This is a genomic window from Tumebacillus permanentifrigoris (genome assembly GCF_003148565.1).
Lineage (GTDB): Bacteria > Bacillota > Bacilli > Tumebacillales > Tumebacillaceae > Tumebacillus > Tumebacillus permanentifrigoris.
Window position 1 is genome coordinate 1 of sequence record NZ_QGGL01000025.1, and the last position, 43,864, is coordinate 43,864.

The following is a 43,864-nucleotide window of genomic DNA, read 5'->3' on the forward strand; positions in this document are numbered from 1 at the left end:
CGCGAAGCCCCCCTCAAGATAAGACTTCCCACACGGTCAACGTGGTAAGACCCCCAGTAGAAGACTGGGTTGATAGGCTGGGTGTGTACGTGCCGCGAGGCATTTAGCTGACCAGTACTAATAGGTCGAGGGCTTATCCTACGCAATGCAAGGTCTTATACTCACAAAGTTGCAGCATCCAGTGTCATCTGGAGAGGTACCAAAGTGGCCAAATGGGGCGGACTGTAAATCCGTTGCGTAAGCTTCGAAGGTTCGAATCCTTCTCTCTCCACCACTTGCCTTTTTAGCTCAGTAGGTAGAGCGCATCCATGGTAAGGATGAGGTCATCGGTTCGATTCCGGTAAAAGGCACCATTTTTCCACCACCTTATTGCCGTCGCGGGGTGGAGCAGTTGGCAGCTCGTCGGGCTCATAACCCGAAGGTCACAGGTTCAAGTCCTGTCCCCGCAACCAAACGCTACAGAGCACAGCAAAAGACCTGATCCAGATACGGGATCAGGTCTTTTTTACGTGAACGGTCAGTCGGAATGTATCATGTACGGTCGAGTCATCCCAAGGTCGTTGGTAGCGCATGAGGATCTCGCTCTGACCAGGATGGATGGCTGTGAACACCCATTCTTGTAACCCTCCGCTGCCGTAGATCCCGGGTCGTCCGCCAGGTACGAAACCAGTTTGATCGAGACGCAAGTTCCCGGTCTGAACCTCCACCCATCTATACCCGGTGGTTGGGTTTGCAGGGAGCAGGATCTGGAGTTGTTCCTGTTCCTGTAGCGTGAAGGTATGTCCGTTAACCTCTGGACCGACGGTAATCAGTTGCGTTCACCTCCGCACGAGTGATCTCTTCATCGTACCATATGTACGCGGGGGTTGCAGAATGTCCTCCCAATCTGAAATTTCCTAGTTGACGCTTAGATGGAATACGTGTTATATTACCTATGTACTCGTCATTTGCTACGCGATCATGGCGGAATTGGCAGACGCGCAAGATTCAGGTTCTTGTGGGGGCAACCCTGTGGAGGTTCAAGTCCTCTTGATCGCACCAACTCGTAAAAAGCCCGATCTCTCCTCAGAGGTCGGGCTTTTTCTGTACCTTTCCCAAAAGGGTATAGGTGGTATTCTAGAACTAGAACTGAATAAGAAAATACACAGGGTGATTTCCATGCAAAAAGCGCCAGTACAAGTCGATCTCTGCAAGACGGCAGAGGTGGGACAGCAGTGACCGACCCCAAACAACACCTGCGCAGCATCTTCAACGACCTCGCACGTCAGAACTACTTCGTGCCCGACTTGCTGACCGAGGAATCGCGGTTCCTGTTCCTGCTGGAGAGCCCGCACATCGAGGAGCTAAAACACGGCGCGCCCGTCTCCGGCCAATCTGGGAGCACGATGAGCCGACATCTCTACGGGGACAAGTTCGCCCAGTACCCGCTCGGACGCATGCTCAAACGCAACCGCGACGCCCAACTCAACCGACCAGCGCTGAACAAAGTCGGCTTGCTCAACGTGTGCAACATCCCGCTGCAAGCACGCGCCTACCGATTGGAAGCGCGGACGCAGTACCGCGATTTTTTCCCCGTGTTGGAAAGCGTGCGGACGCAAAACCACATCATCGCATACCCCGACCAAGCCGCAAATCTCATACAGGAGATCATCGCGGACAGTCTGCGCCGCAAACTCTTGAACTGGCAGGGCCGTCAAGTCGTTCTCGTACCGTGCGGGCGCTTTGCCCAGAAGTTTCTGCGCTTGGCCGACGTACACAGTCCACAGTGGCAGATCATCGCGAACGTCCCGCACCCATCGCGCGATAGTTGGAGTGAGCCGCGCTATGCAGCGGTGGTGCGGCAGGTGCAGGACGCTTTGCAGCAGATCTAAAAAAAAGACCCGATCCACCAAGGATCGGGTCTTTTTTCGCATAGGCGAGCCCAAGCTAGCTCTCCACCTACATGCCAATATACTTCGCATACAAACTCCGCGCAACCGACAGATCATCCGTCCCTTGCACCAACACACGCCCGTCGCCAAAGGTGACCAACCGGATCTCCTCCGTCGCATAAAAGCGAACCAAAAACTTGTTCGCCTCCACGCGCCCGCTCTGCTCCAAGCGTTTCGCCAGCGCCGGGAGATCGACGTCCCACGGCTCGGACGGTGAGATCTGGATCGTGTTGCGCCCGCACAGCGAGACGGTTTCGTCGCCGGCGCGGCTTTCCAGAAACGCATACTCGCCTCGACCGCAACACGGACAATCGGCACGACGCGCCCGCGAGATGTCGATGGAATTGGTCCCGTAGTCCCAGAGGCCGAGGTTCAGCATCGTGCGCCGGACTTTATCCTGCGCCCCGACCAGAATCTTCATCGCTTCCACCGCTTGGTATGACGCGACGACATGGATGATCGGCCCGATCACGCCTGCTGTGTCACAGGTCTGTGTCGTGCCCGGTGCCGGCGCTGAATCGAACAGACACCGCAAGCACGGCGTCTCGCCGGGCAGGATCGGCATCGTCATGCCATGCGCACTCACGCCGCCGCCGTAGACCCACGGGATGCTGTGTTTGACGCAGACGTCGTTGACCAGAAACCGCACTTGGAAATTGTCGGTGCCATCCAGCACCAAGTCAACGTCAGACAACAACTCCTCGGCGTTCTGCCACGTCAGGTCAGCGACGACTGGCTCAATCGTGATGCCGGAGTTCACCCGGCGCAACGACTCATACGCCGCAATCGCTTTGGGCATGCCCTCGGCCGCGTGGCTCTCGTCATAGAGCATCTGACGCTGCAGGTTCGACGCTTCCACAAAGTCGCGGTCGATCACGCGGACGAAACCTACACCTGCGCGCACCATATGATTGGCGAGCACCGTGCCCAGCGCACCCATGCCGACGATGGCGACGCGGCTTTGCAGGAGACGTTTCTGCCCGTCCTCGCCGATCGGTTCAAATAAAATCTGTCGCGAATATCGCGTGGAATCTACTTCCATAGAATTCTATCCCTCACTTCCCGGTCGCAACGGGTTCCACGGGCCTTGTTGATGGCCCATCCATTGGGTGCCGTCCGACCAGACTTCTTTTTTCCAGACCGGCACGATCTCTTTGAGTCGTTCGATGGCGTAGCGCCCGGCTTCATAGGAAGCGGCGCGGTGCGGGGTAGCCACGGCGATGACCACCGCCGCCTCCTCGATCTCCAGCCGTCCGATGCGATGGGACATCGCGACATGCGCACCGGGCCAGCGCTCCTCGATTTCGTCAGCGATCTGCTGCATCGTCTTGACCGCCATCGGGGTATACGCCTCATACGCAAGTTCCACGGTGCGCTTGCCTTCGGTCATCTCACGGACCGTGCCGACAAATAGATTGACCGCACCGCAGAGCGGGTTGCGGACTTTTTTCAAAACGTTCTCTACAGAGAGTGGGGCGTCCGTGATCTCAAAAAGCGCCTCCTCGCCCCCGGAAACCGGTGGCAGGATCGCGATCTCGTCGCCTGCAACCAACACCGTATCAGGCGTTGTGTACGCATGGTTGACCGAGGCGAACGAGATGCGCAACAGCGCCGCAGCGCTAGGGTGCTCAGCTGCCAATCTTGCAAAAAGATCGGCGACGGTGGCCTCCTCGGGCAAGTCGCCCGACCAAGTGCGAGCGCCGACAGCCTCCGCCACACCGGCGAATAGGTGGACTTCAATGTGCATGGTGGATCGGTACCCTCTTTTCTCCGAGTTGGATGTCCATGTATGCTATAATAATCTTTGCTAGACAGAACGGCAACAGGAGGCAGGTATGACGGATACCCGACTGACTCATTTCAATGAAGAGGGACGCGCCCATATGGTCGATGTCACCGACAAAAACACGTCGGATCGCAGTGCGACCGCCGCGGCGACACTTCGGATGAACGCCGAGACGATGGAGCTGATCCGCCAAGGCAAGTTGAAAAAAGGCGACGTCCTCGCGGTCGCTCAAGTCGCCGGCATCATGGCGGCGAAAAAAACGTCTGAGCTGATCCCGATGTGCCACCCGCTCCCGTTGACCAAGGTGGACATCTCGTTCCAAGAACGCTCAGAGACGGAGATGGATGTGCTGGCGACCGTGAAGACCACGTATGTCACCGGCGTCGAGATGGAAGCACTGACCGCTGTGACGGCGACAGCGTTGACGGTGTACGACATGTGCAAAGCGGTTGATAAAGGCATGGTGATCGCGGAAGTGCGCTTGTTGGAAAAAACCGGTGGGAAAAGCGGAGACTTCCACCGGGCTTAGAGGAAAATGAAAAGGAGGCGATCCGATCATGGCTCGCTGGAACGTTGGCATCCTGACGTCGAGTGACAAAGGGGCGCGAGGCGAACGCGAAGACCTGAGTGGACAAGTCATCCGTGAGATGGTGCTCGATGTGGACATGGAAGTCACCGAGTACATCGTGATCCCTGATGAGTTTGAGACCATTCGTGATGCGCTGATTGAGTTTTGCGACGATGCAAAACTCGACCTGATCGTCACCACGGGTGGCACTGGGCTGGCTCGACGCGACGTGACCCCGGAAGCGACGCTCGCGGTGATCGACCGGGAAGTGCCGGGGATGGCAGAGGCGATGCGCGCCGCCTCGCTTGCGAAAACCAAGTTTGCGATGCTCTCGCGCGCGGTCGTCGGCACGCGCGGCAACACGCTGATCATCAACTTGCCAGGCAGTCCGAAGGGTGTGCGCGAGTGCCTCGAAGTCGTGCTGCCAGTGGTTCCGCACGCGCTGGAAATTTTGCAGGGGATGGTCGGGGAGCACAAGTAAATGCTTTGAAAAAGGGAAGCTCAGCACCACTGAAAAATTCTATCGAATTTTTTTTCTAGAGAGTGAAACTTTTCTGCAACTATCGTCGTCTTCTATGGTGTAGACAAAATTCGGCTCCCTCTTACTGCGTTTGGCTAGCGCATCTGAGGCACGTTCCCCTACAACAGACACGCCCGGCAGGCGTGAGGGGAGCAGTATCGAGCTTATAAGAAAATGAGATCCCCATTCGAGCCGGGGGTCTCTTTTTCTTTTTCCGGGATATTTTGGGTGCGCCTTGTTCCATACTAGGAGAGATGGAAAGGAGGTGCGTGACGCGATGAAGCGATTTGCCTATGCTCGCCGCCAGATGCCGCGGGTTTTGCAGGGCCCAGTGCGCGCCGACCGCCGAACGAAGGTCTTGGCCAAACGGCTGGAGCCAGGCGACATCGCGATCTTGCACCATGTCGATCTCGACGAGGTGGCGGCCGATGCACTGATCGCCGCCCGCGCCCGCGCCGTGATTAACACCGCCCCTTCGATCTCGGGTCGCTATCCGAACCTCGGTCCGCTCAAGCTCGTCCGCGCTGGAATTCCGCTGCTGGATACCACATCGACCGACTGCCTGCACCTGCACGACGGGGCGCGCATCACGCTCCAAGACAATCGCTTGCTCCACGAACAGCGCGTGCTCGGCACGGTGACTTGGCTGGATGAAGACGCCGTGTTGACGCAGATGGCCCGTTCGATGAAAAACGTCCGTGCCGAACTGGAGCTGTTCGTGGACAACACGCTGACCTACGCCGGGCAGGAGAAACATTTTTTCCTCAGCGACTTGCCGAACATCAGCCTCGCGACCGCGATGCAAGACCGTCATGTGCTCGTCGTCGTGCGCGGCCCGACCTATCGCGATGACCTGCGCGCCATCGCATCGTACATACAAGACCTGCGCCCCGTGCTGATCGGGGTGGACGGCGGGGCTGACGCGCTCGTCGAAGCCGGGTTTCGCCCGGATCTGATCGTCGGGGACATGGATTCGGTCAGCGATCAGACGTTGCGTGGCGGCGCTGAGTTGATCGTACACGCCTATCCAGATGGTCGTGCGCCCGGTTTGGCGCGCTTGGAGGAGTTGGGTCTGACCCCGCACCTCTACCCGCTGCCTGGCACCAGCGAGGATGTCGCGATGTTGCTCGCTCATGAGCAGGGTGCGGAGCTGATCGTGGCAGTCGGCACGCACTCGAACATGATCGACTTTCTGGAAAAAGGCCGGCGTGGCATGGCCAGCACCGTCCTCACGCGCATGCGCATCGGCAACAAATTGGTCGATGCCAAGGGCGTCTCGCTGCTCTATGGTCGCTCCGTCGATTGGCGGGCAGCACTGGTCGTCGCCGGTGCAGCACTCGTGCCGATCATGGTGTTGCTCTGGTTGAATCCCGCGACGCGCAACTTTTTGCACCAATTGGTTCTGAATCTCAAACTGCTGTGGTCTTGAACCTGTGAAAACGGAGGGGAGCGCCCCATGTACGGCATCCGGTATCACATCCTGACGCTCGTCGCCGTGTTTCTGTCGCTCGGCCTCGGGCTTCTGCTCGGCGGGACGCTCGGCGAGCAGGTGATCGTCAAGCAGCAAACGCAACTGCTTCAGAAGTTGGAGGAGCGCTATACGCAAAGCAAGTCTGACAACCTCAAACTGCAAAAGCAGTCCCAAGACCTCACGCAACAAACCACCGACCTGCAAAACGTCATGGCGCAAGTCGGCGGTCACTATGCGCACGACAAACTCACGGGGCAAAAAGTCGCCGTGTTGCAGTTGCAACCCGCCGACCTCAGCTCCATGCGCAGCACGCTCGAAGCGGCAGGCGCGGTCCTGTCCACGGCAGCAGAACTCCAAGATGTGCCCAGTTTGACCGCCGCACTCAGCTCCGACGAAGTGCGAGAATTGCTCGGGGTCGATGCTGCGGGAGACGAAGCCGCACGCAGTACCGCGCTGTCCAAGGCGTTGGTGCACGAGTTGTTCACCCAAGGAGCTGGCCCGGTCACGAGTTGGCTCCAGGCGCACAACTTTCTCAACGTCACCGGCACAATCGGCAGCAAACCCGACCATCTGATCCTCGTCGGCGGTGCCACCGATGCGACCCGACCGCGCTTGCGCCTGTTCGACCTGCCGCTGATCCAAGAGGTGCGAGCTCTCGACGTACACGCCGTCGGTGTCGAGTGTTCCGATGTTGCACTCTCCGATGTCGTCTATTTCCGCGAGGTTGGTCTCTCCACGGTGGACAACATCGACCAGGTCACGGGCCGCGTCGCACTGATCGACGTGTTGACCGGGGCGAAGGGGCACTTCGGCACGAAAAAAACGGCGCAAGCGTTGCTCCCGTACATCACGAACGCCAAGGAGGTTAGCACGTCGCAATGAACGGCATCCCGCTCATCACCAGACAGCAGAAAAAAGTCGCCGTCCTCATCCCAGCGTGGAACGAGGCGGACATCGTCGACCGCACGATCCTCGCCGTGCGGACACTGGATCTCGTCACCGAAATCATCGTGATCGACGACTGCTCGACAGACGAGACCTACCGCATCTCGCTGGAATCTGGCGCGCGCGTCGTGCGCCACCGCACCAACTACGGCAAAGGGGCAGCGCTCTATTCGGGCATCCTGAGCACCGATGCGGAGATCGTGGTCTTTCTCGATGCCGACATGGGCGAGACGGCGGTGGAGATCGAGAAGCTGATCTCCCCGGTGCTCGAAGGCCGCTGTGACATGACGATCGGCTGTTTGCCGCGCCCGTTGCGCGGTGGGTTCGGGCTGGTCAAAGGCTTCGCGCGCCGTGGCATCCGCAAGCTCGGCGGCATCGAGCTCAACGCGCCGCTTTCTGGACAACGCGCCTGCAACCGCCGCGTGCTCGATGTGATCGGACGGTTGGGCAACGGCTACGGTGTAGAAGTGGCGATGACGATCGACGCCGCCCGCAGTGGCATGCGGTTGTTGGAAGTGGAAGTGGACATGAAAAATCGCGAGTACGGGCGCAACCTGCGCGGCTTCCTCCATCGAGGCAAGCAGTTTCTGCAGATCGCGCGCGTGCTCCTGAGCCGAGCAGGTGACCGCTGAGATGAACCCTTTTTTCAATGACACGATGATCCGATGGTTCGCCTGTATTTTTGTCGCCTTCTGGGGCGGGTATCTCCTGACGAACGGGCTGATCGAGCCGTTGAAAAAAGCGTTCGTCGCCGCCGGCTTCCTCCGCGTCAATTATCGCGGGCAGAACATTCCAGTCGGGTTGGGCGTCTCGCTCTGGGGCGGTGTATTTGGCACGATGGCGATGTTGCTGATGCTGAGCGATGTCTTCGCGCTGTCGTGGTTGCAAGTGCAAGACTTGCTGGCGGTGTTGGCGGTGAGCACTGGATTTTTGGTCGTCGGGTTGCTCGATGACCTCGCGGGGAACCGGGAGGCAAGCGGATTGCGCGGGCATCTCACCCAGTTCCTCCGTCACGGGGAAGTGACAACCGGGCTGTTGAAGGCGGGATTTGGCTTGTTGCTCGGGTTTCTCGGCGCATACCTGACCGGGGCAGAAGGCTGGAAACTCCTGCTCGGCGGCTTCACGGTCGCCCTGTCTGCCAACAGCGTGAACATGCTCGACTTGCGACCGGGACGCGCCTGCAAAGGGGTGCTCCTCGCCCTCGCCGTGCTCGCCGCCGTCTCCCTGCGCGGCATGGAGAGTCCGGCGTACTGGCTGTTGCTCGGCGCAACGCTCGCGTACTTCCCGGACGATTTGCGCGCACACACGATGATGGGCGATGCTGGATCGAACCTGCTCGGCGGTGGGGTCGGGATGTTGGTGGTGCTGACCTGCACGACCACGACGATGACCGTCTGGCTCGGCGTGCTCGTGTTGCTCCATCTCTACGCAGAAAAGTACTCGATTTCTGAAACGATTGAGAAAAACCGCCTGCTGCGCTGGCTGGACGTACTAGGTCGTCAGGCATCCTAGCTTGACTGAGCAGTCTACCGTTTTGAGCAGGTAGTCCGCACAGGAGAGTCGTCCGACATCCCCCTATACTTGGAAAAAAGACCTATGAACCTATGAAGTGTCAGGTTCCATAGGTCTTTTTTGCTGTTTTCGCAGGTAAGTTCTGCCATACGAGTTGGTGCTTTCTCTCTATGTTTCTTTTTGGGTGAGTCTTCTATCCTAAAGGTAGATGTAAATTCTACTAAACAAAAGGTAGGGTGACTCCTCAATGTTGAAACAAACCTCCAAGCAAACCGCCCTCGTCGCGCTCGCACTCTCGCTGTTGGCAGCAACTCCGGCCATCGCCGCCCCCAAAAGTCTCAAAGCGACCACGACTTCTACCACAGTCACATCTACCACAACCGTTGCTCCCAAGACGATCCTCGGCTACTACACCGTCTATTACACAGGCGACAAAGGCTCCTATAACTCACTTTCGAACTATGGCAACTCGATGAACGCGATCTCGACCGTTACATTCAGCGCGAACAGCTTGGGTGGCATCGATGGAAGTGCCCCAAGTGATGGCATGACGCTCGCATCCAGCAAAAACATCAAGTCCTACGCCGTCATCCAAAACCTGACCAACGGGGCCTTCGATGGTGCCTTGGCACACAACCTCCTCAGTTCGACTGCGTTGGAACAAAACGTCGTCAACTCCGCCGTCGCGCTCGTCAAAAAGTACGGCTACAAAGGCATCAACATCGACTTCGAAGACATGCAAGCGGCCGACCGTCCGTACTATTCCAAGTTCGTGTCTGACCTCTCGACCGCGTTGCACAACAACGGCGCAACCCTGCTGCTCTCCACCGTGGCGAAGACATCCGACATGCCGACTGCTGCTTGGTCGGGCGTCTATGACTACGCGGCGCTGGGGGCTGCGGCGGACCAAGTGCAGATCATGACCTATGATGAACACGGCCCGTGGGGCGCACCGGGATCGGTCGCAGGCCTGCCGTGGGTGACCAAAGTCGTCCAGTACGCGACCTCGGTGATGCCGTCCAACAAAGTGTTGATCGGGCTCCCAGCCTATGGGTATGACTGGAATACGACGGCCGGCACGGGCAAGGCCGTCACTTGGAAAAACATGCCGAACCTGATCACCACGACGGGCGCAACACCGAAGTGGGACGCGACGACCCAATCGCCCTACTTCACCTACACCGCAGCGGGAGATGGCAGCCAACACACCGTGTGGTATGAGAACAGCCAGTCGATTCAAGCCAAAACCAAGCTGGTCAACGCATACAACCTCGGCGGCGTGTCGATGTGGCGGATGGGCTTGGAGGACGCAAGTTTCTGGCAAGCGGTGCAAGCGGGGCTGACCACCCCTTAATTTCCCGGTAGCCTCGCACCCTTCGATCCTCTATCCTAGAAAGGATCGAGAGGTGGGGAAGCACGATGGAGAAAAAAGTCTGGGTCGCCGCCCTCGTGGTGGCAGCCGGGGCGTTGCTCGCCAGCACCCAATACGCAACACACGCAACACCAGCAGGGAAGTTCCGCAGCACGCCGACGGTGGCACCTGTGGTCGAGGCTCCAACTTCCAGCGACCCGTTCGGTCCGCCGATTCCGGAGCCACGGGCACAGATCAGTGCCCCGAAGGCCGTGCTGGGCTACTACACCGTTTCCAATAAAAACAAAGCCTCGCTCGACTCGCTGCTCGCCTTTGGCGGCGGGTTCCTCAATCAGATGACGACGATGACCTTCGCGGCACTCCCGGACGGAACGATCGCAGGCGTTGCCCCGCAGGACGGCCTGCAAGCGGCACAATCGAAAAACGTCAAAGCCTACGCTGCGCTGACCAATGGCAAGGACGGGTTCTCCCCGGAAGTGGCACACGCCATTCTCAGCGACTCGGCCGTACGCGCCAAGCTGGTACACAACGCGGTCGCGCTGCTCCAGCAGAACGGCTACGGCGGATTGAACGTCGACTTCGAGAACATGCTGCCCGGCGACCGCGCCAATTTCACGGCCTTCGTCACCGAGTTGGCAACTGCGTTGCACACGGACGGGCGCACGGTGATCATCTCCGTGATGGCGAAAACCTCCGACTCACCAACTCGCGATTGGGTGGGGACGTTCGACTACGCGGCGCTAGGACAGGTCGCGGACCAGATTCAATTGATGACCTACGACGAGCACGGAACCTGGGGCGAGCCGGGTGCAGTCGCAGGACTGCCGTGGGTGGAAAACGTGATCACCTACGCCAGCGCGCAGATCCCGCCGCAGAAACTCCTGCTCGGACTCCCAGCCTACGGATACGATTGGAACACCAACAACGCCAAGCAGAACAAAGCGGTGACGTTAAAAAACATCCCGGCCTTGCTGCAAAAAACCGGAGCGGTGCAACAGTGGAGCGCCGTTGAGCAATCACCGTACTTCACCTACCAAGCAGACGACGGCTCCACGCACCACGTCTGGTTTGAAAACCCGGAGTCGATCACCGCCAAAACCAAACTCGTCCCCCGAAACAACCTCGCCGGCGTCGCCGTCTGGCGGATGGGCTTTGAGGACGACGCGTTCTGGCAAGCGGTGAAGACCGGGTTGGAACCGTAAGTGAAAACAGACCCTCAGAGCACCTTCGGGTGTTCGAGGGTCTTTTTCACACAAAAAACCTCGTGCCAGCACCGCTGGTCACGAGGTTTTTCTCCTTGCTATTGTTGCAGTTTCTTCTGTAGTTCCTTCACGATCCACTCCTGCGTCGCTGCATCGAGGTTGCCGCCGTTGTTCTGGACGGCTTGCTCGATGACCGATTGCACGACTTGGTTGCCGAGTTGCTTTTCCGCATCGACGACCGTGGGGTTTTTCATCAGGTTGCCCATGAAGCTCTCGACTTTGTCCTTGGTCGCTCCAGCGGTGTCCATGAGCTTTTGCTTGAGCGCCGGGTCGTTCGCCAGTTTGTTCAGCGCGTCTTCCGCCGATTGCTGAAGTTTGTTGCTGACGTCTGTCGCGTTCGAGCAGCCGACCGAAGTGATGGCGGTGCCGAGCAACGCGCCGCTGAGCAGGAGCAGTGCCAGTTGTTTTTTCATGCCTACGTACCTCCTTACTTGGTTTTCCAAGCCGGTGGGCGAACTTTGCCTTGCTTGCGGTCGCGGTAGAACACGAAGCCGCCGAGGAACGACAGCCCGCCGAACATCAACACGCCACCGATCAAGACTTTCCACCAGATCACCACATCCGGGTTGGCCACTTTATCCACAATCGCGATCCGGATCAAGTTCAATCCATATCCGGACAACACGAAAACTCCAATCAAGATCACCCATACGAAAAACCGTCCCACATCTATCCGTCCTTTCTCAAGGTCCAACTGTCTTTATCCTACGCATCCGTTCTCTACTATATCGCAGCCCTGCACCTCCTTCAAGAAGGAGATCGCCATACCGCGCAGAAGTACCTAGTGGCATGCAAGATTTTTCACATATGCAATTGCTTGCAGAGTAGATGGGGGGGACCTCTTTTGATACATGTAGTGATCGTCGGGGCTGGTCGTGGCGGGACCGCAATCCTGCGCGCCTTCCGCGATCTGGCTTCTGTGGAGATCGTCGGCGTGATCGATATCGATGACGGCGCACCGGGTTTGGCGTTGGCGCATCAGTACGGCATCCGCACCGGCCAGAGTTTTGAAGAGTTCGCGTCCGAACCGATGGAGTTAGTGTTCGAAGCGACGGGCGACATGCAGGCGTATGAAGCGATTCGTCGCAAACTGCCCGCGCACACGACGTTGATCCCTGGCGAGATCGCGAACTTGATGATGCGCCTGCTCTTGGAGAAGGAAGAATTAATCCACGAATTGACGATCTCCCGCCAAGAGCTCGGGGTCGTGCTCAACTCTACGCATGATGCGATGATTGCCGTCAACGAACACGGGATCATCACGTTGTTCAACGCAGCCGCTGAGCGGTTGTCGGTCGTGTCCGCAGAGGACATGATCGGACAATTGGCGAGCGTGGCGATCCCGAACTCGCGCTTGCACGTCGTGCTGGAGACCGGGGAGCCGGAGTTGAACCAATTGCAAGTGCTCGACCAGATCCGCATCATCACCAACCGCGTGCCGGTGCGCGATGAAAAAGGCAACCTCGCCGGAGCGGTTGCTGTCTTTCGCGACATCACGGAGATCCAGTCGCTCGCCGAGGAAGTCACCAACCTCAAGGAATTTCGGATGATGCTGGAAGCGATCATCAACTCCACGCAGGATGCGATCTCCGTCGTGGACAGCGAAGGACATGGGATCATGATCAACCCGGCGTACACGCGCCTGACCGGACTGACCGAGGAGGACATCATCGGCAAGCCGGCCGATGCGGACATCGCAGAGGGTGAATCGATGCACATGCAAGTCCTGCGCACGCGCCGTCCTGTGCGCGGAGTCTCGATGAAGCTGGGGCCGAAGCGGCGGGAAGTGCTCGTCAACGTCGCTCCTATTGAAGTAGACGGTGAACTCAAGGGCTCCGTCGGGATCGTACACGACATCTCTGAGATCAAGAAATTGACAGACGAGCTCAACGTCGCCAAGCAACTGATCCGCAAATTGCAGGCGAAGTACACCTTTGAGGACATCATCGGGACGTCCAACGAGATGGTCGCCGCGATCGAACAGGCGAAAAAAGCGGCCGATACGCCCGCTACGGTTTTGTTGCGCGGCGAGTCCGGGACGGGCAAGGAGCTTTTTGCCCATGCCATCCACAACCAGAGCGTGCGCCGCTACAACCAGTTCATCCGCGTCAACTGCGCCGCGCTGTCCGAATCGCTGCTGGAATCGGAGCTGTTCGGCTACGAGGAGGGCGCGTTCACCGGGGCGCGTCGGGGCGGCAAAAAAGGGCTGTTCGAAGAAGCGTCCGGCGGCACGATCTTTCTCGATGAGATCGGGGAGTTGTCGATGCACATGCAGGCGAAGATCCTGCGCGTGCTGCAGGAGAAGGAGATCACGCGTGTCGGGGGGACCAACGCGCTACAGGTCGATGCCCGCGTGATCGCCGCCACCAACGTCAACCTCGAACGGGCGATCCAACAAGGTCAGTTCCGCGAAGACCTCTACTACCGCCTGAACGTCCTGCCGATCATCATCCCGCCGCTGCGCTATCGCAAGGGCGACCTCGACACGATCTCACAGCGTCTGATCGCCAAGTTCAACGAGGAGTACGGCCGCCAAGTCGAGCAGATCTCCTCGGCGGCGCTCGCTCGCATGCGCGACTACTCGTGGCCAGGCAACGTCCGAGAACTGGAGAATGCGATCGGTCGCGCCTTGATCCAGATGAAGTTCACCGAGACGATCATCGAGCCACAGCATCTGATCCTCTATGGTGAGGCGGCCAGCGGGGTCAAGTCGGATGTGATGCCCAGCGCCACGATCGCAGCCTTTCACGAGCCGGAAGGGGAGCTGCATGCGCTTGAAGAGGTCGTGGGGCGCGCAGAACGTCAACATCTGGAGCGCGTCTTGCAGAAAACCAAAGGCAACAAAACGGAGGCGGCGAAACTGCTCGGAATCGCCGTGCGCAGTTTGTATTACAAGTTGGAAAAGTACGGAATGCAATAAGTTGCAGAAACCTGCACGAACTTGCTTGCAAAAAACTGCGCATCTTTGCAAAAAATTGCGCAGTAGGAAACGGTTCGCCGAATCGGCTGAACCGTTTTTTTGCATAAAAATCCCCGTGGTAGTCGTGTTTTGTAATCGCTTACAAAAAAGTTGGCATTGAACTTGCATGTATAAATTGGCGTGGACGTAGAAACAGCCAATTTTTTTAGACAGAATGCTTATAGGGATAGCGGAGATTGCGGAAACTAGCCATATATGCCGTTCACTACCACCCTAGACAAAAGTTGTGGTATTCTGTTGCTTGGGTTAGGGTGTTCAAAAAACAAGTCACAGACAAACGCAACTTACATCGCAAACACTCTGAAGGGGGAACTATCATGAAAATTTTCGAATATATGGAAAAGTATGATTATGAACAACTCGTCTTCTGCCACGATCAAGCATCTGGCCTGAAAGCGATCATTGCGATACATGACACGACCCTCGGCCCGGCATTGGGCGGCACACGGATGTGGACCTATGCCAACGAAGACGAAGCGATCGAAGATGCGCTCCGTCTCGCCAAAGGGATGACCTATAAAAATGCTGCAGCGGGCCTGAACTTGGGTGGCGGCAAAACCGTCATCATCGGCAACCCGCGCACCGATAAATCCGAAGCGCTGTTCCGCGCGTTCGGTCGTTACATCGAATCTCTGAACGGTCGTTACATCACGGCCGAAGATGTTGGCACCACCGTGCAAGACATGGAATACATCCGTCAAGAAACCAAATACGTAACCGGCGTTTCCGAAGCGTTCGGTTCCTCTGGCAATCCGTCTCCGATGACCGCGCTCGGCTGCTTCGTCGGCCTGAAAGCAGCGGCGAAGGAAGCGTTTGGCTCTGATGATGTAACGGGCAAAGTTGTGGCGGTTCAAGGCGTCGGCAACGTCGGCTACTACCTCTGCAAACACCTGCACGAAGCGGGCGCGAAACTGATTGTCACCGACATCAACCAAGACGCGATCGACCGTTGCGTGAAGGAATTCAACGCAGAAGTCGTGGCTCCGAAGGATATCTTTGGCGTACAGTGCGACATCTTCGCACCGTGCGCACTGGGTGCGATCATCAATGATGAAACCATTGGGCAACTGAAATGCAAAGTGATCGCAGGTTCCGCGAACAACCAGCTCCGCGAAGAACGCCACGGCGATCTCATCCATGAAATGGGAATCGTCTATGCACCGGATTATGTGATCAATTCCGGCGGTGTCATCAACGTAGCGGACGAACTGAACGGCTACAACGCAGAGCGCGCAACCAAGAAGATCGAGAACATCTACAACATCATCGCGACGATCATCGAAATCTCCAAGACCGAAGGTATCCCGACATACAAAGCGGCCGACCGCATGGCGGAACAGCGCATCAACACCCTGCGCAACAGCCGTTCTAACTTCCTGAGCACCGAACGCTCCATTCTCTCCAAGTAAATTTGATACAGGCATAGGTGGAAGGAGAACGATCTCATGGCTGAACAGTTAGATATCGTCATCCTCGGCGGGGGCACGGGCGGCTATGTAGCCGCCATCCGTGCGGCCCAGCTAGGATTGACCGTTGCGGTTGTCGAGCGAGATAAAGTCGGAGGCACTTGCCTGCATCGCGGATGCATCCCATCCAAAGCGCTGCTCAAGAGCGCTGACATCCTCGCGACCGTACAAAAGTCAAAAGACTTCGGCGTTCAGATCGGTGGAGATGTGACGCTGGATTTCTCAAACGTGATGGCACGCAAGCAAAAGATCGTCAACAACCTGCACAAAGGCGTGCAGTCGCTTTTGAAAAAACACAACATCCAAGTGATTGAAGGCAACGGCACCGTGATGGGCCCGTCGATCTTTTCCCCGCTGGCGGGTGCTGTCCGCGTCGAGCGACCGGATGGTGAGCAAGAGATCATCAACCCGCGCAACCTGATCGTCGCGACGGGTTCCCGTCCGAAGACCTTGCCAGGTCTGACGGTGGATGGTAAATACGTGATCAACTCTGACCATGCGCTGGAGCTCGAAGAACTGCCGAAGTCGGTGATCATCGTCGGCGCAGGCGCGATCGGTTGCGAGTGGGCTTCGATGTTCTCCGACTATGGCGTTCAAGTCACGCTGGTCGAGTACGCACCGCAGATTCTCCCGCTCGAAGACGAGGATGTCGCGGCAGAACTGGCGAAATTGCTGGGACGCCGCAAAACCAAGGTGAAAGTCATGACCTCGACCGGCGTTCTCGCGGATACGCTGACCATCGAAGGCGACACTGTCTCGATCCAAGCAAAAGTCAATGTCGGCACCGACAAGGAAAGTGTGGAAACCCTGACCGCTGATAAACTGTTGGTCTCGGTGGGTCGTGAAGCCGCGATTCAAAATATCGGTCTGGAAGCGACCGAAGTCGCGATCGACCGTGGCACGATCGTCGTTGACGAGCACTTCCGCACCAAGGAGAAAAACATTTTCGCAATTGGTGATGTGCTGAATACCCCGCAACTGGCGCATGTCGCGTCGCACGAAGGCATTCACGCTGTCGAAGTGATCGCAGGTCTGCACCCGCATCCGATCGATTACGCGATGATCCCGCGTTGCACGTACACCCGTCCAGAAGTGGCATCTGTCGGCTACACCGAGAGCCACCTGCGCAAGGAAGGCCGTGAGATCAAAGTCGGCAAATTCCCGTTCCGCGGAATCGGCAAGGCACAAGTCAACGGCGAGATCGACGGCTTCGTGAAAATGATCGCCGATGCCCAGACGGGCGATCTGCTCGGCGTGCATATGGTCGGCCAAAACGTCACAGAGATGATTTCCGAAGCGGGACTCGCGGCCTTGCTGGACGCGACGACTTGGGAGATCGGTCTCGCGATTCACCCGCATCCGACGCTGTCGGAAGCGATTGGGGAAGCAGCGCTGGCCGTTGACGGCATGGCGATCCATTATTAAGGTAGAAGTATTGACAGGAGGTTGTGGAGCATGTCCAAGTTGAACTACAAAGATCTGGGCTTGTCCGATGAACAAGTGCTGGATATGTATTACTACATGCTGCTTGCGCGCAAGCTGGACGAGCGTTTCTGGCTATTGAACCGCGCGGGCAAGATCCCGTTTGTGATCTCCTGTCAAGGTCAAGAGGCGGCGCAAGTTGGCGCCGCCTATGCCCTTGACAAGACCACAGACTTCATCGCACCGTACTACCGTGACCTCGGCGTCGTGCTCGTGTTCGGGCAAACCCCGACGGAGATCATGATGTCCGCGTTCGCGAAACCGGGCGATCCGAACTCGAATGGCCGCCAGATGCCGGGCCACTTCGGCGGCAAAAAATACCGCACCCTGACCGGGTCCTCTCCGGTTACCACCCAATTCCCGCACGCAGTTGGCGCGGCGCTCGCCTCCAAGATGCGCGGCGAAAATTCGGTGGCGTTCACCTCGACAGGTGAAGGTTCTTCCAACCAAGGCGACTTCCACGAAGCTTGTAACTTTGCTGCCGTACATAAGCTCCCGGTGGTGTTCTACATCGAGAACAACGGCTACGCAATCTCCGTGCCGCTCGACAAGCAACTCGGGAACCACAACACAGCAGACCGCGCGATCGGCTACGGTTTCCCGGGCCACTCGATCGATGGCAACGACGTGCTCGAAGTCTACCAATATATGAAGCAAGCAACGGAACGCGCACGCAATGGGGAAGGCCCGACGCTGATCGAAGCCCGCACCTACCGTCTCGTGCCGCACTCCTCCGATGACGATGACAGAGCGTACCGTTCCCGCGAAGAAGTGGATGCAGCGAAGAAAAAAGACCCGCTGATCACGTTCGCGGAGTACTTGCGCAATGCAGGCGTTCTGACGGCGGAGCGCGAGCAAGAACTGAACGATCGCGTCGCGCGCGAAGTCAATGAAGGCACCGATGCGGCGGAAAAAGCGCCGTTCTTTGATCCGGAAGACGCGCTGACGCACGTCTACGAAGAACGTTAGGAGGTCTCGTCTCATGGCGATTAAATCATATATCGAGGCAGTCACCGACGCGCTTGCAGATGAAATGGAGCGCGACGAATCGATCTTTATCCTCGGCGAGGACGTCGGCGTTCGTGGCGGTGTCTTCCGCGCAACGGCAGGTCTGATCGAGAAATTTGGCGAGCAGCGCGTCATGGACTCCCCGCTGTCCGAGTCGGCGATCGTCGGCGTGTCCATCGGGGCGGCAATGGTCGGCATGCGTCCGGTTGCTGAAATTCAGTTCGCAGACTTTATCTTCCCCGCGTACAACCAGATCGTCTCCGAAGCGGCGCGCATTCGGTACCGCACGAAAAGCGACTGGAATGTTCCGCTCACGATTCGCGCACCTTACGGCGGCGGCGTTCACGGCGCGCTGTACCACTCGCAATCGATTGAAGCGCTGTTCCACCATGTGCCGGGCATCAAAATTGTCATGCCGTCGACTCCGTATGACGTCAAGGGTCTGCTCAAAGCATCGATCCGTGACAACGACCCGGTGCTGTTCCTCGAACACAAGCGTTGCTACCGCCTGATCAAAGGTGAAGTGCCAGAGGGCGACTACACCATCGAGATCGGCAAAGCGGACGTCAAGCGTGAAGGCGAAGACGTTACGGTCATCACCTATGGTCTGATGGTACACTATGCACTGGAAGCGGCTGAAACCTTGGCGAAGGAAGGCATCTCCACGCACATTCTCGACCTGCGCACGATCAAGCCGATCGACAAGGAAGCGATTCTTGAAGCGACCCGCAAGACCGGCAAAGTGCTGATCGTGCATGAGGACAGCAAGTTCGGCGGCGTTGGCGGCGAAGTGGCTGCGATCATCGCCGAGGAAGCGCTGTTCGACCTCGACGCTCCGATCCAGCGTCTGTGCGGTCCGGACGTTCCGGCGATGCCGTACTCCCCGCCGCAAGAGAAGTTCTACATGCTGAACCCGACCAAGATCGCGGACGCGATTCGCGAACTGGCGAAATTCTAAGCGCGGACAGGAGGAACTTCGCACATGGCAACGCTCAAAATGCCCCAACTCGGCGAGTCTGTCACCGAAGGCACAATCGCCAAATGGCTGAAACAGCCAGGGGACAAAATCAACAAATACGACCCGCTCGCAGAAGTCATCACCGATAAAGTCAATGCCGAAGTACCGTCCGAGTTCATCGGAACCCTGACCGAAATCCTCGTGCCAGAGGGCGCAACTGTCGCCGTCGGCACCCCGATTGCGATCATCGCGGAGGAAGGCGAAGCGCCGGCTCCGGCAGCAACCCCGACCGCAGCGGCACCTGTTGCAGCAGCGGCTCCGGCACCAGCTGCCACGGTAGCGAATGCTCCGGCAGCAGGCGCAGACCGCCCGCGTTACTCTCCGGCTGTCATGCGTCTGCTCCAAGAAAACAACGTCGACCCGACGCAGATTCCAGGCACGGGCACCGGCGGTCGCATCACCCGCAAAGACGTGCTGACCTTCATCGAACAAGGCGGCGCAGCAGCTCCGGCAGCTGCCGCGCTGACCAAAACCGCAGAAGACATGGCATCGCTCTCCTCGCCAGTCAAACCGGCGACCGGGTTCACCGACCTTGGCGCACACGGCGTTCAAGCTGTTGCATCCGTTCCAGCACCGGCTCCGACCCCGGCAGCACCGCCCGCTCCGGCGTACCAAGCGGCAGAGGGTGACCAAGTGATTGAAGCATCCGGCATCCGCAAGACGATTGCGCGCCGCATGGTCGAATCCAAGCACAACGCTCCGCATGCGTGGACGATGATGGAAGTTGACATGACCAGCCTCGTTCGCTTCCGTGACAAAAACAAAGAAGCGTTCAAAAAGAAAGAAAGCGTCAACTTGACGTTCCTGCCGTTCATGATCAAAGCGGTTGTCGATGCGATCAAGCAATACCCGATTATCAACTCGACATGGCAGGACGACAAGATTATTATTAAAAAAGACATCAACATCTCGATCGCCGTCGCGACTGACGATGCGCTGTTCGTCCCGGTCATCAAAAACGCAGACCGCCTGTCGATTCTCGGGCTGTCCCATGCGATCAATGACTTGGCCAAGCGCGCACGCGCAGGCAAGCTCTCTCCGAACGACATGTCGGGTGGCACGTTCACCGTGAACAACACCGGTGCGTTCGGCTCCGTGCAATCGATGCCGATCATCAATGCTCCGCAAGCTGCGATCCTCTCGATGGAGTCGATCATCAAGCGCCCGCACGTCATGCCGGACGATTCGTTTGCGATCCGTTCGATGATGAATATGTGCATGTCGCTCGACCACCGCGTACTCGATGGTTGGGTCTGCGGTCAGTTCTTGCAGGCCGTCAAGAAAAACCTCGAGAGCGCGACCGAGCCGACCTTGTACTAATCTTTACTGTTGAAAGAGGTGTGCCGGCGTGGAAGAACTTAACGTTCTCGAAGAAAAACCGCTTCGCCGCCCGGACTGGCTGAAAATCCAGTTGAAGACCGGGCCGAACTTTACCGAACTCAAAGAGCTGATGCGGGGTCAAACGCTCCACACCGTCTGTGAAGAAGCTCGTTGCCCGAACATCTACGAATGTTGGGAGAACCGCACCGCAACCTTCATGATCCTCGGCGACATCTGCACCCGCGCTTGTGGCTTCTGCGCAGTCAAAACCGGCCTGCCGACCGAACTGGATCTGGCAGAGCCGGAGCGCGTCGCAGAATCCGTGGACGCGATGGGTCTGCGCCATGCGGTTGTCACCGCCGTCGCTCGCGACGATCTCCAAGACCACGGCGCGTCCGTGTTCGCAGAGACCGTTCGGGCGATCCGCCATCGTCGTCCGCAGTGTACCGTAGAAGTGTTGCCGTCCGATATGGGCGGCAACGAACAAGCGCTGCACACGCTGCTCGACGCAGAACCGGATATCTTCAACCACAACATCGAAACGGTGCGCCGCCTGACACCGAAAGTTCGCGCCAAGGCAACCTATGACCGGACGTTGGAAGTCCTGAGCCGTTCCAAGGCGTACAAGCCGCACATCCCGACCAAGTCCAGCCTGATGCTCGGACATGGCGAGACGTGGGAGGAGATCATCCAAGTCATGAACGATCTGCGAGCAGTCGACTGCGACATCATGACGATGGGGCAATACCTCCAACCTACCAAAAAGCATCTCCCGGTGCGCAAGTTCTGGACCCCGGAGGAGTTTGCGGAGTTGAAGGTCGAAGCGTTGAAGCGCGGCTTCAAACACGTCGAGTCCGGCCCGCTGGTGCGCAGTTCCTACCATGCGCACGAACAGGCACAATCGGCAGAGCAACAGATCAAACAAGCGAAGTAAGCGAAAAAATCACAGCGGGGCCGTGGGCCCGCGCTGTGATTTTTTATAGGAGTGGAGGGATTGCGCATGAAACCGACAGCAGACATCTATGATTTGGGTCAGGTAGAGTATGGACAAGCCTTCGACCTGCAAAAGCTCGCGGTGCGCCGCATGCTGATGGGGGAATTGACCAACACCGTTCTCCTGCTGGAACACCCGCCCGTCTACACGATCGGTCGCTCGGGTGGTGGAGAGAACGTGCTGATCGGGCAGGCAGAGCGCGAGAAGCTTGGCATCGCGCTTTTTGACGTCGACCGCGGTGGGGATGTGACGTACCACGGACCGGGGCAATTGGTCGGCTACCCGATCCTGCATTTGAAGGACTGGAAAAATGACGTCCGCGACTACCTGCGCTTGCTGGAGGATGTGATCATCCGTCTGCTGGCAGGTTACGGGATCACGGCAGGGCGCAAGGAAGGGATGACCGGAGCCTGGGTGGGCGATGAGAAGATCTGTGCCGTCGGCGTGAAGGCGAACCGCGATACAGCGAATCAAGGCTACATCTCCTCACACGGCTTCGCGATCAACATCGACCCAGACCTCTCGCACTTCGGATATATCGTACCCTGTGGGATCACCCAGTTTGGGGTCACCTCCCTGCGCAAAGTTCTCGGGCGGCCGGTGGACATGCAGGAAGTGAAGCAACGCTGGATTGCGGCGTTTGCCGAAGTGTTTGGCGTTGCGACGAGCGTCGGCACAGCACTTGCCAGCGAACTTAGCGCCTCGTGGGCGTAACCAAATGCGGTAAGATGTGGTAAACTATCAGAAAGAAAGTTTACGTACAAGGAGTCGATCCCTACAGTGAAACGCGTATTCTCAGGCGTACAACCGTCAGGCAACCTGACGATCGGTAACTATCTCGGCGCACTCAAGCAGTTCGTCGAGTTGCAAAATGAAGCGGACGCGTTTTACTGCGTCGTCGACCTGCATGCCCTCACCGTCCAGCAGGACCCGGAGGAATTGCGCAAGCGTTCCCGGGAGATTGCCCAGATCTACTTGGCCTGTGGCGTTGATCCGGTGAAATCCACGGTGTTCATCCAATCGCATGTGAGAGAGCACGCGGAGCTCGGCTGGTTGTTGCAATGCGTTTCCTACATGGGCGAACTGAACCGCATGACGCAGTTCAAGGACAAGGCGGAAGGCAAGGCCAACGTCACCGTCGGCCTGTACACCTACCCGGTGCTGATGGCAGCCGACATCCTGCTCTATGACACCACGCACGTGCCGGTCGGGGATGACCAGAAGCAGCACATCGAGTTGACCCGCGACATTGCGGAGCGCTTCAACAACCGTTTTGGCGAGACGTTCGTGATCCCGAACCCGCAGATACAGAAGTTCGGTGCGCGCATCATGTCGCTGACCGAGCCGAACAAAAAAATGTCCAAATCGGCGGAGAACGAAAAGTCGCGCATCGCGATCCTCGAAGATCCGGCAACGTTCAAGAAAAAAATCATGAGCGCGGTCACCGACACCGACAATGAGATTCGTTTTGATGAAGAGAACAAGCCGGGCATCTCGAACTTGCTGTCCCTGTACAGCCTGTTCACCGGCGACTCGCTGGACGCTACCGTCGCGCGCTTCCAAGGCGAAGGCTACGGCACGTTGAAAAAGCAACTCGTCGAAGTGATGACAGACAAGTTGGGGACGATCCAAGCTCGCTACCACGAACTCAGCCAAGACCCGGCGGAACTCGACCGCATCCTCGCCACCTCTGCAGAACGCGCCCGCACGATCGCGGAGCAGACGGTCAACCGCGTGAAGGATGCGATGGGACTCGTCCGGCTGTAAGACCGAAACCACCAGTACTGCAAGGGCCCGTTTTCGCGGGTCCTTTTTTAGTGGAGAGGGATGCTGGACACGAAAGGCGCTACTTCAAACGCCACATTCGGCAGGGCGGGTACCCATTTCGAAAAGCATGAAATAGAAGCCTCCTTGGTTCCCTTTTGAATGATTATGAGGTGCCTGTCCGACTTCAATATCTACTGTCTTGTAATCGCTTTCTATGGGTTCTATGGTATAATAATGCGGTGTGACCTTCTATACTATTTTCCTACTTCCTCTAGGAGGGTTATCAATGTCTGATTTCAAGACCCAATACGACGCTTGGCAAGCAAAAGCTGATAAAGCTTCGTCCCGTTTCCCGGAGCGCAAGGAAGAGTTTACAACCACTTCCGAGACCCCGGTGAAGCGACTGTATACACCGGAAGACGTACAAGGCGGCTACATGGACAAGTTGGGCTTCCCAGGCGAATACCCGTTCACCCGCGGTGTGCAACCGACGATGTATCGCTCCCGCTTCTGGACGATGCGCCAATACTCGGGCTTCGGTTCGGCTGAAGAAACCAACAACCGGTTCAAGTACTTGCTGGAAAACGGCCAGACTGGCCTCTCCACCGCATTCGACCTGCCGACGCAGATCGGCTATGACTCTGATGACATGATGGCGCGAGGCGAGGTCGGGAAAGTCGGCGTCGCCATTTCCTCGTTGGCGGATATGGAACGCCTGCTCGACGGCATCGCGCTCGACAAAGTTTCCACGTCGATGACGATCAACGCCCCTGCATCGGTCCTGCTCGCCATGTACATCGCCGTCGCGGAGAAGCAAGGCGTGTCCTCCGACAAAGTTTCGGGCACCATCCAAAACGACATCCTCAAGGAATATGTCGCGCGCGGTACCTACATCTACCCGCCGACCGCTTCCATGCGCTTGATCACCGACATCTTCGAATACTGTTCCGAGCATGTGCCGAACTGGAACACGATCTCGATCTCTGGCTACCACATCCGCGAGGCGGGTTCCACCGCTGTACAGGAAGTCGCGTTCACGCTCTCCAACGCGATCGCCTACGTCGATGCGGCTGTCAAAAAAGGGCTTGACGTCGACAAGTTTGCGCCGCGCCTCTCGTTCTTCTTTAACGCGCACAACAACTTCCTCGAAGAAGTTGCGAAATTCCGCGCCGCACGCCGCATGTGGTCGAACATCATGAAAAACCGCTTCGGCGCCAAAGACCCGAAGTCGTGGCAACTGCGCTTCCACACGCAGACGGGCGGCTCCACGCTGACCGCTCAGCAACCGGACAACAACATCGTCCGCGTCACCTTGCAAGCGCTGGCAGCTGTGATGGGGGGCACGCAGTCCCTGCACACCAACTCCAAGGACGAAGCGCTCGCGCTCCCGACCGAGGAATCCGCGCGCATCGCGCTGCGCACCCAGCAGATCATCGCCAACGAGAGCGGCGTCGCGGATACTGTCGACCCGCTGGCGGGCTCCTTCTACGTCGAGTCGCTGACCGATCAGATCGAGCGCGACGCGCTGGCCTACATTGCGAAAATCGATGAGATGGGCGGGGCAGTCAAAGCGATCGAGCAAGGCTACATGCAACGCGAGATCCAAAACGCAGCCTACCAGACCCAGATGGCGATCGAGGATGGTTCCGAGGTTGTCGTCGGCGTCAACAAGTTCCGCCTCGAGAACGAACCGAAGCCGGAGCTGATGAAGCTCAACCCAGCGCTGGAACGCATCCAGTCGGAAGGTCTCAAAGAACTGCGCAACACCCGTGACAACGAGGCGGTAAAAAGCGCTCTGGACGCGCTTCGTCAGGCAGCAGTTGGCACCGACAACCTCATGCCGCACATCGTGCACGCCGTCAAAGTCTACGCAACGCTTGGCGAGATCTGCAACGTGATGCGCGACGTGTTCGGCGAATACCAACCGGCTCAATGGTAATGGAGAAGGAGGACCACCCCAATGTCAGAAGCTAAAATCCGCGTCCTCGTCGCGAAACCGGGCCTCGACGGCCACGACCGCGGCGCGCTCGTCGTCGCCAAAGCACTGCGCGACGCCGGCATGGAAGTCATCTACACCGGCCTGCGCCAAACCCCGCAACAAATCGTCGCCACCGCGATCCAAGAGGACGTCGATGCTGTCGGTCTGTCCTCGCTGTCAGGCGCACATATGCACCTGTTCCCAGAAGTGGTTCGCCTCTTGAATGAACAAGGCGCGGGCGACATCCTCGTCGTCGGCGGCGGCGTCATCCCAGACGAAGACATCCCGCAACTGAAGGAAGCCGGCGTCGCAGAAGTGTTCACGCCAGGCTCCTCGCTGTCGGTCATGGCCGACTACATCCGCGAGCAAGTTCAAAGCAAGAGGGGGTAAGGGAACTGGCTGTCAACGCGTACAAAATCGACCATGTCGCCATCGCCGTTCACTCGATCGAAGCCACGTTGCCCGTCTACACAGGGGGCATCGGGTTGAAGTTTCTCCACGAGGAGATCGTCGAGGATCAGCAGGCGCGCCTGGCGTTTATCGAAGTCGGGGAGAGTCTGATCGAACTGCTCGAACCGACCTGCCCAGAATCACCAGTTGCGAAGTTTTTAGAGAAAAAAGGGCCTGGTATCCATCACATCGCCTACGCGGTGCCAGACGTAGTTGAGGCGCTCGCCACGGCCAAAGCAGCCGGGTACCGCTTGATCGACGAAGTGCCGCGCAAGGGCGGCCATGGGAAGCTGATCGCCTTCCTACACCCCAAGGATACCCATGGCGTATTGACCGAGTTCTGTCAGCGAATCGAGGACTAGAACTCAGCGTATAGACGAAGTGGAGGGGAACCGTTTTGGAGAAAAAGATCATCGAACTTCACGACCGTCGCCGCAAGATCGAACTAGGCGGCGGGGACAAGCGGATCGCGGCTCAACATGCCAAAGGCAAGCTGACCGCACGCGAGCGGATCGAACTGCTGCTCGACGAAGGCACGTTCCGCGAACTGAATCCGTTTATCGAACACCGTGCCATTCACTTCGGCATGGACAAATTGGAAGCACCAGGTGAAGGTGTTGTCACCGGATGGGGGAAAGTCAACGGACGCATCATCTATGTGTTCGCCCAAGACTTCACCGTGTTCGGCGGTGCGCTCGGTGAGATGCACGCGATGAAGATCACCAAGTGCATGGACCTCGCTGCCAAAAACGGCGCGCCGGTCATCGGCCTCAACGACTCGGGCGGCGCCCGCATCCAAGAGGGCGTTGCTTCGCTGGACGGCTACGGACAGATCTTCTACCGCAACGCCATCTACTCCGGCGTGATTCCGCAGATCTCCGTGATCTTGGGTCCGTGTGCAGGCGGTGCTGTGTACAGCCCGGCGATCACCGACTTCATTTTCATGGTGGAAGGCAATTCGCAGATGTTCATCACCGGCCCGAAGGTCATCGAGACCGTCACTGGGGAGAAGATCACAGCGGAAAACCTCGGCGGTGCCCGCGTGCAGGAATCAATCTCCGGCGTTACGCACTTCTCTGCCAAGTCGGAAGAGCAAGTGCTCAATGAAGTTCGCCGTCTGCTCTCGTTCCTCCCGCAGAACAATATGGAAGAACCGCCGCGCGTCTACAACAAGCCGGACGACGGCTACTGTGAAGAACTGATGACCGTCGTGCCGGTCGAACCGACCAAGGCCTACGACGTTCGGGAAGTGTTGACCCGCGTAGTCGACGATGGGGACTTCATGGAAGTGCAGAAAAACTTTGCGAAAAACGCATGTGTCGGCTTTGCGCGCATCGACGGACATCCGATCGGGATCGTCGCCAACCAGCCGAAGTTCATGGCGGGCGGCCTCGATATCGATTCCTCCGACAAAATCGCACGTTTCATCCGCTTCTGCGATTGCTTCAACATCCCGCTGGTCACCTTCGAGGACGTTACCGGTTTCATCCCCGGCGTTATGCAGGAACATCGTGGCATCATCCGTCACGGTGCGAAAATGCTCTACGCGTACTCGGAAGCGACCGTGCCGAAGATCACGATCATCCTGCGCAAAGCGTTCGGCGGTGCCTATGTCGCGATGAACGCCAAGTCGATCGGCGCGGACCTCGTCTACGCATGGCCGACCGGAGAAGTCGCGGTCATGGGTGCTGAAGGGGCGGCGAACATCGTGTTCGCCAAGGAAATCGCCGAATCGGCTGATCCGAATGCAACTCGTGCCGCCAAAGTGGCGGAGTACAAGGAGAAGTTCTCCAACCCGTATGTGGCAGCAGCCCTCGGCATGATCGATGATGTTATCGATCCGCGTGAGACGCGCCAAAAAATCAAGGAGGCGCTCGAAGTCCTGCGCACCAAGCGTGAGACGCGTCCGCCGAAAAAGCACGGCAACATTCCGCTGTAAGGAGCGATGAACATGTCCGGCAACCGATTTGACGTGACGTTCATCCGCGGGCCGCGCGACGTCGCACCGTGGACGCAAGCAGCGCGACGCTTGAATTTGCTGACGAACAGCCCTCAGAATGATGAGGATGCCTTGCGCGCTCGCAGCGCCTACTCAGAAAAGCGTGTCGGGTTCCGCAGCGAGCGGTTCCCGAACGCGATCTACCAAGAGAAAGGACGAGATCGCAAATGTACCAAGTAAATCGTGAGCGTCTGATCCAAACCTTCCTGGAGTTGGTGCAAATCAACTCGCTCTCCCGCGACGAGCGCAACATGGCCGACCGCCTGACCCGTGAATTGCAGGAGCTGGGGGTCGAAGTTGTGGAAGACACCGCAGGAGAAAAAGTCGGCGGCAACGCCGGCAACCTGATCTGCACCTTGAAAGGCGATGCGTCGAAGCCGACGATCCTCTTCACCTGCCACATGGACACCGTGGCACCGGGCCTGAACATCAAGCCGCAACTGCTGGAAGACCGCATCACGTCCGACGGGACCACGATCCTCGGCGCGGACGACAAAGCGGGCGTCTCCGGCATCCTCGAGATGGTGCGCACCTTGAAGGAGCAAAACCTCCAACACGGCACCATCGTGCTGTTCCTGACGATGGGGGAAGAAACCGGGCTGCTCGGCTCTCGTCACGCAGACTGGGAGAAGCTGCCCAAGATCGACATGGGCTTTGCATTTGACTCCAACGGACCGATCGGCAAAGTTGTGACCCAAGCTCCCGCGCAAGAGCGGATCGAAGTCACCATGCACGGCAAGCTCGCGCACGCCGGCGTCAACCCGGAGGCGGGCATCAACGCGATCAACGCGGCGTCGTTGGCGATCTCGCGCATGAAGCTCGGCCGCATCAACGAGCGCACCACGGCCAACATCGGCAACTTCCACGGCGGCGACGCAACCAACGTCGTCTGTGACAAAGTTACGATCGCGGCAGAATCGCGCTCGCTCGTGCTTGAGGAGCTTGAGGCGCAAACCCAACATATGGTCGACGCGTTCCAAGCAGCGGCGGCGGAATACAACACCACCTGTGACGTGACCGTCCAACGCATGTACTCGAACCTCAACCACGATGTCGAATCGGAAGTGGTGCAGACTGCCTTCAAAGCGGTCCGCTCGCTCGGCTTCGAACCGTCCACGATGGCATCCGGCGGCGGTTCTGACGCGAACGTCCTGAACGGTATGGGCATCCCGACCGTCAACTTGGCGATCGGCTACGAAAAAATCCATACGGTCAGCGAGTTCATTCGCCTCAACGACTTGGAAAACGGCGCACGCTTGCTGGTCGCGATGACCCAAGCGGTGCTCTAAGCACCAGAAAAAAACCACTACATTCGTGAATGAATGTAGTGGTTTTTTTATTGATACTAAACAGGTGAACGAATGGGTAGTGTCAAATAAACTACAGTACATAATCAAGACAAGAAATGGAATGGGGTTGAAGGGGAGACATCATGAAACTACGCACACGCACCCTCGGCATGTTACTTATGATGGCGTTGATTCCGATGTTGGTGATGGGAGGTTTTAGCAACTACATCTCGATGCAGGGCTATAACTCCCTACAGGACGATGCTGTGAGCTCGGCCGAGAAGAAAATTACCGAGACGATTGAATCACAGAAAAAAACGGCGATGATGCTCGCAAGCCTCGCCGCCAATGACCCGAAAATGATACCAGCGTTGATCGAGAAGGATCGCGTGGGTCTCTCGCTGGCTGTCGACGGCCTGTTCAAGTCGCTGAATCCGCAAGGTGTTACGCTGATGGAAGTCGGCGATGCGATGGGCGTTGTGCAATACCGTGGACACGACCCCTCCAATTACGGGGACAGCAAGTACCAAAATGCTTCGGTCACCTTGGCCTTGAATACGCACCAATCGATTGGATCGATAGAAGAGGGGAAAACGGGCCTTGCCATTCGCGGGACGGCTCCAATTCTAGGTGAGAACGGCATGGTCCTCGGCACGATCATGGTCGGCTTCAGCATGGATCAGAAATTTGCGGACAGCATGAAGAGCATCGTCGGCGGCGACATCACCGTCTACTATGGCGATCAACACGAGATGGTCACCTCGACTTTCAGCGAGAAGGAAGCGCCGCTGACCGACCCGGATCTGGTCGGCGTCTTGTACGACCATCAAAAGCTCTACCGCGTGCTCGAGACGATGAACAACCAACCCTATGATCTCATCTATGTGCCGCTGACCGATTATGACAAAATCAAGACGCTCGGCGTTGTGCGCATCGGCATCTCCGGGCAAACGATCAAGGAGTCTGAGCGCAATCTCGCGTACTACTCGATCGCTCTCGCCGCGCTGGTCATCCTGTTGGCGATCCTCGTCGGCACGAAGAGTTCGAACCGCACGGTCCGCCCGATGGTAGCCGTGATGAAAGGCTTGCAAGATGCCGCCAACGGACGCCTGCGTGAAATCGAGCCCATCAAGTCGGCAGGCGAACTGCAACAGCTCCAGGAATTCTACAATGTGATGATCACCAACATTCGCGGGCTGCTCCAGATGGCGACCGGCACAGCGGCACAAGTTGCCGATCTCTCCGAACATCTCTACCGGGGGGCGCAAGAGGCCACGCAAGCCGCTGAGCAAGTATCGGCGGCCATCGAGGACGTCGCACGCGGCACCGAGTCGCAAAACGACGCCCTGCAACGCGGCAACGACTCCTTGACCGTCGTCGTGCGCTCCTTGACAGAGATCGCCGCTCGTTCGCACGACCTGCGCGCGATGGCAGTCGATGTGGACACCGCGTCGCAACGCGGCCGTGCTACGATGCACCGCACGCGCGAAGAGATGGAGTCGATCAAAAAACACGTGGAACTCACAGCAGAAACGATGAACACGCTAGGTGAACAGTCTCAGCAGATCGGCCACATCTCCGACCTGATCAGCGGAATCGCAGCACAGACCAACCTGCTGGCGCTCAACGCCGCGATCGAAGCGGCGCGCGCCGGGGAGCATGGGCGCGGGTTCGCCGTCGTCGCTGACCATGTCCGCAAACTGGCGGAGCAGTCTGGCAATGCGGCCGATGAGATCGCGCAACTGATCCTGCAGATTCGTGGGCAGGTGGAAGCGAGCATCGCCGGCATGCAACAAGGCATGGCGGCCGTGCAAACCGGGAACCAAGCGGTCGAGGAAGCGGAGGTGGCCTTCCAGCGCGTGGGGGAACGCCTCGATCAGGTCACCGCGGGCATTGCGGTCGTGCATGGGCTGACCGAAGAGGCCTCGCAACAGTCGAGCGGTGTGGAACAGGAATTTCACGCGATCGCGACCGTCGCGGAGGAAGTGGCGGCGAGTTCCGAGGAGGTCGCTTCGGCGGTCGAGGAGCAGAGCGCGACGATGGGGTCGCTATCCGATTCGATGGAAGATTTGAAACGTCTCGCCGATGAATTGAAGCAAGCCGTTGATCAGTTCCAGTTTGAATAGATACGCGGAAAATGAAGATCAAAGGGAGAATTCTTCCCTTCGATCTTTATTTTTTGCTAAAAGTCAGTCTAATCAACAGGAATCCGACAAGATTCGTCAAATAATATGAATACACAATTGGGTGCAAAGGGGAACGACAGCATGAAACTTCGAACCCAAACCATCACGATGATGCTGAGCATGGCACTCGTTCCGATGGTAGCGATGGGACTCGTCAGCAACACCGTCTCGATGCGCGCGCTTTCCGATTTGCAGACCACCAGCGTCCAAGCGGCGGAAAATACCGTCGTCCAAGCGCTAGAATCGCAACAGCAGAACGCGATGACGCTGGCCGCACAAGCGGCACATGACCCGCAGATCAATGCAGCACTCCAGACCCAGGACGAAAAAAAACTGTCGGCGTTGATCGATCCGATGTACCAAGACTTGCAGGCCCAAGGGTTGTCGATCTTGGAAATCGGCAACGCGATGGGGACGGTGCTCTATCGGGCGCACGACCCCCAGACGCATGGGGATAGCAAAAACAACAACGTCACGATCTCGCTGGCGATCTCCTCTGGCAAGACACAAGCCGCTTTTGAAGAGGAGAATGGCAAGCTCACCGTGCGCGGTGTTGCTCCGATCAAGACCGGGAACACCGCCAAGGGAACGATCTCCTTTGGCTATGATACGGATGACAAGCTGGTGCAACGCCTCAAAAACATCGTGCATGGTGAGATCACCGTCTACAGTGTGGAGCAGAAAAAATCGCTGATCTCTACGATACAGGGCGAGCAGGCTGCGTTGAGCAACGCGGAGCTGCTGGCGACCGTTATCGACAAGCAGAAGTCGTACTACGAGGTGGGGGATGTCAACGGCACTCCGTATGACTTTGTCTATGTGCCGCTCACCGACTTTGACAAGAACGTCACGCTCGCGGTCATGCGCGTCTCGATGTCGCGTGAGGCGATCGTCAGCTCGCAGACGACGATCATCACCTACAGCCTGGCACTCGCCGCGCTGACGATCCTGCTGGCGATCCTGTTTGCGGTGCGCAGTTCGAACTCCATCGTCCGTCCGATGACGGCGGTGATGGCCGGACTTGCCGAAGCCGCAGCGGGTCGTCTGCGCCATATGCAACCGGTCAAGGCATCTGGGGAGCTGCAACAGTTGCTCCACCACTATGACTTGATGATTCAGAACATTCGCGAACTGATGATCGTCGCTGGTGAGAGTGCGGCACAAGCGTCCGAGTTGTCGGAGCAACTGCACAGCGGTGCGCAGGAAGCGACGGCAGCCGCCGAGCAGGTCACGCGGGCGATCGACGAGGTGGCGACGGGCACCGAGCGGCAGAACGAATCGTTGCAACGCGCCAACGACCAGATGGGCGGCATCGTACAAGACTTGAGCGGCATCGCGGAGAGCACCAAGGAATTGCGCCACTTAGCACTCGACGTGGATGAGGCAACCACCGCCGGGCGAGAGACGATGCAGCGCACGCGAGAAGAGATGAACGCGATCCATCACCACGTGCAGAACACCGCCCAGACGATGAACCGCCTCGGCGAGCAGTCGGAGCGCATCGGCACCATCGTCGATGTGATCGGAGCGATCGCGGGGCAGACCAACCTGTTGGCGCTCAACGCCGCGATCGAAGCGGCGCGCGCAGGGGAGCAGGGACGTGGTTTCTCCGTCGTCGCGGATGAAGTCCGCAAGCTCGCTGAACAATCGGAGAAGGCAGCTCGCGAGATCGCCGAGCTCGTGCGCGAGATCCGCGAGCAGGTCGGGGCTAGCATCAACGGCATGGAACAAGGCCTGCAGGCGGTCAACTCCGGCGAGCGGGCGATGGAGCAAGCGGAGCAAGCCTTCCGAACGGTGGGCGAGCGTCTGCACGGTGTGACCAGCGGCGTGGCCAACGTGTACGAGCTGACCCGCAATGCGTCTGAGCAATCCAAGGGCGTGGAGCAGGAGTTCAACTCGATCGCCTATGTCTCCGAGCAGACGGCATCCTCTAGCCAAGAGGTCGCCGCTTCTATTGAGCAGCAGGGCGCGATGATGAATTCGCTCACCGAGTCGATGGAGGAACTGCGCCGCCTCTCGGAGACGTTGAATGACGCCGTCGGGCGTTTTGAATGCAAGGACGAGTAACAAAACAAAGCGACACTCCTGTCTGACAGGAGTGTCGCTTTTGCTATTTTTCAAAAAAGCCTTTATTTCGAACGACGAAAGATATATAGTAAGGGTACTTAATGAATTCGTGAACAAGGAGTGACGTTGAACAATGGAATCATCTTCGTGGAAACGAACTGTTTGGATTCTCTGGTTCGGCACGTTGCTCACAACAGCAAGTTACACCATGGTTGTGCCGTTTCTACCGCTGTACTTGATCCAAGAGCTGGGCGTGGCGAAAAGTGATGCCAACATGTGGTCCGGGGTGATTTTCTCGATCTCCTTCCTCGTCGGCGGGATCATGGCGCCCTTGTGGGGGTCGCTCGCTGACAAGCACGGCAAGAAAAAAATGATCCTGCGCGCAGGCTTCTCGCTCGTCTTCGTCTACTCGCTCGGGGCATTCGTGCAAGATCCGTGGCAATTGCTCGCCGTGCGGGCGTTGCATGGTCTGGTGGCGGGCTTCGTACCCGCCTCGATGGCGATCGTCGCCTCGACCACGCCGGAGAAGCACATGGGCTGGAGCCTCGGCATGATGCAGACTGCGGGGGCGACAGGGGGCATCCTCGGCCCGCTGATGGGCGGGGTGCTGTCCGAAGTGTTCGGGATGCGCCTGGCCTTCATCGCCTCGTCGCTCAGCGTGCTGTTCGCTACGATGCTCGTTCTGAGATACGTGCAGGAGACGCCCGCGCTGCCCGCCAAGGAGCGCACGCGGATTCTCGACGACATCAAGATCGCTTGGACGAACGGCCCGATCCTGCGCGCACTGACGATTCTGGTCGTGTTCCAGACGGCGATGGCCGTGTTGCAACCGGTGTTGACCCTGTACGTCGCGGACTTGCAAGGCAAGATCGAAGGTTCGGTGCTCTCCTCCGGTCTGATCTTCTCCCTGTCCGGCATCGCGATGATCATCGCGGCCCCGTACTGGGGACGCTGGGGGCAATCGCACAGTTACCGCAGTACGCTGTTGATCGCCTTGGTGGGGGCGGGGGTCTTGACGATCCTGCAGATCTTCCCGACCAACTTGACGCAGTTTAGCGCGTTGCGTTTCGCGATCGGTCTGTTTATGGCGGGCATCCTGCCGTCGTGCAACGCGATCGTCGTCGAGAACACCACGGCAGACTTCCGGGGTCGTGCGTTTGGCCTGACGACCAGCGCCAACCAATTTGGTTCGATGATCGGCCCGTTGCTCGGGGGATTCCTGAGCGGGATCATCTCGATCCCGTTCACGTTCGTACTCACGGGCATCCTGTTGATTCTCAACGCGGGCACCGTGATCTGGCAACGGCGTTCGCCGCGCGTACAGACCGCGAAAAGCCTGTAAGCGGCAAAAAAGGGAGCCCTTCGCAGCGAAGGGCTCCCTTTTGTATGACAAGGTCTAGCATGGGTCGTCTACTGGTGCGAATCAAGTTGGTCCAAGACGGGGTGGTTGATCACAGCACCGTCCAATTCGTAGACGAGAACCGTGTCTGCCGCGGGCACTGTCTCTTCGACGTAGTGGTGGTTGCGGCAAGCTCGGTACCGACTTCCGAAGCCAGAATCTGAGGGGACGGTGATCAATTTGTCATTGCAGTACGGGCAGCGGCCGGTCAGCGGCTTCCAAAAGCGGTTCCATGCGTTCATCAATTATCACCATATTCCTATCTTTATACTTGGATTATACGGCGACGAATCCTCCCGCGCAAGGTCTGATTTGTGTGGTATCATACATTTATCAAGGGAGGTATGACTGTGACGCCTGTAGATGTTGCAGTATACGTGATGATCGGCCTAATTGGTTCCTTTTGTTCTGGATTATTGGGAGTGGGCGGCGCGATTGTGACGTACCCGCTTCTCTACTTTGTACCCCCATTCGTTGGCACCTATGCGATGACCCCCAACGAAATTTCTGCTGTCACGATGTTTCAAGTGTTTGCCGCCACTGGGGTCGGGATGATGATGTATCGCAAGTCGCCTTGGTTGAACCGCGCCGTCGTGCTCAGCATCGGCGGAGGGATGACGGTCGGCAGTCTGGTCGGCAGTCTCCTGTCCGGGTATATGCCGGGGATCGCCATCCACATGCTGTACGGCTGCATGGCGTTGCTCGCCGTCGTGCTGATGTTAAAAAAGCGCCCCGGCGGTGTGCATGAAAGCGCTACACCGCCGGCGTACATCGCGTTCAACCGCCCGCTGGCGATCCTGCTCGCGGTTGTGGTGGGGTTGCTTTCCGGCATCGTCGGGGCCGGCGGGTCGTTCCTGCTGATCCCGATCATGCTCGGCATCCTGCGACTGCCGACGCGCACGGCGATCGCCTCCTCCTTGATCGTGGTGTTCCTCTCCTCGATCGGCGGGGTGATCGGCAAGACGGCAGGTGGTCACGTGCATGTGACGCTGACCGCCTTGCTGATGCTGGCGAGCTTGCTGGGCTCCATGCTGGGCGCGCGGGTCGGGCAACGGATGAACGTCCAACTGTTGCGCTTGGTGCTGGTGGCGATCATCCTCTGCTCGGCGTTGAACATCTGGGGTGAACTGATCTGGACGTGGATACATGCCTGACCACCCGAGCATCTGATCGAAAAAGACCATGAGGCCCGCAGGCCTCGTGGTCTTTTTTTTACAGGACGATGCCGCGGGTATTGAGCGTTTCCAGAATCAGCGAGTGCGTGCCGAGCAGTTCCTTAAACGCGACTTCAAACGACTGCGAGGTTGCGAGCGATTCACAAAGTTCCTGTGTCGCTTGTTCGAGCTCGTGCAGACGGTTGTGTTCGCGGTAGGAGGAGATGGCGCGGCGCAGGGCTTCGATGCCTTGGAGATGCTCGTCGTTGGCGAAGTGCAAGGTGGCGAACAGACGGTGCAGGTCGCCAGTCTCCGAGTGGTTTTCCGGGAGCATCTCGGCTGCGCGTTGCGCCACTTGCTGGGCGAGCGGGTAATTGAACGAGTCGATCGCCATCTTGCCCAGCGCGATCAAGGTCGTGCCTTCTGCCACTTCATCGCCTTCGCGGTCGTACTCGTCTGCCAGCTCTTCGAGCACCGCCATCGCTTCATGAAGTTGACCGCGCTCGCCTTGCAAGATCGCGTGTTGGCGGCGCACCGCGAGCAGGGAGTGCTGGAAGCGCATGGTCTTGTACAGCGTGATCGATTGTTCGAGATGGTGGATCGCTTTGCTGTGCTGTTCGAGGCGGCGGTAGGAATCGCCGAGGCGACGATGCAGTTCGGCCATCTCGCGGATGTGGCCAGTGTCACAGAAGCGATTGACCAAATCTTCGTAGAGATCGACCGCATCCTGAATTTTGCCGCTGTCGAAGTGCGCGGAGGCGATGCGCGTCATCAATTCGACTTCTAACGCAGGGTCTGGGGAATCGGTGCGGCGCAGTTCATCGAGGCCGTGCAACCAATTGTGCAGGGCGACGGAGAGGTTGCGCTTGTCGTAGGCGATCTGGCCGAGCATGAGCAAGGCGGTGACGGCGGCCTCCGTATGACCTTCGACCATCGCGATCTCGAAGGCTTGTTGGAAGTTCAATTCGGACGCTTGGAACTTACCTTCGTGGAATTGGCAAGTACCCAGCGCTTGCAGGAGATCGAGTTGCGGGATGTTGCCTTCGCCGGCATGGTCGGCAACGCTTTCCAACAAGGGGAGCGCTGCCCGGTATTCCTTGGCGACGATCATCGTTTGTGCCATCTTAAAGGTGCTCAAATATTCGAGGTCGAGGTCAACGTTGACCAAGAGCTTGTCCAATGTGACATCCAATTTCTTCGAGATTTCGAAGAGAATTTTATAACTCGGGCGGGCACGGTCCGATTCGATCTGTGAAATCATGCTCGGTGTACAGAGTTCTTTGGCGAGATCAATCTGGGTCATTCCTTTTTTCTGGCGCATTTCGCGGATGCGGGTTCCTAAGCTGAGCATATGTGATATCCCCTTTTTTTCAAGAAAATCATTATCTGTGTAATCATTCTAATACTAAACATGATAATATTCACTTTGCATAAAGGGAAGATGTTGTAGAAATGTGGAGAAACATTCCACGTATTTCGAAAGTTTTTCGGCTGAAGAGAAAGTTTATCCAGCCTGAAGAATCCTGTCAGAGGCATTGATTCTATGGTATCATTCTAAGAGACAGACAATTGAAAATCGGGGTGATCTCCATGACTATGGCGATGGAAGAACGTAATCGTCTCATCGGCGAGAACCTGCGCAAATACCGTTTGCTAAAAGGATTAACTCAGGATGAACTAGCTGAAGGGTTGTGCAGTGTCAGCCAGTTGAGCAAAGTGGAAAATGGCAAGACGTATTTGAAGCGCACAATCTTGAAGGAGATGGCGAATCGCCTCGGTGTGACCGTCGAGCGAATTGAATCACAGGATGCGTTATTAGAGGAATTGAGTGAGACGTTGCAGCTGGCCCAAGACTCACACACAGCTGGCAATGTACCCAAGGCCTTGGAACTTACACAGGAAGTGGTCCAGCAGAGCCGGAATTTCGGCTATGAAGATTTGTATTTGAATAGCATCCTATTGGAATGTCAATTGCTGAATAGTGTGAACCAGTGCGCGCGCGTCATCGGAATTGTGCAGGATTTGTTCCAAGGCGATGTGTGTTTATCGGATAGCTACAAGGTGATGTTTCAATTCGAACTGGGGAATGCCCATGAGCGAAGTGGCAATCTCATGGATGCGTATGATGCCTTCTCGCGAGCCGAGTCGTATTTCGATCAGTTTGAAGGCGACACCGATACCCGATACAAAATCAATTATGCCTTGGGACGAAGCAATTTCATCATGAACAACAACCGAACCGCGTTGCGGTACTTTGAAAAAGCCGAACAGATTGCGCAAGAATTGTCGCGGCACCTCTGGCTGATTCGCGCTCGCTATATGAAAGCCACGATGCTCAAGCGGTTGGGTGATTACGAGCAAGCCGAAATCATTTTCACCACGACTTTAAAAGAAGCCCAAGACAATCAGTTTCTATTAGATGTAGGGTTGATCAACAGCAACATGGGTTGTATGTTCCTTGAAAAAGGCGAGTATGGTTCTGCACAAACTCACTTGACTCGTGCCTTAAAAGTCTATGAAATTTTGGATCAGACCTATTACAAGGCGGACACGCTGTTTCACTTGGCCAAGCTCAAGTACCAAGAAGGCGATCTCGAACGAGCGAAAGAAGTGATTGAGAAACTGATGGTAGATACAGAGCCAGTTGCCAATCAAACGTATATCGATCGTGCGAAAGCCATTCGGTTGCTTAGTTTTATTAAAAGAGACCTTGGGGATTTCGAAGGACAAATTACACAGTTGGGCAACGCATTAAAAATCTTCGAAGACAATTATGTGATGTTAGAAGCTTACAAAGTTGCCAAAGAAATTGCGGACCTCTTCTTCGAAAAAAATGATTCTAGGGCTGTTGAAATGTATAGAAAAGCGGTACAATGCAATGAGGGGTTCCTAACATTGAATGGCAGGGGGTGAGTAGATAATGAAAAAAGGGATGGTTCTTTTCGCACTTGTAGCAGCTCTTGTTTCGGTGTCCGTATCTGCAATTGTACAAATCAACGCGGATCAGGCTCCGATTCTGGGTGGCCACACGACCAAGGTTGCTGATCAAGCTCCAATTTTGAAAACGGTCAAGTAATTTCTCTCAACGAGAACGATAAATAGAAGCCTTGCCCTCCAGGGCGGGCTTTTTTTATTTCCATCGTTTGGTATATGATAGAGCACAGGGAGGGATTTCCAAGATGGCAACCATTGAAGATTTGCACAAACTAGACATTCGCGTCGGCACGATCCTGCGGGCAACCGCATTTCCAGAAGCACGGGTGCCGGCGATCAAGTTGGAAATTGATTTTGGAGCGGAACTAGGTATGAAAGCATCCAGCGCGCAGATCACCCGGAGGTACAATCCGCAGGACTTGGTCGGGCGGCAGGTCGTCGCTGTCGTCAACTTCCCGCCACGCCGGGTGGCGGGATTTCATTCGGAAGTGCTCGTGCTCGGCGGTGTCCCAGAGACGGGCGATGTCGTGTTGCTCGCTCCAGATGCGGTCGTGCCCAACGGCACGCCGATCGCCTAGCGGGACGCGGCATGGAAACGAACAACCGCAAACTCCTGCTCGGCGCGCTCTGCCTCGCAACCGCCGCTGCGATCTGGGGCGGTACATATGTCGTCAGCAAGTCGGTCCTCGTCTATATCCCGCCGATGACGTTGGTCGTCATGCGCTTTTTGATCGCGGCGGTCATCCTCGGGCTCGTGCTGCTCCGCCAAGGACAGGCACAGATCGAACGGCGGGACTGGGGGCGGATGGCGCGTTACGGACTGGTCGGCTACACGATCTCGATCTCTGCGCAATTCATCGGGACCAAGCTCTCCTCTGCGCACATGGGGGCTGTGATCACCTCCGCCTCGCCGGTATTTATCGCATTATTCGCACGTTGGTTTTTGCGCGAAACCATGACGCCTCGCAAGTGGGGGGCGCTCCTCGTTGCGACGCTCGGCGTGCTCGTCGTCGTGGGCACGGATGTCGGAACGCCCACAGCTTCCACGGACAGCAGCAATTGGCTTACAGATGGTGGTGCGATGCTTGGGAATCTGTTCCTCGTGCTCGCCGCTGTCACGTGGGGCTTGTACACGGTGCAGGGCAAGTCGCTGACGGAGCGCTATCCGGCGCTGACCGTCAGTTTTTGGGCGACGGTGTGCGGGGTGGTGTTCACCCTGCCGCTGGCCGGGTGGGAACTCTGGACACAAGGGTTCACACTCCCGACCGACCCGCTGATCTGGTGGGGGGTTGCCTTCCTCGGAGTGCTCTCGACCGCGGTGGCGTTTTTCCTCTGGGTCAAAGGGTTTGAGTTGATGGAGGCGGGGACGGCGGCGCTGTTTTTCTTTGTCCAGCCGGTGTTCGGCACGCTCCTCGGCTGGCTATTGCTCGGGGAGACGCTGACGGTTTCGTTTTTGATCGGCAGCGTGCTGATTTTGGGCAGTGTGGCGTTTTCGATGCGCAATTGACATTTATTTGGCACTATTCGAGACTTGTTTCGTATACATCAGAGGGAAAGGGGGGAGTCGGATGGACTGGAGCTATTGGGTCGGCGGCATCTTTTTCGCCATTGTGGCGCTGGTCGCCTACTTCATCTACATCCCGTCGATGCAACGTGCAGAAACATCTACCGGCTTCTCGATGCAAGACTTGGTCGGCAAAATTGGCGAAGTTACCGTTTCCATTCCGAAAAAAGGGGGCTATGGCGAAGTGCTGATCTTGATCGGAGGAAGTCACACCAACCAGATCGCCGGCAGTTTCAACGGCGAACCGATCCCGGAAGGCACGCGCATCGTGATCGTCAAAGCAGAGCGGCACACCCTCTACGTCACACCGTTCGCCTAACTGAAAGGGGTTATCCACTGCATGCCTCCCATCTATGTCCTGCTCCCGGCGATCCTGCTCGGAGTGCTGATCATCCTCGCGCTGGCGTTTTGGGCGCGCTACCGCACCGTCGGCCCGGAGTCGGCGATGATCGTAACCGGCAGTTTCCTCGGCAGTCGCAACGTCAACATCGACGAATCGGGTCGCCGGATCAAGATCGTGCGCGGTGGTGGCGCGTTTATCGTGCCCATTTTTCAAAAAGCGGAACTGTTGTCCCTGCTCTCCCATAAACTCCATGTCTCGACGCAGGAAGTCTACACCGAACAAGGCGTGCCGATCATGGCAGACGGTGTGGCGATCATCAAAGTTGGCGGCACCGTCGAGGATGTCGCGACCGCCGCTGAACAGTACATGGGCAAGACCGTACATGAACTCGATGCCGAAGCACAGGAAGTTCTCGAAGGACATCTGCGCGCCATCCTGGGGGCGATGACCGTCGAGGAAGTCTACCGCAACCGCGAGAAGTTCGCCCAGGAAGTCCAGTCGGTCGCCGCCAAGGACTTGAAAAAAATGGGCCTGCAGATCGTTTCCTTCACGATCCGCGACGTGCGGGACAAAAACGGCTACCTCGAAGCGCTCGGGAAACCGCGCATCGCGGAGATCAAGCGCGACGCCGACATCGCCGAAGCCCAAGCCTACCGCGATGCACGGATTCAGAAAGCCAAAGCCCATGAAGAAGCCCAGCGCGCCGAACTGCTGCGCGACACCATCGTCGCTGAAGCGGAGAAGGACAAGGAACTGAAAATCGCCTCCTTCAAACGCGAACAAGACATGGCCAAGGCCGAGGCAGACCAAGCCTACGCCGTGCAGGAAGCGCGTTCCAAGCAACAAGTTGTCGAAGAACAGATGCAGATCGAACTCGTGCGCAAGGACCGTACCATCGAGTTGGAAGAAAAGGAAATCAAGCGCCGTGAGAAACAATACGACGCCGAAGTCAAGAAAAAAGCGGACGCCGACCGCTACGCTGTCGAGCAAGCCGCCGAAGCGGACAAAGCCCGCCGCATGCGCGAAGCTGATGCGCAACAGTACAAGATCGAAGCGGAAGCCAAGGCCAATGCCGAGCAGAAACGCTTGGAAGGTTTGGCGATCGCCGATGCCGAACGGGCGAAGGGCACGGCGGAGGCGGACGTCATCCGACTGCGCGGTCTCGCAGAAGCCGAGGCCAAAGAAAAGCTTGCCGAGGCGTTCCAGAAGTTTGGCGAAGCGGCCGTCCTCGACATCATCGTGAAGATGCTCCCGGAACTCGCGGGCCGGATCGCCGCACCGATCGGCCAGATCGACAAGCTGACCGTCGTCGACACCGGCAACGGAGCAGGGGCAACCCGTGTGAGCAACTACGTGACCGAGCTGATGGCGACCGCCCCGGAGATGTTAAAAAGCGTTTCTGGCATCGACGTGGAAGCCTTGATCAAGGGACTCACCCAACGCAGCACCCCGACCTTAGAGCAACGTTCGGACTAGGTGGGGGGGCAAAAAGGCCAAGTCACTGCAAGCGCAGTGGACTTGGCCTTTTTTCACATGTGTTTCTTCCTATTAAGTAAGGTTAGGGAGGTGCGTATATTCGCGCATTTGAGAGTTTGGGTGAGTATACTGCAGGAAATCAACATCAATCCATGCTCAGAAAGCGCCGGAATTGCAGGAGGTTTGAGGAGCGCGAAGCTCTTGCCTTTTCGCGGCGGGTTGATTCGATTTGAACCAAGGCTAAACATGATACGATGGGGCACAGATAAAGGGAAACCTGAAGGAAATCAATCGAGGTGTCAAAATGTCCAATCAATTTGAGCTGGTCTTGGTGTTGCTGGCACTGGCGGCAGCAGTCACGGCCATCGCCAAAAAAATCAACATTCCCTACCCGATCGTCCTCGTCCTCGTCGGTGTCCTGCTCGGCGTATCCGACATCGGAGCACTCGAAGAACTCAAATCCTTCATCGTCCAAGACGAAGTGTTCCATTTTGCCATCATCGCGCTTTTTCTCCCCACCTTGCTTGGAGAAGCGACCTTGAAATTGCCTGCCAGCCACCTGCGGGAAGCGCAACGCCCGATCCTGTTGCTCGCGATCTTGGGCACGTTGTTGTCCTATGTCGTGGTTGGGTTTCTTGCGTACTACTGGCTGGGTCTGCCGTTGGAAGTGGCGTTCGTGTTTGGCGCACTGATGGCGGCGACCGACCCGGTCAGCGTGATCTCGATCTTCAAAAGCATGGGCGTTGACCACCGCTTGGAGACGATCATGGAGGGCGAGAGCTTGCTCAACGACGGTGTCGCGGTCGTGCTGTTCAAGATCTCGCAAGCAAGCCTCGTCGCCTACATCTCCGCTGGAGTTGGCGGATTGGGGCTGGGCCTGCTCGAATTTGCAAAAGTCTCGCTCGGCGGCGTGCTGGTCGGCGCAGTGCTGGCGTACCTGTTCTCACAGTTGACGCGGCTGTATGACGACTATCCGTTGGAGATCATTTTTTCCATGTTGCTGTTCTACGGCTCGTTTTTCATCGCGGAACACTTCCATGTCTCCGGTGTGATCGCGGTCGTGATCGCCGGCGTGATTTTTGGCAATTATGGCACGCGCATCGGGATGGGGGAAAAAACGCGCATCGCCATCGATTCCTTCTGGAGCGTTGCGGCGTTGATCGCCAACTCGGTGGTGTTCCTGATGGTCGGCTTGGAGATCAACCGCATCGAGTTGCTGGCAAACTGGCAGATCATCCTCGCCGCGATCGGCATCGTCCTGATCGCTCGCAGCGTCTCCGTCTACCTGCCGCTGCTGTTCCACCGCCGAACTTCGTACAGGTGGCAACACGTTCTGAACTGGGGCGGTCTGCGCGGCTCGCTCTCCATCGCACTGGCCCTGTCGCTCCCGCAAAATTTTTCCGGACGAGAGACGGTGCTGGTGCTTGCACTGGGTGTCGTGCTGTTCTCGCTCGTCGTGCAGGGCCTGACGATCAAGCCGCTGCTCCGACTGTTGGGCGTGAAAAAAGAAGAACCTGTCGTCTCCGAGTGATGTGCACCCCTTAAAATAGACATTGAGAAAAGACCCCTCAATGGTAATCTATTTTAGGGGGTGTCTTTTTTATGGCGAAGAAAGGTCAAACG

Annotated in this window: 43 protein-coding genes, 4 tRNA genes and 1 rRNA gene; 41 read left to right on the forward strand and 7 right to left on the reverse strand. The window is 57.5% G+C overall.

From position 1 onward, the window contains the following. The 4 genes from C7459_RS20765 to C7459_RS20780 all read left to right on the forward strand — a co-directional run. A 23S ribosomal RNA gene (locus C7459_RS20765) occupies positions 1-141 on the forward strand; the annotation flags it as partial. A gap of 49 nt (positions 142-190) precedes the next feature. After that, positions 191-274 (forward strand) — tRNA-Tyr (locus tag C7459_RS20770). Between the two features lie 3 nt (positions 275-277). Beyond that, positions 278-353, forward strand: a tRNA-Thr gene (locus tag C7459_RS20775). 23 nt (positions 354-376) lie between these two features. Then, positions 377-452 (forward strand) — tRNA-Met (locus tag C7459_RS20780). 42 nt (positions 453-494) lie between these two features. Here the strand turns inward: C7459_RS20780 and C7459_RS20785 are convergent. Next, positions 495-812 (reverse strand): protease inhibitor I42 family protein, encoded by a 318-nt coding sequence (locus C7459_RS20785; protein ID WP_109691199.1) that lies wholly within the window; start codon positions 810-812, stop codon positions 495-497. A 142-nt stretch (positions 813-954) separates the two neighbouring features. Between C7459_RS20785 and C7459_RS20790 the strand changes: the two genes are divergently transcribed. The 3 genes from C7459_RS20790 to C7459_RS20800 all read left to right on the forward strand — a co-directional run bounded on the left by C7459_RS20790 (position 955) and on the right by C7459_RS20800 (position 1,871). Next, positions 955-1,041, forward strand: a tRNA-Leu gene (locus tag C7459_RS20790). After that, positions 1,030-1,218, forward strand: a complete 189-nt coding sequence (locus C7459_RS20795) for a hypothetical protein (protein ID WP_146201062.1) — start codon at positions 1,030-1,032, stop codon at positions 1,216-1,218. Before C7459_RS20790 ends, C7459_RS20795 begins: the two co-directional genes overlap by 12 nt. After that, the gene (locus C7459_RS20800; RefSeq protein ID WP_245884670.1) at positions 1,215-1,871 is read left to right on the forward strand and encodes a uracil-DNA glycosylase family protein; all 657 of its coding nucleotides are present in this window, start codon (positions 1,215-1,217) and stop codon (positions 1,869-1,871) included. The genes C7459_RS20795 and C7459_RS20800 overlap by 4 nt, the downstream gene beginning before the upstream one ends. 67 nt (positions 1,872-1,938) lie before the next feature. Here C7459_RS20800 and C7459_RS20805 read toward each other — a convergent pair whose 3' ends face one another. Both C7459_RS20805 and C7459_RS20810 read right to left on the reverse strand, forming a co-directional pair. Then, on the reverse strand, positions 1,939-2,973 hold the full coding sequence (locus tag C7459_RS20805; RefSeq protein WP_109691201.1) for a ThiF family adenylyltransferase: 1,035 nt from the start codon (positions 2,971-2,973) through the stop codon (positions 1,939-1,941). 6 nt (positions 2,974-2,979) lie between these two features. Beyond that, entirely contained in the window at positions 2,980-3,678 is a 699-nt protein-coding gene (locus C7459_RS20810) for a molybdenum cofactor biosynthesis protein (RefSeq protein WP_109691202.1), read from the reverse strand. A gap of 88 nt (positions 3,679-3,766) precedes the next feature. Between C7459_RS20810 and moaC the strand changes: the two genes are divergently transcribed. The 8 genes from moaC to C7459_RS20850 all read left to right on the forward strand — a co-directional run bounded on the left by moaC (position 3,767) and on the right by C7459_RS20850 (position 11,307). Further along, positions 3,767-4,246 carry a cyclic pyranopterin monophosphate synthase MoaC gene (gene moaC, locus C7459_RS20815; RefSeq protein WP_109691203.1) on the forward strand — a complete coding sequence of 160 codons (480 nt, stop codon included), beginning with the start codon at positions 3,767-3,769 and terminating at the stop codon, positions 4,244-4,246. A 28-nt stretch (positions 4,247-4,274) separates the two neighbouring features. After that, on the forward strand, positions 4,275-4,766 hold the full coding sequence (locus C7459_RS20820; protein WP_109691204.1) for a MogA/MoaB family molybdenum cofactor biosynthesis protein: 492 nt from the start codon (positions 4,275-4,277) through the stop codon (positions 4,764-4,766). Positions 4,767-5,082: 316 nt separating this feature from the next. Beyond that, entirely contained in the window at positions 5,083-6,234 is a 1,152-nt protein-coding gene (steA, locus tag C7459_RS20825) for a putative cytokinetic ring protein SteA (RefSeq protein ID WP_211320434.1), read from the forward strand. 27 nt (positions 6,235-6,261) lie between these two features. Then, positions 6,262-7,158 carry a copper transporter gene (locus C7459_RS20830; protein WP_109691205.1) on the forward strand — a complete coding sequence of 299 codons (897 nt, stop codon included), beginning with the start codon at positions 6,262-6,264 and terminating at the stop codon, positions 7,156-7,158. Next, complete coding sequence (locus tag C7459_RS20835; protein ID WP_109691206.1) at positions 7,155-7,853, forward strand: glycosyltransferase family 2 protein; 699 nt, start codon at positions 7,155-7,157, stop codon at positions 7,851-7,853. The genes C7459_RS20830 and C7459_RS20835 overlap by 4 nt, the downstream gene beginning before the upstream one ends. 1 nt (position 7,854) lies before the next feature. Next, positions 7,855-8,733 carry a hypothetical protein gene (locus C7459_RS20840; protein ID WP_109691207.1) on the forward strand — a complete coding sequence of 293 codons (879 nt, stop codon included), beginning with the start codon at positions 7,855-7,857 and terminating at the stop codon, positions 8,731-8,733. A gap of 247 nt (positions 8,734-8,980) precedes the next feature. Next, positions 8,981-10,087: a glycosyl hydrolase family 18 protein gene (locus tag C7459_RS20845; protein WP_109691208.1), complete on the forward strand. Its 1,107-nt coding sequence runs from the start codon at positions 8,981-8,983 to the stop codon at positions 10,085-10,087. Positions 10,088-10,152: 65 nt separating this feature from the next. Next, positions 10,153-11,307 carry a glycosyl hydrolase family 18 protein gene (locus C7459_RS20850; protein WP_109691209.1) on the forward strand — a complete coding sequence of 385 codons (1,155 nt, stop codon included), beginning with the start codon at positions 10,153-10,155 and terminating at the stop codon, positions 11,305-11,307. Between the two features lie 98 nt (positions 11,308-11,405). On the opposite strand, the gene C7459_RS20855 is transcribed toward C7459_RS20850, so the two are convergent. Further along, positions 11,406-11,780: a hypothetical protein gene (locus C7459_RS20855; RefSeq protein ID WP_109691210.1), complete on the reverse strand. Its 375-nt coding sequence runs from the start codon at positions 11,778-11,780 to the stop codon at positions 11,406-11,408. A gap of 14 nt (positions 11,781-11,794) precedes the next feature. Further along, on the reverse strand, positions 11,795-12,034 hold the full coding sequence (locus C7459_RS20860) for a DUF2627 family protein (protein ID WP_281272794.1): 240 nt from the start codon (positions 12,032-12,034) through the stop codon (positions 11,795-11,797). A 177-nt stretch (positions 12,035-12,211) separates the two neighbouring features. On the opposite strand from C7459_RS20860, the gene C7459_RS20865 reads away from it, so the two are divergent. The 18 genes from C7459_RS20865 to C7459_RS20950 all read left to right on the forward strand — a co-directional run bounded on the left by C7459_RS20865 (position 12,212) and on the right by C7459_RS20950 (position 34,713). Continuing rightward, positions 12,212-14,287 (forward strand): sigma 54-interacting transcriptional regulator, encoded by a 2,076-nt coding sequence (locus tag C7459_RS20865; RefSeq protein WP_109691212.1) that lies wholly within the window; start codon positions 12,212-12,214, stop codon positions 14,285-14,287. A 377-nt stretch (positions 14,288-14,664) separates the two neighbouring features. Next, entirely contained in the window at positions 14,665-15,756 is a 1,092-nt protein-coding gene (locus C7459_RS20870) for a Glu/Leu/Phe/Val family dehydrogenase (RefSeq protein WP_109691213.1), read from the forward strand. A 36-nt stretch (positions 15,757-15,792) separates the two neighbouring features. Beyond that, a complete protein-coding gene (gene lpdA, locus C7459_RS20875) occupies positions 15,793-17,238 on the forward strand; it encodes a dihydrolipoyl dehydrogenase (protein ID WP_109691214.1) in 1,446 nt (481 codons plus the stop codon). A gap of 30 nt (positions 17,239-17,268) precedes the next feature. After that, on the forward strand, positions 17,269-18,264 hold the full coding sequence (locus C7459_RS20880) for a thiamine pyrophosphate-dependent dehydrogenase E1 component subunit alpha (RefSeq protein WP_109691215.1): 996 nt from the start codon (positions 17,269-17,271) through the stop codon (positions 18,262-18,264). Between the two features lie 13 nt (positions 18,265-18,277). Beyond that, positions 18,278-19,261: an alpha-ketoacid dehydrogenase subunit beta gene (locus C7459_RS20885; RefSeq protein ID WP_109691216.1), complete on the forward strand. Its 984-nt coding sequence runs from the start codon at positions 18,278-18,280 to the stop codon at positions 19,259-19,261. Positions 19,262-19,285: 24 nt separating this feature from the next. Further along, positions 19,286-20,641: a dihydrolipoamide acetyltransferase family protein gene (locus C7459_RS20890; RefSeq protein WP_109691217.1), complete on the forward strand. Its 1,356-nt coding sequence runs from the start codon at positions 19,286-19,288 to the stop codon at positions 20,639-20,641. Positions 20,642-20,669: 28 nt separating this feature from the next. Next, positions 20,670-21,575, forward strand: a complete 906-nt coding sequence (lipA, locus tag C7459_RS20895; RefSeq protein ID WP_109691218.1) for a lipoyl synthase — start codon at positions 20,670-20,672, stop codon at positions 21,573-21,575. A gap of 66 nt (positions 21,576-21,641) precedes the next feature. Next, on the forward strand, positions 21,642-22,349 hold the full coding sequence (gene lipB, locus C7459_RS20900; RefSeq protein WP_109691219.1) for a lipoyl(octanoyl) transferase LipB: 708 nt from the start codon (positions 21,642-21,644) through the stop codon (positions 22,347-22,349). Between the two features lie 66 nt (positions 22,350-22,415). Then, complete coding sequence (gene trpS, locus C7459_RS20905; protein WP_109691220.1) at positions 22,416-23,402, forward strand: tryptophan--tRNA ligase; 987 nt, start codon at positions 22,416-22,418, stop codon at positions 23,400-23,402. Between the two features lie 286 nt (positions 23,403-23,688). Beyond that, positions 23,689-25,341, forward strand: coding sequence for an acyl-CoA mutase large subunit family protein (locus C7459_RS20910; protein WP_109691221.1), 1,653 nt, complete (start codon positions 23,689-23,691; stop codon positions 25,339-25,341). A 21-nt stretch (positions 25,342-25,362) separates the two neighbouring features. Beyond that, positions 25,363-25,770, forward strand: a complete 408-nt coding sequence (locus tag C7459_RS20915) for a cobalamin B12-binding domain-containing protein (RefSeq protein WP_109691222.1) — start codon at positions 25,363-25,365, stop codon at positions 25,768-25,770. A gap of 68 nt (positions 25,771-25,838) precedes the next feature. Beyond that, positions 25,839-26,192 carry a methylmalonyl-CoA epimerase gene (gene mce, locus C7459_RS20920; RefSeq protein ID WP_342766671.1) on the forward strand — a complete coding sequence of 118 codons (354 nt, stop codon included), beginning with the start codon at positions 25,839-25,841 and terminating at the stop codon, positions 26,190-26,192. Positions 26,193-26,227: 35 nt separating this feature from the next. Continuing rightward, positions 26,228-27,769: an acyl-CoA carboxylase subunit beta gene (locus C7459_RS20925; RefSeq protein ID WP_109691224.1), complete on the forward strand. Its 1,542-nt coding sequence runs from the start codon at positions 26,228-26,230 to the stop codon at positions 27,767-27,769. Between the two features lie 12 nt (positions 27,770-27,781). Beyond that, positions 27,782-28,009 carry a hypothetical protein gene (locus tag C7459_RS20930; RefSeq protein WP_109691225.1) on the forward strand — a complete coding sequence of 76 codons (228 nt, stop codon included), beginning with the start codon at positions 27,782-27,784 and terminating at the stop codon, positions 28,007-28,009. Further along, a complete protein-coding gene (locus C7459_RS20935) occupies positions 27,997-29,118 on the forward strand; it encodes a M20/M25/M40 family metallo-hydrolase (protein WP_109691226.1) in 1,122 nt (373 codons plus the stop codon). Before C7459_RS20930 ends, C7459_RS20935 begins: the two co-directional genes overlap by 13 nt. A gap of 143 nt (positions 29,119-29,261) precedes the next feature. Then, entirely contained in the window at positions 29,262-31,244 is a 1,983-nt protein-coding gene (locus tag C7459_RS20940; RefSeq protein WP_109691227.1) for a methyl-accepting chemotaxis protein, read from the forward strand. A 141-nt stretch (positions 31,245-31,385) separates the two neighbouring features. Further along, positions 31,386-33,371 (forward strand): methyl-accepting chemotaxis protein, encoded by a 1,986-nt coding sequence (locus tag C7459_RS20945; protein WP_170119594.1) that lies wholly within the window; start codon positions 31,386-31,388, stop codon positions 33,369-33,371. Positions 33,372-33,504: 133 nt separating this feature from the next. Further along, on the forward strand, positions 33,505-34,713 hold the full coding sequence (locus C7459_RS20950; RefSeq protein WP_109691229.1) for an MFS transporter: 1,209 nt from the start codon (positions 33,505-33,507) through the stop codon (positions 34,711-34,713). 68 nt (positions 34,714-34,781) lie between these two features. Here C7459_RS20950 and C7459_RS20955 read toward each other — a convergent pair whose 3' ends face one another. Further along, complete coding sequence (locus C7459_RS20955; RefSeq protein WP_109691230.1) at positions 34,782-35,012, reverse strand: hypothetical protein; 231 nt, start codon at positions 35,010-35,012, stop codon at positions 34,782-34,784. Between the two features lie 108 nt (positions 35,013-35,120). Here C7459_RS20955 and C7459_RS20960 point away from each other — a divergent pair, with 108 nt between their 5' ends. Beyond that, positions 35,121-35,924: a sulfite exporter TauE/SafE family protein gene (locus C7459_RS20960; protein ID WP_245884672.1), complete on the forward strand. Its 804-nt coding sequence runs from the start codon at positions 35,121-35,123 to the stop codon at positions 35,922-35,924. A 58-nt stretch (positions 35,925-35,982) separates the two neighbouring features. Here the strand turns inward: C7459_RS20960 and C7459_RS20965 are convergent, their stop codons facing one another. Continuing rightward, on the reverse strand, positions 35,983-37,275 hold the full coding sequence (locus C7459_RS20965) for a helix-turn-helix domain-containing protein (protein WP_109691232.1): 1,293 nt from the start codon (positions 37,273-37,275) through the stop codon (positions 35,983-35,985). Positions 37,276-37,493: 218 nt separating this feature from the next. Between C7459_RS20965 and C7459_RS20970 the strand changes: the two genes are divergently transcribed. From C7459_RS20970 to C7459_RS20995, 7 genes are all read left to right on the forward strand, one after another. Continuing rightward, positions 37,494-38,837 carry a helix-turn-helix domain-containing protein gene (locus C7459_RS20970; RefSeq protein WP_109691233.1) on the forward strand — a complete coding sequence of 448 codons (1,344 nt, stop codon included), beginning with the start codon at positions 37,494-37,496 and terminating at the stop codon, positions 38,835-38,837. Positions 38,838-38,844: 7 nt separating this feature from the next. After that, positions 38,845-39,000 (forward strand): hypothetical protein, encoded by a 156-nt coding sequence (locus C7459_RS23545; RefSeq protein ID WP_170119595.1) that lies wholly within the window; start codon positions 38,845-38,847, stop codon positions 38,998-39,000. A 103-nt stretch (positions 39,001-39,103) separates the two neighbouring features. Continuing rightward, a complete protein-coding gene (csaA, locus tag C7459_RS20975; protein ID WP_109691234.1) occupies positions 39,104-39,436 on the forward strand; it encodes a chaperone CsaA in 333 nt (110 codons plus the stop codon). Positions 39,437-39,447: 11 nt separating this feature from the next. Next, the gene (locus tag C7459_RS20980; RefSeq protein ID WP_109691235.1) at positions 39,448-40,365 is read left to right on the forward strand and encodes a DMT family transporter; all 918 of its coding nucleotides are present in this window, start codon (positions 39,448-39,450) and stop codon (positions 40,363-40,365) included. Between the two features lie 61 nt (positions 40,366-40,426). Beyond that, positions 40,427-40,741, forward strand: a complete 315-nt coding sequence (locus C7459_RS20985; RefSeq protein ID WP_109691236.1) for an NfeD family protein — start codon at positions 40,427-40,429, stop codon at positions 40,739-40,741. Between the two features lie 21 nt (positions 40,742-40,762). Then, complete coding sequence (locus C7459_RS20990) at positions 40,763-42,241, forward strand: flotillin lipid rafts scaffold protein FloT (protein ID WP_109691237.1); 1,479 nt, start codon at positions 40,763-40,765, stop codon at positions 42,239-42,241. A gap of 304 nt (positions 42,242-42,545) precedes the next feature. Next, on the forward strand, positions 42,546-43,772 hold the full coding sequence (locus C7459_RS20995; protein WP_109691238.1) for a cation:proton antiporter: 1,227 nt from the start codon (positions 42,546-42,548) through the stop codon (positions 43,770-43,772). Positions 43,773-43,864 lie beyond the last annotated feature (92 nt).

What these genes read in the sequence shown, in the direction of transcription:
- csaA (WP_109691234.1), top strand. Translation starts at nt 39,104, where the DNA reads ATGGCAACCATTGAAGATTTGCACAAACTAGACATTCGCGTCGGCACG.
- C7459_RS20915 (WP_109691222.1), top strand. Translation starts at nt 25,363, where the DNA reads ATGTCAGAAGCTAAAATCCGCGTCCTCGTCGCGAAACCGGGCCTCGAC.
- C7459_RS20855 (WP_109691210.1), bottom strand. Translation starts at nt 11,780, where the DNA reads ATGAAAAAACAACTGGCACTGCTCCTGCTCAGCGGCGCGTTGCTCGGC.
- steA (WP_211320434.1), top strand. Translation starts at nt 5,083, where the DNA reads ATGAAGCGATTTGCCTATGCTCGCCGCCAGATGCCGCGGGTTTTGCAG.
- C7459_RS20840 (WP_109691207.1), top strand. Translation starts at nt 7,855, where the DNA reads ATGAACCCTTTTTTCAATGACACGATGATCCGATGGTTCGCCTGTATT.
- C7459_RS20930 (WP_109691225.1), top strand. Translation starts at nt 27,782, where the DNA reads ATGTCCGGCAACCGATTTGACGTGACGTTCATCCGCGGGCCGCGCGAC.
- C7459_RS20845 (WP_109691208.1), top strand. Translation starts at nt 8,981, where the DNA reads ATGTTGAAACAAACCTCCAAGCAAACCGCCCTCGTCGCGCTCGCACTC.
- C7459_RS20995 (WP_109691238.1), top strand. Translation starts at nt 42,546, where the DNA reads ATGTCCAATCAATTTGAGCTGGTCTTGGTGTTGCTGGCACTGGCGGCA.
- C7459_RS20940 (WP_109691227.1), top strand. Translation starts at nt 29,262, where the DNA reads ATGAAACTACGCACACGCACCCTCGGCATGTTACTTATGATGGCGTTG.
- C7459_RS20820 (WP_109691204.1), top strand. Translation starts at nt 4,275, where the DNA reads ATGGCTCGCTGGAACGTTGGCATCCTGACGTCGAGTGACAAAGGGGCG.
- C7459_RS20935 (WP_109691226.1), top strand. Translation starts at nt 27,997, where the DNA reads ATGTACCAAGTAAATCGTGAGCGTCTGATCCAAACCTTCCTGGAGTTG.
- lipB (WP_109691219.1), top strand. Translation starts at nt 21,642, where the DNA reads ATGAAACCGACAGCAGACATCTATGATTTGGGTCAGGTAGAGTATGGA.
- C7459_RS20950 (WP_109691229.1), top strand. Translation starts at nt 33,505, where the DNA reads ATGGAATCATCTTCGTGGAAACGAACTGTTTGGATTCTCTGGTTCGGC.
- C7459_RS20850 (WP_109691209.1), top strand. Translation starts at nt 10,153, where the DNA reads ATGGAGAAAAAAGTCTGGGTCGCCGCCCTCGTGGTGGCAGCCGGGGCG.
- lpdA (WP_109691214.1), top strand. Translation starts at nt 15,793, where the DNA reads ATGGCTGAACAGTTAGATATCGTCATCCTCGGCGGGGGCACGGGCGGC.
- C7459_RS20955 (WP_109691230.1), bottom strand. Translation starts at nt 35,012, where the DNA reads ATGAACGCATGGAACCGCTTTTGGAAGCCGCTGACCGGCCGCTGCCCG.
- C7459_RS20890 (WP_109691217.1), top strand. Translation starts at nt 19,286, where the DNA reads ATGGCAACGCTCAAAATGCCCCAACTCGGCGAGTCTGTCACCGAAGGC.
- C7459_RS20810 (WP_109691202.1), bottom strand. Translation starts at nt 3,678, where the DNA reads ATGCACATTGAAGTCCACCTATTCGCCGGTGTGGCGGAGGCTGTCGGC.
- C7459_RS20985 (WP_109691236.1), top strand. Translation starts at nt 40,427, where the DNA reads ATGGACTGGAGCTATTGGGTCGGCGGCATCTTTTTCGCCATTGTGGCG.
- C7459_RS20965 (WP_109691232.1), bottom strand. Translation starts at nt 37,275, where the DNA reads ATGCTCAGCTTAGGAACCCGCATCCGCGAAATGCGCCAGAAAAAAGGA.
- C7459_RS20835 (WP_109691206.1), top strand. Translation starts at nt 7,155, where the DNA reads ATGAACGGCATCCCGCTCATCACCAGACAGCAGAAAAAAGTCGCCGTC.
- C7459_RS20945 (WP_170119594.1), top strand. Translation starts at nt 31,386, where the DNA reads ATGAAACTTCGAACCCAAACCATCACGATGATGCTGAGCATGGCACTC.
- C7459_RS20885 (WP_109691216.1), top strand. Translation starts at nt 18,278, where the DNA reads ATGGCGATTAAATCATATATCGAGGCAGTCACCGACGCGCTTGCAGAT.
- C7459_RS20830 (WP_109691205.1), top strand. Translation starts at nt 6,262, where the DNA reads ATGTACGGCATCCGGTATCACATCCTGACGCTCGTCGCCGTGTTTCTG.
- C7459_RS20980 (WP_109691235.1), top strand. Translation starts at nt 39,448, where the DNA reads ATGGAAACGAACAACCGCAAACTCCTGCTCGGCGCGCTCTGCCTCGCA.
- moaC (WP_109691203.1), top strand. Translation starts at nt 3,767, where the DNA reads ATGACGGATACCCGACTGACTCATTTCAATGAAGAGGGACGCGCCCAT.
- C7459_RS20805 (WP_109691201.1), bottom strand. Translation starts at nt 2,973, where the DNA reads ATGGAAGTAGATTCCACGCGATATTCGCGACAGATTTTATTTGAACCG.
- C7459_RS23545 (WP_170119595.1), top strand. Translation starts at nt 38,845, where the DNA reads ATGAAAAAAGGGATGGTTCTTTTCGCACTTGTAGCAGCTCTTGTTTCG.
- C7459_RS20910 (WP_109691221.1), top strand. Translation starts at nt 23,689, where the DNA reads ATGTCTGATTTCAAGACCCAATACGACGCTTGGCAAGCAAAAGCTGAT.
- C7459_RS20870 (WP_109691213.1), top strand. Translation starts at nt 14,665, where the DNA reads ATGAAAATTTTCGAATATATGGAAAAGTATGATTATGAACAACTCGTC.
- C7459_RS20880 (WP_109691215.1), top strand. Translation starts at nt 17,269, where the DNA reads ATGTCCAAGTTGAACTACAAAGATCTGGGCTTGTCCGATGAACAAGTG.
- C7459_RS20990 (WP_109691237.1), top strand. Translation starts at nt 40,763, where the DNA reads ATGCCTCCCATCTATGTCCTGCTCCCGGCGATCCTGCTCGGAGTGCTG.